Origin of the sequence: Actinomadura montaniterrae, assembly GCF_008923365.1 — a bacterium.
GTDB classification, from domain to species: domain Bacteria; phylum Actinomycetota; class Actinomycetes; order Streptosporangiales; family Streptosporangiaceae; genus Spirillospora; species Spirillospora montaniterrae.
Genome location: NZ_WBMR01000014.1, coordinates 1 through 57,158 on the forward strand (window position 1 = coordinate 1; position 57,158 = coordinate 57,158).

Here is a 57,158-nt window from a genome sequence, read left to right on the forward strand (position 1 = left end):
CTCTGGATGTCGGGGATCGCGACGTTGACGATGAAGAAGTCGAGGGTGGTGATGAAGATGCCGACGAGCAGGACCAGCAGGCCGGCGGCCGGTGCGGCGTGCGCGGGCGCGCCGTCCTGGGGCCGCCGGGCCGCCTGCGGTGTCGCGGTGGTGGACAAGGGATCTCCCCGGTTCGTTCGTCTCGGTGCGTGCACCATGACGATCTCCCGCGGGCGGTCATCGGGTCGATGACGTCAGGGGTAATGCGGCAGGTGAGGAGCCGGGTAATTCGCTTGTGCGCAGGTCCGCGGCCGTCCTAGCGTCCCGTCCCATGGACGCACCGGTGCGGCGGCTCTCGATCGACGACCTTCCCGCGTGCCAGCGGCTCGCCGAGGACCGCGAGTGGGGGAGGGAGGACCGCAAGTGGCGCTTCCTCTTCTCGGTCGGCGACGTCTACGGCGTCGACGACGGGAACGGCGGCCTCGCCGCCACGGTGGTGTCGACCCCGTACGGCAAGGACGTCGCGGCGATCAGCATGGTGCTGGTCGCGAAGCGCCATGAGCGGCGCGGCCTCGGCGGCCGGATCATGCGGCACGCGATGGACGAGGCGGGGACGGCGAGCCTCTGCCTGACCGCCACCGAGATGGGCCGTCCGCTGTACGAGCGCCTGGGCTTCCGGACGGTGGGGTCGTGTACCACGTACACGGGCGAGGTCGACGGGCCGTCGGGGCACGGTGCGTCCGTGCCCGCGACGGCCGCGGACATGCCTGCCGTCCACGCGCTCGACACCGAGGTCTTCGGCGCCGACCGGGCCCAGGTCGTGGACGGGTTGCCGGCGTTCTGCGAGACCTTCAACGTCGTCCGCGACGGGTCCGGCATCGCGGGTTTCGGGGGCGTCTGGCGGAACGACGGGCGGGCCCTCGTCGGGCCCGTCGTGGCCCGCGACGCGGGTACCGCCCTGTCGCTCCTGGACGAGATCGTCCCGCCGGGGCCGGTGCGCCTCGACATCGACCACCGGCACCCGGAGCTCGTCGCGTGGGCGGAGAAGCGCGGGCTGAGCCCGTTCTTCTCCACCACGGTCATGGAGTACGGCGAGCCGATCGCGAACGACCCCGCCCGGCTGTTCCTGCCGGTCGCCCAAGCCCTCGGCTAGGCGGCGACGGGTTCGCGGGCCGGGGGCGTCGGGGCGGGCTTCGGCTTCGGGGCGCCGCCCGGGAGGGCGTAGCGGAAGATCTTCTTCCAGGTGCTCGCGACCTGCTTCGTCAGCGAGCCGGTGTGGTACGGCAGGCCGTAGCGGGCGCACAGGTCGCGGACGCGCGGGGCGATCTCCGCGTACCGGTTGCTCGGGATGTCCGGGAACAGGTGGTGCTCGACCTGGTGGCTGAGGTTGCCGGTCATCAGGTGGAACAGCGGGCCGCCGGTGATGTTGGCGGAGCCGAGCAGCTGCCGGACGTACCACTCGCCGCGGGTCTCCTCGTCGAGCGGGTAGTCCTCCTCGAACACGTCGATGTCGCCGGGGAAGTGCCCGCAGAAGATGATCATGTGGGCCCAGACGTTGCGGACCACGTTCGCGGTGAAGTTCGCGGACAGCGTGGACAGGAACTGCGGCCCGCTGAGCAGCGGGAACGCCAGGTAGTCCTTGCCCCACTGGCGGCGGATCTTGCGTCCGATCGCGCGCAGCTTCGCCTTCGTCGCCTCCTCGTCGTGGGTGCCCTCGCGGATCTTGTCGATCTCCAGGTCGTGCAGCGCGACGCCGTACTCGAAGAACATCGCCAGCAGCGCGTTGTAGAGCGGCTGCGGCACGTTCCCCCAGCTCCACGGCTGCTCGGGCGCGACGCGCAGGATCCCGTAGCCGACGTCGTTGTCCTTGCCGAGGACGTTGGTGAAGGTGTGGTGGACGAAGTTGTGCGAGTGCTTCCACTGCTCGGCGGGGGAGACGTTGTCCCACTCCCAGGTCGTCGAGTGGATCTTCGGGTCGCGCATCCAGTCCCACTGGCCGTGCATGACGTTGTGCCCGATCTCCATGTTCTCCAGGATCTTCGCGACGGCGAGGGTCGCGGTCCCGGCGAGCCAGGCGGGCGGCAGCGCGGACGCCATCAGCAGCGCGCGGCCGCCGATCTCCAGGCCGCGCTGCCAGCGGATCACCTTGTGGATGTAGTCGGCGTCGCGCTCGCCGAGGTCGGCGGTGATCTCGTCGCGGAGCGCGTCGAGCTCGCGGGCGATCGCGGCGTAGTCGGCGGGAGTCAGGTGGTCGGTCGTTGCGGGCATCGTCGGTCCCTTTCAGAGTTCGATGTCGACGGGGCCGGCGGCGGCCGAGACGCACGTCTGCACGATCTGGCCCTCCTCGCCGTGTACCTCGCCGGTGCGCAGGTCGCGGACCCGGCCGGAGCGGAGGCGGCCGACGCAGCTGTAGCAGATGCCCATCCGGCAGCCGCTCGGCAGCAGCGCGCCCGCGCGCTCGCCGGCGTCCAGGAGCGGCGTGCTCCCGTCGGCGTCGGTCTCGACGCCGCTCTCGCTGAACCGGACGCGCCCGCCCGCGCCCGCCGCGCCCGCCGCCAGAGCGGGACGGAACCGCTCGACGCGCAGCCGGTCCTCGATCCCGGCGGCGCGCCAGTGCGCGGTCAGGCCGTCCAGCATCTCGGACGGCCCGCAGGCCCAGGCGTCCCGTTCCGCCCAGTCGGGGCAGAGCCCGGCGATGTCGGACGGTTCGAGGCGGCCGGCGGTGGACGTGTGCCGCTCGTGCAGCCGGATCCCGGGCATCCGGCGCAGTTCGTCGCCGAAGATGACGTCGCCGGCGTGCCGGTCGGAGTGGACGACGGTGACGTCCGCAGCGTCCCCGGTGGCGGCCAGGTGGCGGAGCATCGCCATGACCGGAGTGATCCCGCTGCCCGCCGTGACGAACAGCAGCCGGGACGGCACCGGCGACGGGAGCGTGAAGTCGCCGTCGGCGGCGCCGAGCCGGACGATCGCGCCCGGCCGGATCCGGTGCACGAGGTGCGCGGACACGAAGCCGTCGCGGCCCGCCTTGACCGTGATCGTGATGCGGCCGTCCGGCCGGGGCGGGGACGACAGCGAGAACGTGCGCCAGTGCCGGACGCCGTCGATGTCCACGCCGATCTTCACCCACTGGCCGGGGCGGTGGCCGCGCCAGGCCGTCCCGGGCCTGATCACCAGGGTCGCGGCGCCGGGCGCCTCGTGCCGCAGTGCTTCGACCCGGCCGCGCGGTTCGGCGGTGGACCACAGCGGGTTGAGCAGGCCGAGGTAGTCCTCCGGGAGCAGCGGTGTCGTCAGCAGGCGCGCGGCGGCGGCGAGCCGCTGCGCTGAGAGTGCAGGGGTCAAGGGTGCCTCCCCGTCGGCGCGCTTAACTTACGCTTTAGTAACCTACGGTTACGTAGCCGTAGGGAGGTCGCAAGCCCTGCCGGGCGAAAGCGACAGGCATCACACCATCGCATGATGTTCCATCCGATGGTGTAATGCCTGGTGACAACTTCCGCGCGCTGATGTGGGCCGGCCGCTAACCCTCCTTAGCCGGACGCCTCGAACCGGGTGTGCTCAGAAACGCGACTTCGGCCGCTCCTGCAGCACCCCGTCCACAAAGATGTCGACCTTCTCGCTGTAGAAGCACACCAGCCCCGCCACCTTGCGGGACTCCTCCAACGGCGTCGGGTACGACCAGGCGAGATCCTCGTGGATCTTGCCGTTCGCCCGCACCGACCAGTACTCCGCCGTGCCCTTGTACGGGCAGTGGGTCGCGGTGTCGGTGTGCTCTAGCAGATCCATCCGGACGTGCGTCTTCGGCAGGTAGTACCGCACCGGAAGACCCGTCTCGAACAGCAACCTGGGGCTCGACGACTCCGCCACCGTCACGCCGTCCACCTCCACACGCACGCGCCGGGAACTCGCCAGCACGTCCACGCGCGTGTACGGGTTGCGCGGATGGACGAACACCTCCTCGTCCTCCTCGAACCACGCGTCCATCGCTTCCCACTCCAGCCGGACGAGCCCGCGCAGCTCCTCGACCGGCGAGTCGAGGTAGCGGAGCGCCGAACCCGGAGCCTCCGCACCGTCCACCTTCACCGTGTACGCCGTCGCGTCGCCGCGGCTCGGCGAGTGCTTGCCCGGACCGTCCTCGACGAGCTCGGCCCGCACGTCCGCCGCGGGAATGTAGTACGCCGGGTAGTAGGGGATCTCCCACACGAGAACCGGCGCGGTGGTGTCCGCAACCAGGTTGCCGCCGAGATACGCCCGGATGCGCTTGCCGCCCTGCTCGATGCGGACGCGGGTCCGCTCCTTCGCTGCACTCATGACTGGGCCAACCGCCCCCGCCGCGCCCCTATTTCGGCCGCTTGCGGACGCCCCCGACGTGTCGCGCTACGGCGACCCTTGTACCTGCCCACACGAGACCGTCCTGTCACACCCGTCCCGGCTCTCTCATCCAATTCTCATATTCACCTCACGAGAGCCCCATGCGCGACCAAGAGCCTTCTCGCATGAAATGGCCGTTCCAACGCCGGACCACGCTCATCAACGGCGCCCTCGGCGTGCTGCTGGTGGCCGGGGCCGGCACCGCATATCTCACCCTCGGCGACGGAGGTGACGGCGCCGCCGCGGCCACCCGGGTCACGCGGGTGGAGCGCGGCACGGTGTCGGCGTCGGTGTCGGCGTCCGGCTCGGTGGAGAGCGCGCGCACTAGCGACCTGTCGTTCGGCACGTCCGGCACGGTCGCCAAGATCTACGTCAAGGCAGGCCAGAAGGTCGTCGCCGGCGCCGTCCTCGCCCGGCTCGACCAGACCGAGGCGCTCGAGAACATCGACGAGGCCAAGGCCAACCTGGAGGCCGCCGAGGACGGCGACACCACGTCCGCCAAGGGCTACGCCAGCTACCTGCAGGTGAAGAACGCCTACAACTCCGCGCTGCGCGCCTACCAGGGCACCGTCCTGAAGGCCCCGTTCGCCGGCACCATCACCGCCGTCAACGGAACCGTCGGCGGCAGCTCCGGCGGGTCCGGATCGTCGTCGTCGGGTTCGGGTTCGTCCGGTTCCGGGTCGTCCGGATCGTCGGGCGCGGGGGCGTCGGGCGGCGGCGGGACGGGGTCGTCGTCGTCCTCCTCGTCGTCGGGGTCCTCGTCCTCGTCCGGGTCCGGGTTCATGGAGCTCGTCGACACCAAGCACCTGCAGATCGAAGGCGACTTCACCGAGGCCGACACCACCAAGCTCAAGGTCGGCCAGACCGCGTCCATCTCCTTCGACGCCCTCACCGGAAAGACCGCCACCGGCAAGATCACCTCGATCGGGCTGTCCCCGACCACCACCGACAACGTGGTCAAGTTCCCCGCGACGATCTCGCTCACCAAGGTCCCGTCCGGGGTCCGGCTCGGCCAGACCGCCACCGTCGAGATCACCACCGCGTCCGCCGACGACGTCCTGTACGTGCCGACCGCTGCCGTCAAGACCGCCGGCGGGCAGAGCACCGTCACCGTCGTCCGCAACGGCAAGCAGAGCACCGTCACCGTCGAGACCGGCGTGAAGGGCGACCAGGGCACCGAGATCACCTCCGGCCTCAACGAGGGCGACCAGGTCGTCGTCACCTCCACGAGCACCGGAACCAGCGGCACCACCCAGCGCGGCGGCCTCCCCGGAGGCGGCGCCGGCCCCGGCGGCTTCGGCGGCGGCGCACCGGGCGGCGGCGGGGGCCGCAGGTGATCCCCGACCCCCGGCAGGACGGCCCTAAGCCCGTCCTCAGCATCCGCGACGTCGGCAAGGTCTACGGTGAGGGCGACACCGCCGTCCACGCGCTGCGCGGCGTCACCCTCACCGTCGAGGCCGGCGACTACGTCGCGATCATGGGCGCGTCCGGATCCGGCAAGTCCACCCTGATGAACATCATCGGGTGCCTGGACGTCCCGACCTCCGGCCGCTACCTCCTCGACGGCATCGACGTCGGCGCCCTCGACGAGCGCCGCCTCGCCATCCTCCGCAACCGCCGCATCGGGTTCATCTTCCAGTCCTTCAACCTCATCCCCCGGATGACCGCGCAGGCCAACGTCGAGCTCCCGCTCGCCTACGGCGGCGTCAAAGGCCCCGAACGCCGCCGCCGCGCCCTCGCCGCCCTCCGCGAGGTCGGCCTCGCCGACCGCACCCGGCACGAACCCAACGAACTGTCCGGCGGGCAGCAGCAGCGCGTCGCCGTCGCGCGCGCGCTCGTCACCGCCCCCACCCTGCTGCTCGCCGACGAACCCACCGGCGCCCTCGACAGCGGCTCCACCGCCGACGTCCTCGCCGTCTTCGACCGGCTCAGCCTCGCCCGCCGCACCATCGTCGTCATCACCCACGAGGACGACGTCGCGGCGCACGCCAAACGCGTCGTCCGCCTCGTCGACGGCCGCGTCGTCGACGACGTCCGCCGCGCCCCCGTCGCCGGCCCGCCGCCCGCCGCGTCCTGGACCACGCAGGGCGCGTCCTGGACGTCCGAGGACACGTCCTGGACCTCGGAGGGCGCCCGGTGAGCCCCCTGGAGATCCTGCGGTTCGCGCTGCGCGGGCTGTCCGCGAACAAGCTCCGCAGCTCCCTGACCACCCTCGGCATCCTCATCGGCGTCGGCGCCGTCATCCTGCTCGTCGCCGTCGGCAACGGCTCGTCCGAGCAGATCAAGAAGAGCATCCAGCGGCTCGGCGCCGACTCCCTCACCGTCACCAAGTCGACGACCGGGAGCGGCGGCGGACGCGGCGGCTTCGGCGGCGGCCCCGGCGGTGGCGGTTTCGGTGGCGGCGGCTTCGGCGGCGCCGGATCGCAGTCCGGGCAGAGCTCCGGACCCCGCACCCAGGCCCACGACCTCACCACCCAGGACGCCGCCGCGCTGGTCAGCGCGTCCGACGCCCCGTCCGTCAAGAGCGCCTCCCCGGTCGTGACCAGCCAGTCCGTCACCGCCGGCTACGAGGGCACCAGCGCCACCATCAACCAGTTCGTCGGCACCACCCCCACCTACTTCGCCGCCGCGAACAAGACCGTCGCGTCCGGCACCGCCTTCACCACCGCCGACGTCACCGCCGCGAACAAGACCGTCGTCCTCGGCAGCACCACCGCCTCCGACCTGTTCGGACGCGTCAGCCCGCTCGGCAAGAAGATCGACGTCGGCGGGATCCGCTTCACCGTCGTCGGCGTCCTCAAGGCGACCGGCTCGTCGTCCTCCAGCTTCTCCGACCCCGACAGCATCGCGATCGCGCCGCTGCCCGCCGTGCAGGAGTCCCTCACCGGCTACGGCGCCCTCGACCAGATCATCGTCCAGGCCAAGGACTCCGGCGCCGTCGACTCCGCGCAGGCCGAGATCACCCAGATCCTCGGCCAGCGGCACGACATCGCCTCGTCCGGCACCGCCGACTTCACCGTCTCCAGCCAGGCCAGCGTCCAGTCGGCGGTCTCCGAGTCGAACAAGACCTTCACCGTGCTGCTCGGCGCCGTCGCCGCGATCAGCCTCCTCGTCGGCGGCATCGGCATCACCAACATCATGCTGGTCACCGTCACCGAGCGGACCCGCGAGATCGGCATCCGCAAGGCCATCGGCGCGCCCCGCGGCGCCATCCTCGGCCAGTTCATCGCCGAGGCCACCGTCCTGTCCCTCATCGGCGGCGTCCTCGGGGTCGCCGCGGGCGTCGTCGGCAGCCTCTTCACGATCGTCGGCGTCAAGCCCGTCCTGGTGCCGTCGTCGATCGTGCTGGCCCTGGCCGTCTCGGTCGCGATCGGCCTGTTCTTCGGCAGCTACCCGGCCAACCGCGCCGCGAAGCTCCGCCCGATCGAGGCGCTCCGCCATGAGTGACCGACGAAGGAACCGCCCATGTCCCGCAGACGCCGCAGACCAACCCGCCCCGACCCCACCGCCCCCCGCACCCCACCACCCGGCACCCTGCCGCGAGCCGAGCCCGGCAACCGACTACCGCCAGGCCACGCCACCCCGAACACCCCACCACCCGACCGCCCTCGGCCGCGAGCCGAGCCCGGCGACCGATCGGCGGCAGGCCACCCACCCCCGAGCACCCCACCACCGCCCGACCGCACCCGCCCACGAGCCGAGCCCGGCGACCGATCCGCGCCAGCCCACACGCCCCCGAGCACCCCACCATCGCCCGGCCGCACCCGGCCGCGAGCCGAGCCAGGCGACCGATCAACGCCAGGCCACGCGGCCCCGATCACCCCACCACCGCCCCGGCACACGCCGGGCCACCGATCGAGGGCGGGACGCGCGAACCCGAACAGCCCCGCATCGCCCCGGGACACGCCGCCCGCCGACGTCCCCGACGCCGGACGGACCGAGCAATGGATGTCGCCGGGCTTCGACGGAGAGGAGGCGCGGATGAGCGTTTCAGGGCACCACGGACAAGACCGCACGCCGACCACGCCGGGCACCGCAGGCGCCACGGGGGGTGCGGGCGCTGCGGGCGGCCCCGGCTCGGAGGAGCACGTCCGCCCCTGGGCGAGCACGGGCCCCGCCCAGAACACCCGCCAAGACCCGGCCCCCTGGCAACCCCCAGCCCAGCCCGGAGGACCGAGCCAGCCCGCGGCTTCAAACCAGGCCGGAGCACCCGGTCAGCCTCAAGCGCCTGGCCAGGCCGCGGCTTCCGGTCAGGCCGTGACGCCGGGCCGTCCCGGAGGTGGCCAGGGCGCAGGTTCGAGCCAGTCGGGAGGGGCGATGCAGGACCATGGCGCGGGGCCGGGGCAGGGCGGCGCACCGGCGCAGGGCCGTGGCGTGGACCCGGGGGCAGCACCACACCAGGCGCTGCTGCCAGGGCAAGGTGCGTCGCCAGTGCTGGGCCCGAAGTCGGGCGGGGACCCGGAAGCGGTGTCCGAGAGGCCGATGGGTGACGCTGAATTGCTGGCGAGCTCTCCTTTCGACGGTGACCTCGACGCCGAGCTGACGGCGAGGCCGGCGAGGCGTTCCCTGCCGGGACCGACCATCTACCTGGGCGCGGGGCTCCTCCTCGTCGCCGGTTTCCTCGGCGGTGTCCAAGCGCAGAAATGGACGTCCGACGATTCCGGCTCGCCGGGCGGAGGCCCCGCCGCTGCAGGCGGCTACGGCCGGACGACCGGGCGTGCCCCCGGCGGCTACGGCGGTGGCTTCGCCGGGCAGCCGGGCGGTGGGACGGGCACGCAGCCGGGCGGTGGGACGGGCACGGAGCAGGGCGGCCGCGGCGGCCCCGGCGGCTTCGGCGGCGGGTTCGGCGGGGGCACGGGAGCGGGCGGCGGCATGACCGTCGGCACCGTCACCAAGGTCGTCGGCGACACCCTCTACCTGCGCACGTCGGACGGCAAGACCGTGAAGGTCAAGACCAGCGGCAGCACCAAGATCAGCGTCACCAAGGACGGCAAGCTCCGCGACCTCGGCTCGGGCGCCACGGTCATCGTGCGCGGCACCACCGGCAAGGACGGCTCGGTGACCGCGACCACCGTCAACCAGGGCACCGGCCGCTGACCACCGATGAGGAGACGATGACGATGAACAAGGCCAGCATGGGCCGGCTGCTCGGCGGTCTCGCCGTCACCGGGACGCTGCTGCTCACCGCGGCCTGCGGGGGCGGCGACGACGGCAAGGCGAACGCGAGTTCCACCAAGGCCGCCGGCAACGACCAGATGTCGGCGTTCCGCGCCTGCATGGAGAAGCAGGGCGTCACGATGCCGGACCGTGGCAACCGCCCGAGCGGCGCGCCTTCGGGCCGTCCGAGCGGCGCCCCGTCCGGTGGTCCCGGTGGCGCGCCGCCGTCGGGCCGCCCCAGCGGCGTGCCTTCGGGGCGCGCGTCGGGCCGTCCCACCGACCGTCCGACGCGTTCGGCCGCCCAGCAGAAGGCCATGCAGGCCTGCGCCTCCCTGGCCCCGCAGGGCGGCCGCGGCGGCCAGGGCGGTCCGCCCGGAAACGCCCCGAACGGAGGCCAGAACCCCAGCACCCCCGCCTCCTGACCGGGGCCGATAACCCCCCGGCCGGGTGAGACGCGCGCTCGCAGTCCCCTGTGGCGATGCGCGCCGGTGGGGCCCGTCCACCTCCGCGGGCCCCACCGCCCCGCCCGCTCCGGGCCACCGGCCCGGCGCTGGGACGGCCGGCGGCGTCCAGCGCGGGGACGGCGGCGTCAGCACCGGCCAGGGAAGGTACGCGCGGTGCGGTCGAGCGCATCATGACTCGGCCGACCTCGCCTTTCCGGGGACGGCCAGGATGGGCAGGAGCGCCGCCGCGAGGATCGCCGCCGTCCACCAGAAGGTCTCCGTGAAGGCGTTGGTGAGCAGCACGGGCGTGTCGGCGGTGTGCTGCGACGCGGCGTCGGCGAGGTTGCCGCTGGCACCGGGGATCTCGTGCCGGATGGCGATCTGCAGGACGACGGCCATCACCGCGGTGCCGAACGAGCTCCCCACGCGGATCAGGATGTTCGCGCCCGTGGTCGCCGCGGCGACCGCCTCGCGGGGCAGGCCCTGGTAGCTCGCCGCCATCAGGGACGGGGCGATCATGCCGTGCCCGATGCCGACGACGAACATCGCGCCCATGATGACGGCGCGTCCCGTCGTGGGATCGAGCGTGGTCAGGCCGAGGGTGCCGAGCAGGACGAGCACGACGCCGCCGACGGCGATCCAGCGCCCGCCGAACCGGTCGACGAGCCGCCCGGCCACCGACATCGTGATCATCGCGCCGACGCCCATCGGGGCGAGCAGCCATCCCGAGTCCAGCGCGGACTCGCCGCGGACGATCCTGGCGAACAGCGGGATGAGGATCATCAGCCCGAAGACGGACGCGCTGTAAAGGAAGAACCCGCCGGTGGCGGTGGTGAAGGCGCGGGTGCGCAGGAGGCGGAGCTCGATGAGCGCCCCTTCGCGCTTGCGGAGCGCATGCACCGCGAACGCGATCACGAGCGCGGCGCCGCCGATGACGCTGGCGAGGAAGCGCGCGCCGGTGAGGCTGGTCCCGTTCCCGGCCTCCGACAGCCCGTACACGAGGGCGGCGAGGCCGGGCGACAGCAGGACGATGCCAGTGACGTCGAGCCGCGCGTCCGGGGCGCGTTCGGTGTCGCGCGGCAGCATCCGGACCGCCGCCAGCAGCGCCGCGGCGCACAGGGGGATGTTGACGTAGAACATCCAGCGCCAGCTCAGATGGTCGACGATCGCGCCGCCGAGCAGCGGGCCGAGCACCGGGGCGAGCATCGCGGGCACGGAGACGATGCTCATGACCCGTCCCATCCGGCTCGGGCCGGCCTCCCGGACGAGCATCGTCTGGCCCACGGGCATCAGCATGCCGCCGCCCAGGCCCTGCAGGACGCGGAACACGATGAGCGACGGCACCGACCAGGCCAGCCCGCACAGCAGCGAGCCGCCGATGAACAGGCCGAGCGAGACCAGCCACATGGTCCGGGCGCCGAACCGCCGCACCGACCAGCCCGTCATCGGGATCGCCATGGACAGCGCCAGGGTGTAGCCCGTCACGACCCACTGGATGGTCGACAGCGAGGTGCCGAAGTCCTTGCCGAGCGCGGTGATCGCGACGTTGACGATCGTGCTGTCGAGCACCGTCATGATCACGCCGAGCACGACGACGATCGCCAGGTTGCGCAGATGCGGGTCGATGCCCGTCTTCGCCCCGGTCGGGGGCGCCTTCTGAGTCGCGATCAAGATCCGTCCTCCGTTTCCGTACGGTGTATCGGTCACACCGTACACCGTCTCGCCTAATCTGTACACCGTATCGATACGCCGTATCGATTAGGATCGCTGGCGTGGCAGAGAGCAGTGAGCCGCCCGAGCGTGATCGCGAGCGGCCGGAACGGGGCGAGCGGCGCGAACGGGCCCGGCCGAACGACGTCTGGGCGCGCCCGCGCGGCGGCCGCCGTCCCAAGCTGACCCGCGAGGCCATCGTCGACAAGGCCATCGAGATCGCCGACGCCGAGGGGCTGGAGGCGGTCTCCATCCGCCGGGTCGCGAGCGAGCTCGGCGTGCGCGCCATGAGCCTCTACACGCACATCGAGGCGAAGGAGGACCTCCTCGACCTGATGTACGACGTGGTCGCCGTGGAGGTCCTGGTCGAGGACGGCCTGCCGGACGACTGGCGCGAGGCGATGATCGAGATCACCCGCAAGGAGCGCGCCGCCGGCCTCCGGCATCCCTGGATGTTCGAGCTGGCCGGCCGGTCGCCGCGCATCGGGCCGAACGGGCTGCGGCACGCCGAGCAGTCGATGGCCGCCGCGGCCCGGCTCACCGACGATCCCGAGGAGATGCTCGCGATCGTCACGACCGTCGACCACTACATGCTCGGTTTCGTCCTGCGCGAACAGCGGCTCCGCGAGATGGGGACGACGCGCCTGGGCGAGGCGCGGCAGAGCGCGCTGGAGCAGGCCTACATCGCCAAGCTCTTGGAGAGCGGGGAGTTCCCGCACCTCCGGTCGGTCCTCGACACGGGGCTCTACAACCAGGAGGATTTCGACCTAGGGCTCAAATGGCTGCTCGACGGCATCGAACACGACCACCGAGGGAAGTGGCCCTCGACCAGCAGTCCGACGTAGCGTAGGCGCCGGGGTACGTGCCGCTACGACGAGACGGGGTCCAGGTGCGGGCAGCGAGGTACATCGGCGTGGCCATGGCGGCGACGCTGGCGGCGGCGACCGGGTGCAGCGGCGGGGACGGCGGCGGAGGCAAGGAGGCGACGGCCGCGACGTCACCGGGCACCGCCCCATCGGGGCTCGGCGCCTTCTACGGCCAGAAGCTGTCCTGGAAGAGCTGCGGCGGCGGGTTCGAGTGCGCCACTGCCCAGGTCCCGCTCGACTACGCCAAGCCGTCCGGCGAGAAGGTCGGGATCTCCATGATCCGGCTTCCCGCCCAGGACAAGTCCGCCCGGATCGGCTCGCTGTTCACCAACCCGGGCGGCCCGGGCGGCTCCGGCGTCGACTTCGTCCGCCAGGCCGCCTCGAGCTTCGGGGCGGACCTGCGCAAACGCTTCGACATCGTCGGCTTCGACCCGCGCGGCGTGGGCGCCAGCGATCCGGTCCGCTGCAACTCCGGGCCGGAACTCGACAAGTTCTTCGCGGCCGACTCCTCTCCGGACGACAAGCAGGAGGTCGACGCCTTCGCGGCGCTGAGCAAGCAGTTCGCGACCAACTGCAAGGCCAAGGCGTCCTCTGAGCTCCCCTATGTGGGCACGAAGGACGCCGCCCACGACATGGACATCCTCCGCGCCGCCGTAGGCGACTCCAAGTTCACCTACTACGGCGCGTCCTACGGAACCTACCTCGGCGCCATATACGCGGAGGAGTTCCCGAAGAACGTCCGTGCCCTCGTCCTGGACGGCGCCGTGGACCCCAAGGAGTCCGCCGTCGGCACCCTGGTCGAGCAGTCCAAGGGGTTCGAGACGGCCTTCCGCGCCTTCGCCGAGGACTGCGTGAAGTCGGCCGGCTGCCCCCTGGGGACGTCCACGGACCAGGCCGAGAAGAACCTCGCCGCCTTCATGGCCAAGACCGACAAGACGCCGCTGGCCAACACGCGCGACTCGCGGAAGGTCACCGAGTCCCTGGCCGTCATGGGCATCGCCACCGCCCTGTACCTCAAGGACTACTGGCCCCTCTTGCGCCAGGCCCTCACGCAGGCCATGCAGAAGGGTGACGGGACGCTCCTCCTGGCCCTCGCCGACCAGATGGTCGAGCGCAAGCCGAACGGCACCTACAGCAACCAGACGGACGCGAACATGGCCGTCAACTGCGTCGACAAGCCCAACCCGCCGACTCTCGCCGAGTACGGCAAGGCCGCCGACCAGGCCGAGAAGGCCGCGCCGCACTTCGGCCCCTTCGTCGTCTGGGGCGGCCTCCCCTGCATCTACTGGCCCGTCCAGCCGAAGCAGCAGCCGCAGCCCGTGCATGCCAAGGGCGCCAAGCCCATCGTCGTCATCGGCACCCTCCGCGACCCGGCCACCCCGTACAAGTGGGCGCAGAGCCTCGCCAAGCAGCTCGACTCCGGCGTCCTGCTGTCCCTGGACGGCGACGGCCACACCGCCTACTTGCAGGGCAACGCCTGCATCACCAAGGCCACCGACAACTACCTGCTCACCACGGAGCCGCCGAAGAGCGGGACGCTCTGCCACTGACCGCGCCGTGCCGCCGATAACCAGTGCGCATCCACCCCTGCGGACCCGGTAGACTTCATCCAGCCGTGTCCCGCACGGCACGCCGCCTTAGCTCAGTCGGCAGAGCGATTCACTCGTAATGAATAGGTCGTCGGTTCGATTCCGACAGGCGGCTCCACCTCAAAGGCCCCTTGCGATCATCGCAAGGGGCCTTTTGCTAACTGTGCACGTGATGGACGTCGGGGCCCGTGCAGGTGCCGAGGCTGCGGGTCAAGTGTTGAAGGCCAGGTCGAGGCGGGCGAGGCGGCGGACCATGAGGCTTGGCACGTGTTGGGCGGGTGCGGTGAGGTGGAAGGGGCCGTGGGCCAGGAGGGATTGGACGGCGAGGACGGCTTCCAGGCGGGCGAGGTGGGCGCCGATGCAGAAGTGGATGCCGCGGCCGAAGGCGGTGTGGGACTTGATGGCGGGCCGGTGCAGGTCCAGGGCGGTGGGGTCGGGGTAGGCGTCGGGGTCGTGGTTGGCCGCGCCCCACAGCAGCATGAGGCGGGACCCGGCCGGTAGGTGGATGCCGCCCAGGGTGGTGTCGCGGGTGGTCACGCGGAAGTGGCCGCGAAAAGGGCTTTCCAGGCGGAGTGTCTCTTCCACGAATTCTGCGATCTGGTCGGGGTGTTCGCGCAGCCGGTCGGCGAGGGCGGGGTCGGTGGCGAGGGTGTGGGCGGTCGCGCCGATGAGACTGGCGGTCGATTCGCTGCCCGCGGTGACCAACTGCAGCGCCATCGCGACCCGTTCGTCGCGGGTGAGGGTCTCATCGGCTGCCAGGGCGTCCAGCAGCCCGCCGGACGGGTGGGTGGCCGCGGCGGTGAGCCGCCCGTCGAGGTAGCGCATGAAGTCGAGGATCTCGATGGCGATCAGGCCCAGCCGTTCGGGGCCGGCCAGGCCGCCCAGCAGCTCGATCGCGGCGTCCGACCAGGCGGTGATCCGGTCGGCGTCGGCCTCGGGCAGCCCGAGGATCGCGCTGATCATCAGGACCGGGACGGGGGTGGCGACCTGCCCCATCCAGTCCCCGCCGCCCTGCTCCACCAGGGCCGCCACGCGCGGGAGGAGCAGGTCCTGGATCCGGTCGGTCAGTCCGGCGACGGTGCGTCGGGCGAAGAGCGGGGCCATGGCAGCACGCTGCGTGGTGTGGGCGGGCGGGTCGGCGGTGGCCAGGACGTCGACCGCGGCGCCGCTCATGTCCATCAGCTCCGGTCCGCCCGTCCCGGCGCTCAGCAGTCCGGCCAGGTTGCTGGAGAAGGTGGCCGGGTCGTCGAGGGCTTGGAGGACCTGGGCGTGCCGCACCACGAGGTGCAGGCCCAGCTGCGGCAGCAGGTGGACCGGGCCGCGCTCTCGCAGCCGCGCATAGACCGGGTAGGGGTCGGCCAGTGATTCGGGTGAGAACAGGTCCTCACCGACCAGGGGGGCGTTCATATAACACGTTATAGTTCACGTTAAAGGCGAGAGGAAGGCCTGGTCCCGTGGAGACTCCGTTGCCGGCCGTCGAGTACGGCCGTTCGACGCTCAGCGTCACCCGGCCGTTGAAGGAGGCCGAGCGGGCTAGGCGGGAGAAGATCCTGGACGCGGCTCGGGAGCTGGCGCGCGAGGGCGGCCCGGAGGCCACCACGATCCGGGCGGTCGCCGCGCGCGCGGGCACCACCCCCGTCACCGTGTACCGGTACTTCCCGTCCAAGGACCATCTGCTGCTGCACCTGATGGTCGACTGGTCGGTACGGGTCATCGCCGACCTGACCGCCCGCCCCTACACCGGGACCGACGCCGAGCGCGTCGCCGCCGGGTTCGCCGACATCATCGGCTGGGCCGCCGACGAGCGGCTCCTGCTCACCGCCGGGATGAGCGCGATCGGCTCACCGGACCTCAGCGGCGACGGCCTGAGCGTGTGGCGGGACCTGTTCACCGGCCTCATCCGCGCCATCCTCACCGACCCCACCTGGACCGACACCGAAGGCAAGGCCTTCACCCTCGGCCACGTCCTGCTCGCCTGCCTGCTCGATCTGACCACCAGCCGCGCCACCGCCGCCCAGACCAGCGACCACATCACCACCGCCGCCCGCCTCATCTTCCGCTGACCCGCCCTCGAAACGGAACGCCCCATGGCGCGGGCGGGCGGCGAGGGCCTCCGTGCTGCCGGCCCCTGCTCGTATAGACGGCGATGGCGTCGGTCGTGGGCACTCCTGCTGCAGCGGTCTTCGTCAGCTGGTCTTGAAGCGTCCGGCGAAGGCACGGAGCGGGAGGTCGGCGCTGGTCACGACTCCCGGAGGAGCCGCCACGACCGCACGGATCGCGTTGAGCGCCGGCAGGCCGGTCACCGTCATGCCGATCGAGGCGAAGTCGTCGGCGTTGGACAGGTCGACGCCCGGAGCCGGGAAGATCATGTGCTTCTGGTAGATCTGCGGGTCACCCTTGATCTGGGTGATGTAGCAGCCCTTGATGTCCCATTTCGGCGTGGTATGCGGGGTCATCTGCCATTCGAGGTGGGTCTCCACGCGCGGTACGCCGCCGGCGATGCCGACGTACTTGATGTAGCTCGCGCCGAGTGAGCCCTCGGGCAACCGGTACCAGCCCAGGTCGACGTCCTTGGTGCACGCGCCCAGCTCGTAGCCGAAGGTCACGTCGTCGAGCTCGAGGCCGAAGGCGTCGGCCATCATGTGGACCGAGTCGGCGAAGACCTCGGTGTACTTGCGGAGCATGCCGGGCAGGGCGGGCTCGTCGACGGGGAGTCCGTAGCCGACCTCGCGCCAGGTCGCCGCGGAGTGGTGGCAGGAGACGTCGACGGACTCGATGGTGGTGATGTGCTCGATGTCGGCGACGTCGGCGGAGGCGACCACGCCGAGGATCTGGTTGAGGCCGGGGTTCATGCCGGTGCCGTAGAAGGTGGCGCCCCCCTCCTTGGCGGCCTCGTCGATGATCTCGGTCCATGGCCGGCCCGATGGGTGCGGGTGGTTGAGGTTCCGGTGGTGGCCGGTGATCCAGTCGGCGGTGGTGACGATGTTGATTCCTGCTCCGAGCAGCGCGAGGTAGAGGTCCTCGTCGGGGAAGACGCCGTGGAAGGTGACGGCGTCGGGCCTGGCCGCGATGATCTCCTCGACCGTGCCGGTCGCCGTGATGCCGACGGGTCCGATGCCGGCGAGCTCGCCGACGTCGCGGCCGATCTTGTCGGGCGAGTAGCAGTGCACACCGATGAGCTCGAGGTCGCGGTGCCTGCCGATGCGTTTGATCATCTCGCTGCCGACGTTGCCGGTGGCGACCTGGAAGACGCGGATCGGGGCGGGGGCGGCGGTCATGGCGTGGCCTTTCAGGACGGGACGGTGGTCGGGTAGAACTGCTCGGCCCAGGTGCGGAGTGCGGTGAAGCCGGGGTACTCGTCGCGAACGAGGGCGGCGGGGTCGGCGTACTTCTGGTGTGACCAGATGACGATGTCGGCCGCGAACTGCTCGATGACCGCATGGGCGTGCTTCACTGCGCGGGCGAGGCTGTCCTCTTCGGTGAGCGCGGGGTCACGGCCGATCCAGACCGAGAAGCGCACGTCGCAGGTCGAGTCGTCCACGGGGGTGATGGCCGAGGCCGTGCGGTTGTCGATCATCCCGTGGCTGCGGGTCACGGCGAGCCCGAGTCCGGCGTTGATCGCCTCGACGCCACTGGTCACCTCGTCGATGCTGGCCGGCGCTCCTTCGAAGGCGATGGTGAAGTCCACGTAGGACACCGGCCCGTCGAAGTCCTGGCGGGTGAACAGCGGGACGATCGGCACCTTGTGGACGTACTTGAAGTGCGCGAAGTCGACGCCGTTCTCCAGGACGTACTGGGGGTGCATCTCGAGGCCCTCGTTGAACAGCACGCAGTCGGGGTACGTCGGGTGGTAGTCGTCCTCGGTCACGCCGTCGTCCCAGGCGGTGAAGACGTCGGGTACGTCGAAGTACGGCTCGCGGCCGTCGACGTCGTGCCAGATGTAGATGGACTGGTTGCGCTCGACCGTGGGGAAGGTCTGGATCCTGCGGCCCAGGTTGGGGCGGTCCTCGTAGGGGATGCAGACGTTGCGTCCCGCGGCGTTCCACTGCCAGCCGTGGAAGGGGCACTGGATGGTGTCGTCGACGACGCTGCCGCCGTAGCCCAGATGCGCCCCAAGGTGCCGGCAGTAGGCGTCCATCACGGCCACCTTCCCGGACCGTCCCCGCCAGACCACGAGGTCCTGGTTGAACGCCCTGGTGCGGAGAACCTCGCCGACGGCGACCTCAGCGGACCAGGCGACCTGGAACCAGCCGGTCGGGTTCATCGGCAGCATCGGCTTGGGCATCAGGTCCTCGCCTCCACGGTGACGGTAATCGTCGTTCTGATTTACAGAATTGGAATTCTGTTCGGACGCTAACATAGGATTTCGTGGACCTACAAGGGAGGGAAGTGCCGGTGTCGGTCGTCAGCGTCGCCGAGGCTCGCCACGCGATGTACCGGCAGCAGGTCCTCAATGCCGCCGAGATCGAGTTCGGCAAGGCCGGGTTCGCCGACACCCGCATGGATGCCATCGCGGCCACCGCCGGACTCAGCCTCGCGACGGTCTACAAGACCTTCGCCGGCAAGGGCGAGATCTGGGACGCACTGCACAAGGACCGCATGGATGCGCTGCTGGCATCGGTGGAAGGCTCGGGCGACGAAGGTCAGTCCGGACTCGACCGCCTGCTCGCGAGTGTCGCCGCCGTCGCGAGGTTCCTCGCGGACAACCCTGCCTATCTCGAGCTGAACATCCGAGTCGGAGGCTGGGCCAGCTCCTACCACCAGGCGCATGGTGTCCAGCGCTCCGTGTGGAGTGCGGGCATCGACATGCTCGCGGCCGGCATCCAGCACGCCGTCGACGCGGATCGCCTGCCCGCCATCCGGCCGCAGATCGGGGCGGCGATGGTGGTCTCCGCGCTGCAGGCTTGGCTCACCGACTGGGTGGTCCAGGAGCGTGACCGCGACATCGATGTGGTCATCGACGAGATGCAGCAGCACCTCCGCCGGATGCTCGCCGGCTCACGATGAGCCTGGACCGAGCAGAGGACGGACGGCAGGTCAGCGGGCGGATCAGAGATGTCGGCCGGCGCCGGCGGGTTGCGGTTCCCACGCCGTCTCAGGCTCGCGCGGGTGCGGACGGCTCACCAGGCATTCGGTTCCCGGTTCCGGAGGCAGGAAGATCCGGTGGACGAGGACGAGCCCGGTAAGGACGATCATCACCACGAGGACCCAGCCGGCCGATCGCGCAGGGCCGTAGGACGAGACGATGTAGCCGGCGCAGAGGGCGCCGACCGCGGCCGAAAGGCGGGTCACGAAGGTGCCGGCGCTGGCGACGCGGGCGAGGATCGCCGTGTCGATGCAGCTCGCCTGGTAAAGGGCCAGGGCCACGTTCACGTTGGCGCCCACGAAGCCGATTCCGCCCCAGGCCGTGACCATGAGCCAAGCGTTCGCTCTGGACGCGATAACGATCGTGAGGGCGAGCCAGGCGGTGACCGAGAAGAGGATGACGTTGCGCGGCCGGATGATTCGGAAGACCCGGGGCGCGATGCTCGATCCGATCAGGCCGCCGAGGCCGGAGACGGCGAGGATGGCGCCGATGAAAAGGGCCGATCGGTGCTGCTCGCGGGCTAGGACGACGAAGAGCAGAATGATGATCTGGAAGAGGACGTTGGTCACGACGCAGATGGTGAGCACGTTTCGCAGGAAACGGTCTCTGCGCAGGGCCGCCAGCCCCTCCTTGAGCGCGTGCCTCATTCCAGCTTTCATGCCCATTGATCCCCCGAGGGGGGATTTGTCCACCATTTGTAGGGACAGGATCGCGGCAAGGCCGGTGCAAAGGCTGAGAAGCGGGGTCGCCCAGCTGAGTGCTGTCGCCAGCAGGCCGCCGAGCGGCCGGCCGAGCAGCAGTGAGCCTTGGCTGCGAGCCTCGTTCTTGGCGATCGCGACCGGCAGCAATTCGTGCTGGACGACGCGGGGCACCGAGGTGATCTCGGCCGTGCCGTAGAAGACGGTGCAGGTGCCCTCGACTGCGGCGGCGACGAGCAGCACACCGATGGGCTCGTCCCACAGCAGGAACGCCATGAGCAGGATCAAGGCCGAGGCCAACCGCACGATGAGGGTGGCCTGCATGACGCGCCAGCGGCTCAGGCGTTCGACGAGGACGCCGGCGGGGATCTGAAGCAGCAGCGGCGGCAGGGTTCCCGCGGTCGTGACCCAGCCGGCCAGTACCGGCGAGTCGCGCATCGACAGGGCGAGCAGCGGGAAGGCGGCCATCGCGCTGACCGAGCCGAGTCCGGAGACGGTGGAGCCGAGCCACAGCCAGGTGAAGTCGGGGCCCAGTGAGTGGTTGCTTTTGCCTCGAAGCCAGGTGCGGAAGCGCCGTTGCGACAGCTTCATGCCGGTTCCCTTCCTGTCGATGGCAACCGGTTGAGGTGCCTCGATAGCAGTCAGGGATCGGGCGCTCCAGTGCGTCGCCTGCACGCGCACTCTACTCGATGGCGGCTTGTTCAGGTGCGATTTCGGCGTCCCCGGTGCGCGTCCTTCCTGGATTGTGGCGGCGCGGTCAGGGGCCGCGTGTCGCATTCGTTCATAACGGCGGTGGTCAGTTCTTTGATCCGCTCCTTGATCCGGGTGTCGATCCGGGCCGGGTCCATGTCCGCGCCCCCGGCCGACCTGCCGTACTGGAAGGCCCACGCGACGTCCTCCAACAAAGCCGTGACGGCCTGCCGGGTGCCGTCGTCGCGGCTCATCCCCCAAAGGTCGAAAATGGCCGCCTCGGCTGAGGGGTAATCGTCCCTTGTGTGCTTAATTTGAGTGGAAAGGTCGTTATCGTCCAATCGCGTGCCCGGTGTCCGGCGCATGTCCTGGACGAGCTGCGTCCGCACGCTGACCCTCGTCACCGTCAGCCGGACCTCCGCGAGCGCGGCGTGCAAGGCGTGCCTGTGCTCCTCCTGCTCGCGCTCCGCTCGCAGATCCCGCTCCCGGGTGTCCGTCCGGCGCGACTGGAGCCAGTGGGAGAGGAAACCGTTGGCCGTGCCCACGACGCCTCCGAAGATGGTGGCGGAGCCGACCGCGAGCGCGACGATGGCGACGTCCTGCATGTGCTTCCCCCGGGAGGCGCGGTAAACGAGGATGGATGCTGCTTCAGGGCATTTCGCGCAGGAGGCGTGCTTCGTCGCGCTGGTGGGCGGGCAGCGGCGGGTCCTTGGCCTCGGCGGCCAGCGCGGCCAGCTTGACCGCGGCCCCGCGGTCCCCGCACAGCCGCTCCGCGCGCGCGGCTCGCAGCAGCGCCGGTCCGTCGTCATCGGCCTCCGCGAGCGCCAGGTCGAGTGCGTGTTTGGCCGCGTCCAGGCGGGACAGCGTCGCCAGCGCGAGGGCACGGGCCGCCTCGCTGGACGGCCGGGCGCGCCGGCCCACCCGGTCGAGATCGCGCAGCGCCGACTTCGCCGACTCGCGGCTGCCCTGGTCGGCGAAGATCTCACCGCGGGTCTGCAGGGCCTCCGGGGTGTCCCCGTCGAGGGTGAGCGCGCCGCTGAGCACGGCGAGCGCCGTCTGCGGCCGGCCTGCCCGAAAGAGCGCCTGGCCGAGGCCCGCCTGCAGCCCCGGATCGTTGGGGACGCGGCCGGTCGCCGCCCGCAACTCCTCGACCGCCGTCGCCGGGCTCGCGTCCGCCGTGGCCAGCAGCAGGCGCCCGATGGCCGCGAGCAGGTGCCCGACGGCCGTCGTGTCCTGCAGCGACTCGAAGAGGGCGGCGGCCTCGCGGTAGTGATGGATGGCCAGGTCCGTCAGGAACTCTTCGTGGGCGATGTCGCCGAGGGTGCGTTCGGCCTCGGCACGGACGAGGACATGCCGCGGATCGTTCGCGTCGACGGCTTCCTCGGCCCGCCGCCGTGCCAGCGCGAGATCGCCGCCGCGGAGCGCCTCGCGTGCGGCCGCCAGCATCCGCTCCGGCGATGCCGCCGGAGCGTTGACGGGCTCCGGCAGGCTTTGGACGGGCCGGAGCAGCCGGGGATGCAGCGGTTCGAACGAGCGCGGCGAGCGTCTCCTGATCAGGTGCCGGTTCTCCAGCGTGCGCAGGAGCCCGTCCTCGGCGGCCGGCGGAGGGTCGTCGAACGCGCGGCGGAACCAGGCGGTGAGCTCGGTGACGGAGAACCCGTGATCGGCGGCGGCTTCCGCCAATTGCGTGCCGACGTGCGCCCGCAACGCGGCGTCGACCGCCTCCGTCAGGTCGGCCGGGGCGGGCATGGCGAAGGGCGGCAGTCCAGCGCGCGCGGCCTGCAGCAGTACCGGCTCGACCTGGCCGGACGGCTCGCCCCGCGCGTCCTTGCCGATCTCGTCGACGAGCGTTTCGACCGCGCCCGGATCCGGCGTCCGCCCGGCGGTCAGCAGCGAGCGGCGAACGGCCTCGACGGCGTTCTCGGGGGTGAGCGGGCCGAGCCGGAACGTGCTCTGCGTCCGGGCGATCCGCAGGCCGAACTCGGCCGCTTCGCCGAGGACCTCGTCACGGACGCAGAGCAGCAGCCGGACGCCGGGGTTCTCCCGCATCGCCGCCGACAGCTCCTCGAGGAATCGCCGGCGGTCGCGTTCGCGCACCGGCGACTCCCGGAAGATCGCCTCGGCCTGATCGATCGCGACGAGGAGCGGGGAGCCGCCGCGCCGCCGCAGGAAGTCGCCGACGGACAGCTCGGAGCTGCGGTACGGGGAGGCGTGCGGCTGCCAGGACGACAGGACGGCGAAGGAGAAGAGGTTCTGCCGCGGCACGGCGGCCAGGGGGAAGTGCGTCGAGATTCCGGGATGCCCGACCGGAAGCACGTCCGCGTGCTTGTCGGCGAGAGAGGGGACGAGCCCGGCGTGCAGCAATGAACTCTTTCCCACGCCGGCCGCACCGTGCAGGATCGTCAGCCCGCTGGAGCGCCAGAGGTCGCCGAGTCTTTCGATCTCCTGGTCCCGGCCATGGAAGAACGGCCGCTCTTCGGCGGTGAAGAAGCTGGACCCCACGAAAGGTGCGGTGCCTGCACCGGGAGGTCCGGCGGGCTGGCTCACTAGTGCCATCCTGCTCTAAGGGTCAGATGTCCTGGGTGGTCAGTCTGACGTCCAGAATGGCGGGCAGGGAGGACCGATGGCCGCATCCGGCCATTCAGAATCCGTGTTCGGGCGGCGGTGGCGTATAGGAGGTGAAAGTAGCCACCGGTGCGCCGTCATTCGACGTGTCAAGTATCTCGTGCACGGCGTGCCACAGTGCGCTCTGGCTGATGTCGTCCAGCCGGTCGAGGGAGAGGTCGGCGAGGTCGATCATGCTGACCTGCGGGTTCTTGGCTTCAGGCATGTGATCTCCAGTCCCGGCGGGCGGCGGACGACTTTCATCTTGACATGTGGGTGAAGGGATGGCCAGGCGCTGCCCGGACGTTCTTCCGGGTGCGTTGAAATGCCTTTGTGTCAGGTGACACAGAAGCCGGGGCCGTTTCGTTTAGGGTGAGCGTGCATTTGCATTACAGTCGCCCGAAAAGTGGCTGGCGTCAGGTGGTCCAGAGAGTATGGTGGTTTTCCTGCGGGTGACGGGCAGGTCGTTGCCGTGAGCGCAATCCGGAGGTGGTGCACGTGGCACTGTCGGCCGGTCAGGCCGGAATGGCCAGGCGGGTTCCGCAGGTGTGGGGAAAGAAGATCCCCAAGCGGAACAAGAACTTCACCGGAAGAGAAGACCTGCTCACCGCGTTGCGGGCGGGGATCACGGACACGGTCACGGCGGTCGTCTCCGCCCCCCACGCCCTGCACGGCCTGGGCGGGGTCGGCAAGACCCAGATGGCGGTCGAATACGCCTACCGTTACCGCGAGCATTACGACCTCGTGTGGTGGATCGCCGCCGACCAGTCGACGCTTCTCCGGTCCAATCTGGCCGGGCTCGCCCCCTATCTCGGACTCGCTCCGTTGACCACGACCGGGATCGAGGAGGCCACCAGCGCCGTCCTCGACGCGCTCAGGCGCGGCGAGCCGTTCGACCGGTGGCTGCTGATCTTCGACAACGCGGACCAGCCCGAGGACCTGCGGGAGCTCATCCCCGACGGCCCGGGGCACGTCCTGATCACCTCGCGCAACCATCGCTGGGCCGGGGTCGTCGAGACCGTGCCCATCGACGTCTTCACCCGCGAGGAGAGCCTGGCCTTCCTCGCGAAGCGGGTCCCGCGCACGAAGGACCACCCGGACGCCGACCGGCTGGCCGACAAGCTCGGTGACCTCCCGCTCGCCCTCGAGCAGGCCGGCGCCCTCCAGGCGGAGCGCGGCATGCAGGTGTCGGAGTACCTGGAGCTGCTGACGGCGCGCACCTCGGAGCTGCTGGCGGAGGGCAAGCCGTCGGAGTACCCGCTGTCGATGACGGCCGCGTGGGGCCTGTCGGTCAACAGCCTGCGCGAGTCGCTGCCGGAGGCGGTCGAACTGCTGCGCTACTGCGCGTTCTTCAGCCCCGAGCCGATTCCCAGCGAGGTGTTCAACCGGATCCACCCCCGGCTCAGCCCGGAGATCGCGGAACTGCTCGCCGATCCCATCCGGCTGAGCCGCGCGATCGGGGAACTGGGCCGGTTCTCACTGGCGAAGCTCGACACCACCGGACAGGCGATCCAGGTGCACCGGCTGATCCAGGCGCTGGTCCGCGACGAGATGAGCGAGGCGGACCGCGACCGGGTCCGCCATGAGGTCTACCTGCTGCTCGCACAGGCCGTCCCGGACGATCCCGAGGACCCGGTCGGCTGGGGCGACTACTCGGACCTGATGGCCCACATCCAGGCGCCCGAGATCGCCGGCAGCCGGGACCCCGACGTCCATGAGCTGCTCCTGCGGGCCGCCCGGTACCTGCGCGCCTCGGGCGAGTTCACCACCGCGCGGAACTTCCTCGAACAGGTCATCGAGCGCTGGTCCGCGGACGGGTCACCTGACGATCTCGACGTCCTGCGCGCCCGCCGCCATCTCGCCAACGTGCTTCGCGAACTCGGCGACTTCCCGGAGGCGTACGACCTCGATTTCCAGACCCTGCCGCAGATGGAGCAGGTCGCCGGGAGCGAGCACCCGGAAACGCTCCAGCTGCTGAACAGCCTCGGCGCCGACCTCCGCGCCGCGGGCGAGTTCGCCGAGGCCCTCACCCATGATCTCGGTTCGCTGGAACGGCATGAGCGCGTGCTGGGAAAGCAGCACCCCCAGGTCAACCGCGTCGCCAACAACCTCGGGCTCGATTACGGCCTCATGAGCGACTACCAGCGCTGCCGGGAGTTCCACGAACGCGCCTACGTCCAGCAGCGTTCGCTCGGACGCGTGAGGGACGCGGTCGACCTGCTGGCGCCCGGAAGCGGGCTGGCCCGTGCCGTCCGCCTTTGCGGCGACTATGCCGAGGCGTACGACCTCGGCCAGTTCCTGTACAACTTCGGTGTCCAGAAGCTCGGCCCCGACCATCCGTGGACGCTCCGCACGACGAAGGACCTCTCGATCTCGCTCCGCCGTCTCGGTGACTTCGAGCAGTCGCTCGAACTGGCCTTGGACGTCCAGGCCCGGTACACCCGCCTGTACGGGCTGTCCCATCCCGACACGCTCGCGTCCGCCATGTGCCTGGCGAACATCCAGCGGAGCGTCGGCGACCTCGACGGCGCGACGACGCTGGCGGCGGACACCGTGAACCGATACTCGCGCGTGTACGGCCCGGACCACCCCTACAACCACGGATGCCGGGGGAATCTCGCGCTTCTGACACGCGTCAACGGCGAGCCCGCCAAGGCGCGCACCATGAACGAGGAGGCGCTCAAGGGGCTGGAGGCCAAACTCGGCCGCGATCACCACTACTCCCTCACCATCGCGACCAACCTCGCCAGCGACCTCGCGGCGATCGGTGAAGTGGAGGCGGCGGTCCGGCTGGGACGCGGCACCCTCCGCCGGCTGGCGGCGGTCCTGGGGGAGACGCATCCGATGACGCTCGGCTGCGCCGCCAACCTGTCCGCCGACCTGTTCGTCCTCGGGGAGAAGGAGGAGGCGCAGAACCTGCACGCCGAGACCCTGGACCGCTACGCGGCGACGCTCGGGCAGGAGCACCCCGACGCGGTGGTCGCGCAGCAACGCCGGCACCTCGACTGCGACTTCGACCCGCCCCCGATCTGATCGCGCTCCCCGTCGCCTGCCCGGTGCGCCTCTGACCTGGTGAGGTGCTCAGGTGCCGCTGTTGCGGCGGTGCCAGTCGGCGCGGTGTTCCGCTGCGCCCGATCTTGCGCGGCGGAGTGCGATGGCGGAAACGGGCTCCCGCCGCCATGCGGCGAGCGTCCGCGTCATGAGGTCGACGAAGGCCGCGCCCTCGCCGGTGAGGCCGCGGCTGTCCTCCATGGTCCGCGCCGCCCGCAGCGCCGCCTCGCGCCAGCGGGCGAACTCGGTCTCGGCGCGGACGCCGTGCGCACCGTGCTCCACATCCCGCTGCCTGCGCCAGAACCCGGCCACGCCCAGGTAGGCGTAGGTGCCGTGGAGCAGTCCCGCGATCGGGCGCGGGTCCCCGCGCCATGGCGCGTAGTACCGGGTCCCGTCGTCCGGCAGCGTCAGCGGCACCGTCTCGAGCACCGCGCTCAGCTTGACGTGCTGGACCTCGTGCGCCAGCGTCTCGGCGAACTCGCGATGCCCGGGCGGGGTGGACAGCCCGATGTTGCCGAACGCGTGCCGCGGCGTCCCGCTCACGTGTCCCGTGTCACCGGCGGCGAGCGGGGTCAGGGCGGTGATCGCGCCGGTGACCTCCGCGCAGATCGTCCAGTGCAGCGGGACGAGGAGCTCCCACGCCCGTTGCAGCGTCCGCTGCCAGCGTTCCCTGACCGCTTCGCCGAGCGGGCCCGTGACCTGCGCGGATCCCGGCATCCGGTCGAGGTCGCGATCTTCCAGGGCGAACCCGACGCGCGTGCCGCGGTGCTCCGCGCCGAGCCTCCGCAGCGGCGTCCACCCGGGCTCGCCCTCGCGCAGGCGTAGCGGCCCGAGCCGTCCGGGCGTGAACTCGGCGGTGCGGTGGCCGGGCAGCGACGCGTGCCCGAGGCCGGGCAGAACCACCTTCCCTTCCTCGACCGGCACCTCGATGGGGTCGCCGCCACCGGCCCGGTGCGTCACGACCGCGGCCAGGCAGGCGATCCGTCCGGGATGGCAGGCGGTCCCGTCCCCGCCGGTCATCGCGGTGAGCGTGCGTCGCCCCCATGCCGCCACGGTCGGGTAGCCGAGCACGTCGCGGACCAGGTCGGGACGGTCGCGGTGCTGCGCCGCGAGCGCGGCGAAACCCGCCGCCGCCTGGCCGGCCTCGGGATGACCGGAGGCCTGCGCCGCGTCACGGATGCCGCGGAGCAGGAGGAGCAGCCGGCCGTGGTTCAACGCGGCGAGCTCGCGGACGGCGGCGGCGCCGCCGCCACCGCGGCCCAGCGCGCCGAGCGTCCGGTCCGACAGCATCAGCCGCGGACGCCGGTGAGATCAGCGAGGTCTTCGGCCATGACCCGCTGGATGTGGTCGATCAGGCGGAGCAGGTCCGCGCAGAAGACGCTGGGGTTGCGGAAGCCGCGTCCCGCCCGGTAGCGGTGCGGGTACAGGCCGCCTCCGCAGACCTGGTGGACCTCGCACCTGCGGCACTGCGGGGACAGGGCCGCGACGCCGATCTGCCGGGCCGCGAACGGCGGCAGCATGAGCGCCGAGTCGAAGTCGTCGCGGAAGACGTGCAGCCGCGTGCCCGAGGCTCCGTCATAGGCGGACTTGAGTGTGTCGACCAGTTCGATGCTCCCGTCGGTCTCGATGACCGTGACGGCGACGGGCGACAGGCCGAGCGCCTCGCTGCGCGACGGGCGCCCGCCCAGCATGCGCATGATCTCGAGGAACATGCGGATCCGGGTGCGCTGGACCGGCGCCCGGTACCAGCGGTCGAAGATCGCGATCAGCCAGTCGGCGTACGGGGTCCGGCCCGGGGCGGGCAGACCGGGCGGCGGCGCGTCCCAGTTGCCGTGCGGGAGGAGGAAGTCGATCGACGGCGGCTCGAAGGCCAGCAGCGCCTCGTAGGTCCGCAGCGGGTCGGCGCCGGGGTCGACCGTGGCCAGCAGGCCGGAGAACAGATGCCGGTACCGCGGGGCGTTGAGCCGGTCGAGCGCGGCGGCGACGGCCTGGTAGCTGCCCCGCCCGTCGGCCCTGGTGCGGCGCAGGTCGTGGCTCTCCTGGTAGCCGTCGAGGCTGATGCCCAGTAGCACGTCCAGCTCGTCGAACAGGTCGAGGAAGTTGGCGTCGAGGAGGACGCCGTTCGTCTGGACGTGGAAGGTGATCCGTGTCGGCGGGTCGACGGCGGAGCGGAGCGCGCCCACCGCGTACCGCAGGTGCTCGATTCCGGCGAGCAGCGGTTCCCCGCCGTGCAGGATGACGTCGATCGCGGGCAGTGCGTGCGTCCGGGCGTGCTCGGCGATGCGTTCGGCGACCTTGTCGATGGTGGGCTTCGCCATACGACGCGGCTGTTTCATCCAATTCTGGTCAGCCATTTCGTACATGTAGCAGTACGTGCATTTGAGGTTGCAGCGACTGTGCACCTTGAGGATGAACTGCCGGAACGGCGTCGGCCGCCATCCCGCCGCCAGCAGCGCGCCGACGTCCAGGGTCGCGGGCCACTCCGATCCCCTGCTGCCGGGCTCATCGCTGCTGACCACGCTCGTCCTCCTCGTCACGAGAGCCGGCGCGGCGGCGCGCACTACCCTTTTCGTCCATTTATAGAACGTTTTGCAAGCTCGGGGAACCCGGACGGCGCGGCCGGACCGGGCCGCTTTACCGGCGGCGGCGATGATCTGTGCGAATGTCCGTCAGATCGCGGACGGGCATACCGGCGGTGATCGCCCAGCGTTCGTGGTCGCGCCAGACGCCGCCGATCCTGATGAACTCCGGCGAGAATCCCTCCCGCCGGAAACCGAGGCGTTCCACCAGCCTCCGGGACCGGGCATTGCCCGGCTGGACATCGGCCTCGATCCGGTGCAGCCCCAGCGGACCGAACCCGTGCCGGACCGCCAGCCCGACGCCTTCGGTCATGAGCCCCTGACCGGCGGCCGGCGCGAACGCGCAGAAGCCGACGACGGCTCATTCGAACGGCCCGCGGACGATCCCGGTGAGCGTGACCAGCCCCGCCGCCTCGCCGGTGCCGATCCGGCGCACGAGCAACGCCTCGCCCTGCGACGGATCGGCGAACCGCTCCAGATACTCGCGGAACGCCGTGGAGTCCGTCGGCGTCCTGACCCAGTCGCCATGGAGCCGCACGCTGAGCCGAGCGAGGTGGACGAACTCCTCCTCGTCGTCCGCCTGCAGACGGTGCAACGTCACGCGATGTGCCACGACGCCTCTCCGATGCGGCTCAAGGCGCTGCCTACATCAACGTCGTTGATCCTCTGCAGGTCGTCAACCGGGAGGTGAAGTCCCGCTACACGGCTGAGTGCATCGACCTGTGAACAGAATGGGAGTGGTCGTATTTCGGTGGGGGTGGAGGGTCGTTCTGGGGGCGTAGGCGGACGGCCATGTGGACGAGAAAGTAGAGGCCCGCGACGAGGTAGCAGTTGGCGACCGGTGTCAGGAGATGGAGACCGTATTCGCGCGGGTCTCCGTTGTGAGGCGTCCACCACAACGGGGACAGGACGAAGACGATGCAGCCGACCAGAGCGGTCTTCCGGTGGCCGTCGCGCAGGAGGACGGCCAGGACCGGGACGATCCACACCCAGTGATGCGCCCAGGAAATGGGAGAGACGAGCAGGCCGGTCACGCCCGTGACCGCTGTGGCGCTCAGCCAATCGCCGCGCCTTGCCCAGAGAACGGCGGTCGTCAGGCCGACCGTGCCGATGGTCAGTGGAATGGCCGCATACCAGGCGCCTATGTGGTCCGTGCCGTGGAGTATGCGGGCCAAGGCGCCGAATGGGGACTGGTTGCTGATGTACGTGACGCCTACACGTGACGTGTCGAAAAAGGTGTGCAGCCAGTAGACGCGGGACGCGTCCGGTGCGATGGCATAGGCGAGCAGGGTGCAGACCGCGTAAGCGGAAAAGGCCGTGACGGCGTCCTTGGTTCGTCGCGTGAGCAGGAGCAGGACGATGAAGATGCCCGGTGTCAGCTTGATCGCCGTGGCGATGCCGATGCCGATTCCCGCTGGCCGGCCGAGGGCGACGCGGTGCACGTCGGCCAGGACGAGGGCCAGGAGGAACAGGTTGACCTGGCCCTGGAAGAAGGAATGCCAGACCGGTTCCAGAAGCAGGCCGGCGGTCGCGACCGCGACGAGGGGTATGCGGCGGCCGGCCAGTTTCATGGTCAGGGAACAGGCCCAGATGAAGGCCGCGAATGCGGCCACCTGCCACAGCATTCGGACGAAGGTGAGCGGCAACGCGGCGAGGGGCTTGAACAACGCAGCCATGAACGGGGTGTTGGTGAACCAGAGGCCCGCGAGCCGCTCCTGGTAGAGGCGGGGACCGTCCGTGACGATGTGCCCGCCCAGCCAGTAGATGCGGAAATCGAGCGAGTCGTACATCGCTGCGAAGAACGCGATTCCCAGGATCTCGAAGGCAAGAAAGAACAGCGCCCAGCGTTTCATGGAAATCAACGGTGCCGATGGCGCGGCCGCCGGGCATCGGGCCGCCGGACACATTCGCGGCAGGCGATTGCAGCCTGGGGGATTACGCCTGCGGGCCAATGTGCGGGGGGGCGGGCGCCGGTTACGATCAGCGCATGTCAGCCCTGCCGTGGCGTCGAGCGCGCCGAGCCCGTCGAGCGCGCCGAGACGCCGGTGCGGTCCTGGCCTGGTGCGGGGCCGTCCTCTATCCCCCCGTCCTGTACCTGGCGGTCTCGCCTCCGATGATCTCCGGCCGGCTCACGCTGCTCGCCGCGGCGGGCCTCACGGCTCTGGTCATGTCCTTGCTGAGGCGCCGTCCGCTGGCGGCCCACGGGATCCTGCTCCTCGCCTGGATCGTCGCCCTCATGCAGACGCGGAGCGGAGGGATCGCCGGGCTGGAGATCCTGCTCACCGATCTCGCCGTCGGCTACATCGCGGCGACGCGCGAGCGGAGGCTCTCGATCTCCGTCGCCGTCATCACCTGCGTCCTGCAGATCCTGTCGATCCTCGCGTGGCTGTCCGCGGACGAGGTGCTCCTCGTCACCATCGTGCTGGCGATGGCGGTGACGTGGATGACGGGGAGCTCCATCCGCGTGCAGCGCGCGCACACGGAGATGCTCCGCGACCAGGCCACCGCGCAGGCCGTCGCGGCCGAGCGGCTCCGGATCGCGCGCGAGCTGCACGACATGGTCGCGCACAGCATCGGCATCATCGCGATCCAGGCCGGCGTGGGCGGACGGGTGATCGACACGCAGCCGGGGGAGGCGCGCAATGCGCTGGAGGCGATCGAGGCGACCAGCCGCGACACCCTGTCCGGACTGCGCAGGATGCTCACCGCCCTGCGCAAGGACGACCCGGGCGCCGCCCCGCTCGGTCCGGCGCCGGGCCTGGCCGATCTCGGCCGCCTGGCCGCCGCGACGATGGACGCCGGAGTCCGGGTCGACGTCCGGATCGAAGGCGAGCCGAAGCCGCTGCCACCGGACGTCGACCTGTCCGCCTACCGGATCGTCCAGGAGGCGGTCACGAACGTGGTCCGGCACGCGGGCACCGACTCGTGCCGGGTGACCATCGGCTACGGGGACGAGGACCTGGCCGTCGAGATCGACGACGACGGGGACGGCGGCGTGGTCGGCACCGGCTATGGCATCGTCGGGATGCGGGAGCGGGTCGCGCTGCTGCGCGGCGAGTTCGCCGCCGGGCCGCGTCCCGGCGGCGGGTTCCGGGTGGCGGCGCGCCTCCCCCTGCCGGCGGCGGTGGCATGACGATCCGCATCGTGCTGGCCGACGACCAGCCGCTGATCCGCACGGGCCTGCGCGTCCTGATGGCCGACACCCCCGACATGGAGATCGTCGGCGAGGCCGGGACGGGCGCCGAAGCGGTCGCGCTGGTCGACGAGACGCGCCCCGACGTGGTCGTGATGGACGTCCGGATGCCCGACATGGACGGCATCGAGGCCACCCGCCGGATCAGGACCGCCCACGTCGTGATGCTGACCACGTTCGACGACGACGAGTACGTCTACGGCTCGCTGCGGGCGGGCGCCAGCGGGTTCCTGGTCAAGGACATGGCGCTGGAGGAGATCCTGGCCGCGATCCGCGTCGTCGCCAAGGGGGACGCGCTGATCGCGCCGAGCGTCACGAAGAAGCTGATCGAGGAGTTCGCGGCGCGTCCGGAACCGGCCCCGGGGCCGCCGCGTCCCGTCGACGGCGTCACCGACCGCGAGCGCCAGGTCCTCACCCTGGTCGGACGCGGGCTGTCCAACCAGGAGATCGCGGTGGAGTTGGTCATCAGCGTGGCCACCGCCAAGGCGCACGTCGCGCGGCTGCTCACCAAGCTCGACGCGCGCGACCGCGTCCAGCTGGTGATCATCGCCTACGAGCTGGGCCTGGTCAGGCCGTCCACGGGAGGAGGGTGAGCGCGGGCCGAGGGTGAGCGCGCCCGGAGCGTGGGCGCGGGCGGAGGAGCGAGCGCGGGCGGAGGAGCGAGCGCGGTGCGCCCGGACGCGTCAGGAGACGGGGACCGGGAGGTGCCTGGCCAGGACCTCGATGTGGGTCTTGTGCGCCTCGGCGTGCCGTTCGCGGCCGGCCTCGGTCACGGCGACGAACACGCCGCGGCGGTCGGACTCGCACATCACGCGCTCGACCAGGCCGTGCTTCTCCAGCCGGGCGACCGTCCGTGACAGGGCGCTCTGGCTGAGGTACATCGCGGCGGCGATGTCCTGCATGCGGCACTTCTCGCAGTCGACCTCGACGAGCCTGTCGAGCGTCTCGAACTCGCTCATGCTCAGGCCGTGCGCCTCCTGCAGTGAGCGATCGAGGTCGCAGGCGACCGTGTTGTAGCAGGTCGCCAGCGAGCGCCACCGGCCCACCAGGGCCGTCTCCGACTCCATGCCGCGCATCCTAGCATGCACGCGCATCAGATGCACCAGCATTAAATTCGGACGAAATTTATGCTTGGACATTGGATGCATGTGCATGTAATGTCCTCCGACGTGACTATCACCGACACCTCACCCGCCTCTGCCGTCCGCGGGCCGGCCGCCGCGAGCGCGCCGGCCGAACAGGCCTGGACTCCCCGGCTGTGGGGAGTCCTCGCCGTGCTGTGCGCCGTGCTCTTCCTCGACGGACTCGACGTCTCCATGGTCGGCGTCGCGCTCCCGTCGATCGGGACCGAGCTCGGCCTGTCCACCACGTCGCTGCAATGGATCGTGAACGGCTACGTGCTCGGCTACGGCAGCCTGCTGCTGCTCGGCGGGCGCACCGCCGACCTCCTCGGCCGCCGCCGGGTCTTCCTCACCGCGCTCGCCGTGTTCGCCGTCGCGTCGCTGGTCGGCGGCCTGGTCAGCGACGGCACGCTGCTCATCGTCACCCGTTTCGTCAAGGGCCTCGCCGCCGCGTTCACCGCGCCGACCGCCCTGTCCATCCTGACCACCACCTTCCACGAGGGACGCGCGCGCAACCGGGCGCTGTCGGTCTTCTCGGTCTTCGGCGCCAGCGGCTACTCGTCCGGGCTGATCCTCGGCGGGCTGCTCACCAGCGTCGGCTGGCGCTGGACGTTCCTGACCCCGGTGCCGCTCGCCCTGCTCGCGCTGGTCGCCGGCATCGCCCTGATCCCGCGGGACAAGGCCGCGGCGGACGGCGGCCACGACCTCGTCGGCGCCGTCACCCTGACCGGCGGCATGCTCCTCGCCGTCTACACCGTCGTCTCGGCGCCGGACCGCGGCTGGCTCGACCCGGTCACGCTCGGCTCCATCGCCCTCGCCGCGGCACTGCTGATCGGCTTCGTCGTCACCGAGAACAAGGTGCGGCACCCGCTGATCCGCCTCGGCATCCTGCGGATCGGCTCGATCATCCGCGCGAACCTCAGCATCGTCGCGCTCTTCGGCTCGTACCTGAGCTTCCAGTTCATGATGACCCTGTACCTGCAGGACGTCCTGCACTGGTCGCCGCTCAAGATGGCCATGGCGCTGCTGCCCGCCGGCCTGATCGTCGCGTTCGGCTCCCCGTTCGTCGGCCGGCTGATCGACCGCTACGGCACGCCGCGGCTGATCATCAGCTCCATGACGTCGCTGAGCCTCGGGTACGTGTGGTTCATCGCCACCGCCGGGAACGCCCCGCACTACGCGTTCACGATCCTGCCGACGATGCTCCTGCTGGGCGGCGGCTTCGCGTTCGGGTTCAGCTCGATCATGGCGCAGGCGACCGACGGCATCGACGACTCCGAGCAGGGCCTGGCCTCCGGCCTCGTCCAGACGTCCGGCCAGGTCGGCGCGGCCCTCGTCCTCGCCGTCGTGACCGCGCTGGTCGCCGGCGGCACGAGCGGGGGAGGCGGCGGCTTCGCCGAGTTCCACCCGGGCGTCAACCTGGTCAGCGGCGTCGCGGTCGTCGGCCTGGCACTGAACCTGATCCCGCTGCTCCGCGTCACCCGCGGGAAGCACGCCTGACCTTCGCTTCCCGTACCGCACCGCAGGGCGGCCCTCCCATCGGGAGGCCGCCCTTTCGGCCGCTCTGGGACGCCCCGCGTCGTCTCGTGGGGCGCCGCCCGCGCCGCCCGCGCAGGCGAGGCGGGCGGCTGTGATTAGCTCTGCAAGCGTGAGTGACTCGCAAGTACCCGCTCAGCCGTCGGATCTGAGCACCTATGCGCGTATCCGGAACGCCGCGTTGCAGGGGTTCGCCGACAAGGGGGTCGCCGCGACCTCGATCCGTGACGTCGCCGCCGCCGCCGGGCTGTCCCCGGGCCTCGTGCAGCACCATTTCGGCACCAAGGCCCGGCTGCGCGAAGCGGTCAACGAGTACGTGATCGCGGTCGCCGTGGAGACCTTCCGCGGCCTCGTCGGCGAAAGTGGCGGCGAGCCGGCGTGGGAAGCGATGGGCGACACGGTGACGGCATGGGTCCGCGACAACGCGGTCGCGTTGCGGTACCTGGCCCGGGCGCTCGCCGAGGGGGACGAGGAGGCGGCGAAGATCTTCGATGCGCTGGTCGAGATCGCGCGCACCGGCTGGCTCGCCCCGCTCGACGGCGACGGACGGCTGCGCGCCGACGCGGACCGGGACTGGGCCGCGCTCCACGTCGTGGTGTTCAACCTGGCCTGCGTGTTCTTCGAACCGGCGATCAGCCGGCATCTTCCCGGCCCCTTCTTCGGCGCCGACCAGCTGCAGCGGTGGAACACCGCGACGACCGAGCTGTACCGGCGGGCGCTGTCCACCTGACCGATACAGTTGTATCGGACAAGATACAGTCGTATCGTGACGGCATGACATGGTTCGTGCGGCTCTGGAAGAACGGGGACGCCGCGCCCGCCGGCGGCCGGGTGTACGTCAGCATGAACGACTACCTGGTGCACCGGCTCCGCGACGTTCCCCGCGTGGCGAGGGCCGGGATGCGGTTCCGCCGCGCCTGGCCCGAGACGGAGGGGGCGCTCGGACTGTGGATCGCCGCGACGGGCGACGGGCGGCGGCAGATCTCCGTCTCGGTCTGGCGAGACCCGGCTGATCTGCGGCGTTTCGTCCACTCGGCGGGCCATCGGCAGGTGGTGCGCGACTTCCGCGACGCCGGAGACCTCATCAACACCGCCTGGACGGCCGAGCGACTCGACCGCCGGCTGATCTGGCACCAGGCCGAGGAGCGCCTCACCGGCCTGCTGTCCGACGTCCTCCACCATTAGACGGCTTCCGCGCGGCCGGCAGCGGAACCGGCACGGTCACATGGCCGCCACGCGCGGCCACGCCGCGGTCCCCACACGCGACGACGCTGCCGACCGCCCGCGCACACACTGAATCGGCGGTCACCATGAGAACCCACGGCCCGACCGAGGGCGAGAATCGAAACACCGCCGCACCGGACGGCGATGCGGGCGGCACAGCGCAGTACGCGTTGGACGGCTGTCGCGGCTGGTCTCCGGCGTCTCGGACCACGCGTCTCGGCCTATGCGTCTCGGACCCCGCGTCTCGGACCCCGCGTCTCGGACCCCGCGTCTCGGGCTGCGTGTCTCGGACCGCGTCGGGCGCAACCGCCTGACCATGCAAGCCACCCTCGAGGCGCTGGCGTCGGCCGCTGAGAACCTCCCGGGGAGGCGACCATGACCACGGTGCTGGTCCTGGGCGGCTACGGCGCGGTCGGCCGCCACCTCGTCGCGCGGCTACGGCAGGACGGCCACACCGCGCTCACAGCCGGCCGGGACGCCGTCCGCGCCGACCGTCCGGTCGACCTCGCCCAGCCTGACCTGCGCTCCTATCAGTCGTCGCTGGACGGAATCGACGTCGTGGTCAACGCGTCGGGCAAGGAGGAACCACGGCTGGCCGAACTCGCGACGGCGCGGGGCGCCGCGTTCGTCGACATCACGGCCACCGCCTCCTACGTCGCCGCGCTGGAACGACTCGACCCGCCGCGTCCGGTGCTCCTCAGCGTCGGGCTGGCTCCCGGCCTGACCAATCTGCTCGCCGCCGCCGTTCACCGCGCCTCGCCCGGCCCGATCGATGTGGCCGTCCTGCTCGGCGCCGGCGAACGGCACGGCCCGGCGGCCACCGACTGGACGTACCGGCTGCTCGGCGGTCGCTTTCATCACGACGGCACCGTGGTCCGCAATTTCACCCGACCCCGGCGGTTCGACCTGCCCGGCTACGGCCGCCGGCGGCTCTACCGGCTGGACTTCTCCGACCAGCACACCCTGACCCGCGACCTGAACGTCCGGACGCGCACCTACTTCGGCCTCGACTCCCGGACGGCGACCACGGCCCTGGCCGCCCTGACCTGGCTGCCGGGCGGCTCGCGTCTGCCCCGGGGCCTGCACGTTCCCGGCGGCGACGACTGGCTCCTCCTGGCTCAGGGGCATGACGGCACCACGCGCTGGGCCCGCGGGCGCAACCAGTCCCACGGTACGGCGATCATCGCGGCCGCGGCCGTCGGCCTGGTGACCGGCCTGCCGCCCGGGACGCACCATCTCCACGACGTCCTCGACCTCCACGACCTCCCTATGGGCCAGGGCATTGAACTCCACACGCCACCGCCCTCACCCTGAGGACGGCCCTCTGGGGACACGTTGAGAACGCCCTGCTCCTAGAGGGAGCACGTCGAGGACCGCCCCGTCCGTCAGACAGAGGCGTTGAGAACCACTTCGCCTTTCGCGCGCGAAGTCCGCGGGAAGTCAGCGGCGCAGGCCGTGCAGGAGGGCGAGGACGGCGGGCTCGGCGTCGGCGCGGGCGGACTCGGGGTCGTCGGCACCGGCGATGAGCAGACCAGCCTCGCCCAGTCCGGCGAGGACGACGTGGGCGAGCGCGCGGAGCGGGACGTCGTCGCGCAGCATCCCGGCCGCACGGCCCAGCTCCAGCCCCGCGATCACCACGCCGAGGGCGTACCGCTCGTCGATCTCCCGCCACTCGGCCCAGCCGAGCACCGACGGCGCCTCGATCAGGCCGATCCGGGCCCTGTCCGCTTCGACGCAGGACCGCAGGTAGCTCCGCACTCCGGTTTCGAGGGCGGCCATCGGGTCGGCGCCGCCCAGACCGTCCATCTCCGCGGAGATCTCCTCGATCAGCTCCTGCTGGAGCTGCTCGTACACGGCGCGGAACAGGTCCTTCTTGTCCTTGAAGTGGTGATACATGGCGCCCCGCGAGCTGCCGGCCCGCTCGACGATCTCCGGGGTGCCGACCGCCGCGTAGCCGCGCTCGGCGAACAGCGCGCGCGCCGCCGCGATCAGGTGGGCGCGGGTCGCTTCGGACTTCTCGGCCTGCCGGCTCATCGCTCGCCTCTCCAGGGGTCTGCCGGCCGCCCTTTAAAACAGGCAGCCTGTTTGTTATCTTCGCTTCCATACGCATTCTCTCGACAAGGGGCGTGGAGATGAGCGACGTGCAGGCCGCCACCCGGGCCGGGTGGCGCGACGCGGACCTGGGCACCCGGCGCGAGATCGAGGTGCCGGGAGGCCGGATCGCGGTGTTCGAGGCGGGCCAAGGCGAACCGGTGGTGTTCGTCCACGGTGTACTGGTCAACGCGAACCTCTGGCGCCGGGTCGTGGCACGGCTGTCGGACCGCTACCGCTGCGTGACGCTGGACCTGCCGTTCGGCGCACACACGGTGGCTTTGCCCGGCGCCGATCTCACCCCGCCGGCCCTGGCCGCCATGGTCGCCGGCGCGATCGAGGCCCTGGACCTTGGAGCGGTCACCCTGGTCGGCAACGACAGCGGCGGCGCCGTCTGCCAGATCGTCGCGACGACCCGTCCCGAACTGGTCGGCCGGCTCGTCCTCACCTCCTGCGACGCCTACGACACCTTCCCTCCGCGGTTCTTCGGCTATCTCAACCTCGCGGCACGCGTCCCCGGAGCGATCGGGACCCTGCTGAGCGCGCTCCGGTTCCTTCCCGCGATGCGCCGGCTGCCGATCGCCTTCGGATGGCTGACCCGCCGCCCGCTGCCGCGCCCGGTGACCGACTCCTACGTCCTGCCCGCCTGCGTGAACCACGGCGTCCGTGACGACCTGCGCCGGGTGCTGCGCGGCCTGGACCCGCGGCACACGCTCGCCGCCGCGAAACGGTTCGGGGCCTTCACCTCGCCGGTGCTCGTCGCCTGGTCCGAGCGGGACCGCTTCTTCACCGCCGCCCACGCCGAGCGGCTGGCCACCGACTTCCCGGACGCCCGCCTCGAATGGATCCCCGGGGCGCGCACCTTCTCGCCCGAGGACCAGCCCGCGCGCCTGGCCTCCGCGATCGCCGGGTTCGTCCCGCAGCGGGCGGCCCGGTGACCGGCAGGCCCCTGCCCGACCTGGACGGCGTCGAGCACCGGTTCGTCGACGTGAACGGCCTGCGCATGCACGTGGCCTTGGCCGGCCAGGGCGAACCGCTGGTCCTGCTGCACGGCTGGCCCCAGCACTGGTGGCAGTGGCGGCACCTCATCGGCCCGCTCGCCGAGCACCACCGGGTCATCTGCCCGGACCTGCGCGGCCTCGGCTGGACCGCCGCACCGCCGGACGGGTACAGCCCTGCCGCCATGGCCGACGACGTGATCGGCCTGCTCGACCGGCTCGGCGTACGGACCTTCGGCCTGATCGGGCATGACTGGGGCGGAGCCGCCGGATACGTCCTCGCCCTCCGGTATCCCGGACGGGTCAGGCGCTTCATCGCCATCAACACCGCGAACCCCTTCCTGCGGCCGACACCTCGGGTCTTGCTGAACGGGACGCGGTTGTGGCACATCGTCGCCAACGCCACCGGCCCTCGCCTGGCGGGGGCGGCGATCCCGCGCTGGGCGCTGCGCCACTGGCCGCACCGCCCCACCGCGCTGACCCCCGACGACCGGGCGGTCTTCCTGGCCCAGTTCCGCGACCCCGCACGGGTACGCGCCACCGTCCGCTACTACCGGAACCTGCTGCTGCGGGAGATCCCGTCGCTGCTGGCGGGCCGGTACCGGTGGGCGCGGCTGACCGTTCCGACGCTCGTGCTGTCAGGCGCCCGGGATCCCCTCCTCCCTCCGGGCCAGATGTGCGGCTTCGGCCGGCACGCCACCGACCTGCGCGTCGAACTCCTCGAGAACGTCGGTCACTTCCCAGCCGCCGAGAACCCCACCGAGGTCGCCCATCGAGCCCTCAAATTTTTCGCCGCGCACCCCCTTCCACCAGCCCCCGCCTAACCCCCAAGCCAGGTGACCCGCCTCGGGATAGGCCCAGGCTCCACCTGCCGACGCACACCGCCCTGCAGTTCCGCACCGCTGCGAAACCCTGGCTGCCGGGCCCCGCCCAACTCCGCCCGCCACCTCATCCTGACCAACCACGGGGGTCCGCGCTAAGCCTGCCGGGCGTGCGCCGCTTAGCGCAGTTACGCACTTCGCGTGCCAGTTCAGCGACCTGTCGCAGGGGCGCGGGCCCAGCCTGGCGTGCGTGCCCCTTTGTGCAGTTCCGCACTCCGCACGCCGGTTCCGTGACTCACTGCGGGAGGGGCGGGCTTGGTCTGACGGACGCGCGTCGCCGTGCGTTCCGCACTGCTGCGAAACCTTGGCTGCCGGGCCCCGCCCAACTCTGCGCGCCAGCTCATCGTGACCAGCCACGGGACGTGCCCGCCCTCGGCCTGCCGGATACGTGCCCCTTTGTGCAGTTGCGCACTGCTGCGGAACCCCTGCTGTCGGTCTCGCCTAACTCCGCGCGCCAGCTCATTCTGACCAGCCACGGGATGGGCCCGCGCTCAGCCTGGCGGGTGTGCGCCGCTTAGCGCAGTTGCGCACTTCGTGCGCTAGTTCAGCGACCTGCCGCGGGAGGGGCGCGGGCTCAGCCTGGTGTGCGCGCGTCGCTGTGCGTTCCGCACTGCTGCGGAACTCCGGCTATCGGGCCCCGCCCAACTCTGCGCGCCAGCTCATCGTGACCAGCCACGGGACGTGCCTGCGCTCGGCCTGCCGGGGGCGCGCCGCTTAGTGCAGTTGCGCACTTCGCGTGCCAGTTCAGCGAGTCGCTGCAGGGTGGGCGCGGGCTTGGTGTGGCGGGCCGCGCGTCGTTTGGTGCAGGCCGCGGACTGGAACTTCGGACGGCTCCGTGCAGCGAGCCTTGCGTCCCGGCCGCCGGGTAGTGCCGCGCGGCCGGGCTTGGGGAGTGTCGGGGGACCGCGGGGTGCCGGCGGGGCGGTGTTGGGGGCGGGCTTGGCGGCTTTGCGGGGCAGGGGCTGGTGGGGCAGGCCGGGGGCCTGCCCCACCGGGTCAGGTGGTGCGCTTCCAGAAGGGGCGGCGGGTCGGTGGCTGGGCGGGCTCGCCGGTGAACTCGCCGAGGGTCTGCAGTGTGCGGGACCAGAGGCCGTCGACCAGCTGTGCCTCGCTCGTGGGCGAGATGTGGATCAGGTCGTCGCGGAGTGCCTCCAGGGTGCGGAGTGGTTCGGTGCCGGGGGCGAGGAGCGGGCGCATGCGGTCGATGACCGACGTCAGGTCGGGCAGGACGTCCTGCAGCAGGCAGGTGATGCGGCGGGCCAGGTCGTCGGGGGTGTTGCGCATCGCCTCCAGTTGCTGTGCCAGTTCCCGCTTGAAGGCGCTGAGGTCGGACGTGGGGGGCGGCCCGCCGGGGGTGCTCCCGCGGCGAGCGCGCGGGGTGCGGGGCGGGTCCGTCAGCAGGAAGTCGGGCACGTCGAGATCGTCCGTCGGATCCGTGAAGTCCATGGGGCGGCTGCGCGCCGCCGAGGGAGCCGGCGGCTGGGACGAGAGCGGGGGCCTGGGGGGACCCGACGGAGCGCTCGGAGCCGGCGGGGCGAAGGTCGGGGGTGGGGGGCCGCCCGCGGGCTGGGCGGGAGGCGGGGCCATCAGCGGGCTCGCGGCTCCGTACGAGGGGGCGGGGGCGGCCCAGCCGTCCGGGACCTCGACCGGTTGGACGACCTGGTGCGGCGCGGACGAGTCGGTCACGACCCGGCTGTCGACGGCGACGAAGGCGGTGAAGCGGCACAGCACTCCGAACCGCAGCGAGGTCTCGACGATGCGCTGTTCGAGCTCCGGAGGTCCGCCGATGGTGTAGCGGTCCTCCAGGTCGCGGAGATGCGCGCGCGCCCAGATCGCCGTGGCGGCGGGATTCCGGGCGAGCGTGCCGGGCGCCTGCTGCCGCCAAGCGGTGCCGTCGGACGCGGTGCCCTGCACGGTGACGGATCCGGTGGGCGCGCCGCGGAAGCGGCCCGCGATCACGAGCGGCACCCCGGGGAAGAGGGCGCCGAGGCGGGCGGGGGCCACCGAATCGGGGACGATCTCCAGGCCCTCGGCCCGCAGGGAGAGGCCGGTGGCGACGGGCGCGCCGATGCGGTGGTGGATCTGGTCCATGGCCTCGTCGAGGCGGTCCTCGGACTCGACCAGCTCGCACCGGCCCTGGCCGATCGCGGCCAGCCGGTTCAGGAAGCCCGCGTTCACGGCGCGGTCGATGCCGACGGTGTGGACGCGCACGCCCTGCAGACGGGGCGCCAGGTGCGCGAGGATCTGGTCCTCGTTGCCGACCTGGCCGTCGGTGATGAGGACCACCACGCGGTCGCTCTCGGAGCCGGCGACCAGGCGGCAGGCCTCGTCGAGCGGGGTGAGCATCTCGGTGCCGCCGCGGGCGTCGAGCGCGGCGAGGTGCTCGACGGCGCGGAACCGGTTGCGGTCCGTGCCCGGGGCCAGGCCGGAGCCGAGGTCGCGGGGCCGCTCGACGACGGTGTCGAAGGACAGCACGGCGAACCGGTCCTCGTCGCGGAGCGTGTCGACGATCCGCGCGGCGGCGCGCCGGGCGGCGACCATCTTCCAGCCGTGCATGCTGCCGGAGCGGTCGAGGATGAGCACCACATCGCGCGGGCGCGGCCGGGCGTCTCCGGAGGGGAGGACCGTCAGGCTGAAGGTGCCCTCGTCGCCGTTCTCGTCCGGGACCAGCGACAGGGCCGCGCTCTCCTGCGGCGCGAAGCCCAGCCGCAGGATGAAGTCGCGGTCGAGGCGCTCGCCGGGACGGAGCCGGACCGTGGTGCGGTCGCCGTCGGTCTCCTCGGTCACCACGTGCAGGGCCGAGTGGATCTCGGTCAGCGGCAGGCCGGACGGGTCGATGTCGGCGCTGATCGCCAGCCGGACCGGGTTGGGGAACCCCGGCAGCAGCACGGGCGGGCTGATCCGGGACGCGTCCGGCACCGCCTCGGTGTCCTCGGCCACGCCGGCGCCCGCGGCCGCGTCGTCCAGTGGTGCCCCCGGGATGTAGCGGGGCGCGACGACGAGCGGGAAACGGAACGTCGCCGTCGAGGCCGACTCATGGGGCAGCGGCTGGGTGAGCGCGAGGCGGATCGTCACGCGTTCCCCCGGCAGGATGTTGCCCACCTGCATGGTGAACACGTCCGGCCGGTCCTCCTCGGCGAGGGCGGCGCGCTTCCCGGCCGCTATGGCGGCGCTGTAGTCCTGGCGGGCCTGGCCTCGTTCCTTCAGCGCCCCTTCGATGACCCGGTCGTCCGCCTCCATGCGCAGCGCGGTCACGGCGGCGCGGTCGGGGAGCGGGAAGATGTAGGTCGCCTCCAGGGGCACGTCGAACGGGTTGCGGAACCCCTGGACGACCTCGACGCCGGCAGCGAGACCGGTGATCGATGCGTGCACGTCGACGGAGTCGAGCGGGAGGTTGCCCCGATCGGTGGACAGTGCGCCGAGCCCGCCGTCCGGGTCCGTGGGCGCATCGGTCTCGGGCATGGGCAGTATGCGGACGGTCATTGCGGCCTCCGGGGAGGGTCGGCGGGCGTGCGGGCGGAGTCTGCGGGGGAGGCGATGAGCCCCCGTGCGGCCAGCTCGTCGAGCAGGGGCCGCGCGGCGGTCTCGATGGCGCGGAGGTCGTCGGCGCTGAGCGAGCCGGCCTCCAGGAGGAGGGTCAGGTCGGGGGCGAGGCGGACGCCCTGGACGACGGGCGGCACGGGACGGGGATAGTCCTCGGCCACGGCGGCGCGGCCGAAGGACACGTCGGGCCGGGCGTTCCAGAAGCGCGCCCTGGTGGGTGCTTCGCCGTCCGTCTGCTGTGCGCCGTCGGCGGGCGGTTCGGTCGCCGCCGTGTCGGCGTCCGCAGTGGACGTGTCGGTCTCCGAAGCCGATTCGGCGGTATCTGCTGGGGTCGGGGGCGGTGTCTCTTCTTCCGGATCCATTGCGCCGGAGGGGAGGGCGGCGATCCGTTCGAGGGCGGCGTCGGTCGCCGCGGCGAGTTCGAGTTGGATCTCGGCGATGGAGCGGCCCGCTGCCTGCCGCCGCTTGACCGCGACGAGCTGGAGGAGGTGGCGCGGGCCGTAGAGCGCGGTGCGGCCGCGCCTGCCCGCGGGCGGGTCGACCAGCCCGATGGTGGTGTACCAGCGGATCAGCCGTTCGTTGGGCAGGTCGCGGACCCGGCCGTTGACCTGCGAGGACTCGCCGGCGGCGAGCACCGCGACGGCGCGCTCGGCCAGCTCTCCGATCGTCCAGGCAACGTCCATGGCTCGATGATGACACTGTCACGATGACAGTGTCAAATCCGCTGGGCTGAGCGCCGGCCGCGGCGGCGGTCCCGGCCGGATGAGGTCGAAAGACCGGACGAATCCCCGCCAAAACCGCTAAATGCAACACTCGGGAAAAGCGTTAAAAAATGCGGAAGAACCAGCGCACGCCATTGGGTTCGATCTCTTGAAATGGCCAGTAAAGCCCTTCGGGAGGCTTTACCTTTTCCGGTATGAACGACCATCTCCTGGTCGAGGCGCTGCGCGAGCGCGACGCCGGTGCCCCGGCCGACATGTACGCGGCCTATGCCGACCGGCTCTACGCCTACTGCTGGTTCCAGTTGCGGGAGCGGGACGCCGCACAGGTCGCGCTGCGGGACGCGTTCGTCGTCGCCGAGGCGCACATCGGCAAGCTGCGCGATCCGGATCGGTTCGGGCCCTGGCTGTACGCGATCGCCCGGCTGGAGTGCGCCCGGCGGTCGCCGGTGCGGGAGCGTCCGCCCGATCTGCCGGTCGCCAGCCATGACCAGGAGGACGTCGATCAGCGGATCACCGCCTGGGAGGCCGTGGCGTCGCTCCGGGCCGGTTCGCGGGAGGCGCTCGAACTGCGGGTCCGGCACCAGATGTCCATTCCGGATCTGGCAGCCATTTTCGACGTCCCGCTCAAGGAGGCCGAGGCCATCCTGGAGCGCGCGCACGCCGACCTCGAAGCGGCCTTGACCGCGGACCTCCTCGTGAAGCAGGGCCCGTACGGCTGCACGGAACGTGCTCGACTCCTCCGGCAACGGCATGGTGACCTCACGGCGGAACTGAGCGAGCGGCTTTTGGCGCATGCCCAGGAGTGCGCCACGTGCGGTGCGTTCCGGCCGCGCAGCGTGTCGGCGGCCAAGGTGTACGGGCTCCTCCCGGACGCGGACCCACCTGACGAGTTGCGGCTCCGTGTGATGAGCTGCTTCCTGGATTCCGAGCTGGTCGGCTACCGGTTGTTCGTGGCCACCCGCGTCACCGAGTTCACGTCGGCCGGTTTCCCCGTACAGCCTGGGCAGCCCTCGGGACAGGTGCGCGCGCCTCGCCCCAGAGGGCGGTTCTCGATGCGAAGGCGGCGGGACGGCGAACGTGGTGTGTTACCGCCGGACGGGTTGGCCGCACAGGCCGCTCGTGCCTTCGCCGTCCTCGTGATCGTGGCGGTCCTGTTCGGTGGCGGGATCGCCGCCGTGCGCGGCTTCTTCAACCAGTCCGAAGACGTCGGACGGGCCGGCAGCCAGGGAGGACCGCGCCCCAGCGCGATTCCCGGTGTCTCGCATAGTCCCTTGCCCGACGGCCATTCATCGGGCGACGGCCGCAGTGGCGTCGTCGACGTCGCGCCGGTGTCGGCCACCTTTCCCCTGGGCTCCTTAGGCTCCTCTGCGCCGCCTACTGCTCTGTATCCGTCGCCGCCTGCGCCACCGCCGGCGGGCGCACTTCCCTCGCCGACGAACCCGGTAGGCGCCCTCGTGGTGTCCCCGCTGTACCTGGACATGGCCGGAGGGTCGGACGGCTCTGTGGAGTTGCAGGCGCTGGGAGGGCCCGTGTCGTGGAGCGCCAAGACCTGGGGCGCGCTCCGGTTGAGCAGCTCTTCGGGGCGGCTGGAGGCCGGCCAGACCGTGACCGTCGCCGTGCACGCGTCCCGCCAATCGCGCGCGCGAGGCGAAGGCGGCATCACGTTCCAACCGGGCGGAACCCAGGTGTGCGTCACTTGGCGTGCCGATACTCCAGGCACGCCGGGGGGCGGTTCGGGTCCCACTCCAACGCCGACCGGGCCCGGTACCGGCACACCGTCCACTCCGCCTGAGACGAACCGGCCCGGCGAACCGCCCACGTCGTCCGCCCCGGAGCCGCCTACATCGTCGGCGCCGCCCGCATCGGACCCGCCGCCGTCCGATCCGCCCGCGTCGTCGGATCCGCCTCCGTCCGGTGGGCGACCGGATCCGCCGTCGTCGGGCCCGCCCGCCTCTTCATCGGCGCCGGGCTCGCCCATCGCATCGGACGGAAGTGCGACGCCCGCATGACGGACGTTCCGATTGTTGCCCGTCTCAACTACTCTTCGTAGGTGATCATTTGCGCTAAGTAAAACACGCCAGGGGGAGGACGTGTTCATGGGGCCGAGCGCAGCAGAGCATCGCCGTCGCGGGCCGGTGTCCTCCGCCAGGAACGCGACCCTTCGCCTGATCGTGTTCTCCGCCGGCCTGGCGGTCGGCATGAGCTGGCTGGTTCCGCCGGTGTCGGCCCGTACCGCGCCCCGTGCCGCGGGCAAGCCGGTCCCGAGCGCGCACGACGTCGAGAAGAGCCGGCAGCTGGTAAAGGACCGTGCGGCCGACATCGGCCGGACGAAGGCCGAGCTCGCCCAGGCGGACGGGGAGCTGGACGGGCTGAACGCGGCGGCCGAGGCGGCGGTGGAACGCTACAACGGCGAGCGCCTCAAGCTGGAACGGTCCCAGCAGAACTACCGCGACATGCAGCAACGGCTTGCCGAGGCGACCCGCAGGGTGGAGGAGGCCCAGGACGAGCTGGCGGCGTTCGCCGCGCGCGTGTACCAGGACAACACCGGCTACGACCGGGTCTCCTCCGCGATCTCCGGCCGGGGCGGCCCTCAGGGCTTCATGGACCGGGCCGGGATGGTCGAGGTCCTGGCCGGGCAGCGGACCGCGATGGTCCGCCGGGTCGAGGCGTCCAAGACCGTGGCGGACGTGTTCCGCAGGCAGGCCCAGGCCGCGCTCCAGGACCAGACGGCCGCGACCAAGAGCGCCGAAGACGCCAAGGGGCGGGCGCAGGCGGCGGTCGCCGCTCAGCAGGCCTCGATCCATCGGATCGCCGACCGGAAACGCGCGCTGGAGAAGCGGCTGGGCGAGGCCCAAGCGCGCGCGGACCGGCTCGCGCGCGAGAGGGAACGGGCACTCGAAGCACGTGCGGCCCGCAAGGCCCGTGCCGGCCTGAAGACGGCGAACGTCGCCAGACGCGGCGCGGTCGTGGCCAGGGCGGCGCTCGAATGGCTCGGCACGCCCTACTCCTGGGGCGGAGGCACGTCCGAAGGCCCGAGCCTGGGAGTCGACCAGGGAGCGGGCACTGTCGGCTTCGACTGCTCGGGCCTGTCCATGTACGCGTGGAGCAAGGCGGGCGTGCTGCTCGACCACTGGACCGGCACGCAATGGACGTCCGGGCCGCACGTCCCCGTCGACAGGCTCCGTCCCGGAGATCTGGTGTTCTTCGCCACCGACACCTCGAACCCGGACACCATCCACCATGTGGGCGTCTACATCGGCGGCGGCCGCATGGTGGAGGCGCCCTACACGGGCGCGCGCGTACGGATCTCCAGCATCCGCCGCAGCGATCTGATCGGGGCCACCCGTCCTGCGGGCTGAGCGCCGCGCCGCACGGGGAAGCGAGAACCCTTCCGCACGGTCTCCCGTACGGAAGGGTTCATGCCCGAGCCCTTACGCGTGCACGGCGGGGAGCGGACCTACGCCGTTACGGGGCCTCCGGCCCAGCCCTGCGACAGACCAGGTGCCAGAGTGGCTCAGTGACCGCCCTTTTCGGCCTCGCGCTTGCGGGACCGCTCGATCTCGGCCTCGGCCTCGACGCGCCCCACCCAGCTGGCGCCCTCGACGGACTTACCGGGCTCCAGGTCCTTGTAGACCTCGAAGAAGTGCTGGATCTCCAGCCGGTCGAACTCGGGGACGTGGTGGATGTCGCGCAGGTGCTCCATGCGCGGGTCCGTCGCGGGGACGCACAGGACCTTGTCGTCACCACCGGCCTCGTCGGTCATCCGGAACATCCCCACCGCGCGGCAGCGGATGAGGCACCCGGGGAACGTCGGCTCCTGGAGCAGTACCAGCGCGTCCAGAGGGTCGCCGTCCTCGCCCAGCGTGTTCTCGATGAACCCGTAGTCGGCCGGGTACTGCGTCGAGGTGAAGAGCATGCGGTCGAGCCGGATGCGGCCGGTCTCGTGGTCCACCTCGTACTTGTTCCGCTGGCCCTTCGGGATCTCAATGGTGACGTCGAAATCCAAGATGTCCTCCGCTCCCTGCGCGGTCGCAGTGAATAGTCTTTCGGGGGTCTGTGCGGGCGAGGCCGACCCCCACGGGGGTGAGTTCCCTTATATAAGGATGTCGCACGTTGGTGAGTGCTGAGTGGGAGAGGGGCGGTCACGTGCCTGCACGCGGTCGGGCCCTTGCCGTACTGTCGCTGTCCCTCCTTAACGTTTTCGTCGTCGCCGCCGGGCTGGCAGTGGCGAAACTCACACCGGACCGGCACCTGTCCCCGCAGCCCCCGGGCGTTGCGGCACGCGAACTGATGCACGCGTCGGCCCGAATCCCCGCCGCCGACCCCGCCGGGGGGCGCGCGCCGAACCCCCAAGCGCTGGCCGGTCGGCTGGCGGCGCTCATAGGCGGCCCCAAGGCGAAGATCAACGCCGTGGTCGTGGACGCGGAGACCGGCCGGACGCTGTTCGCGCAGCGCGGGGACCAGCCCGCCACGCCGGCCTCCACGACCAAGCTGGCGACCACCGTCGCCGCCCTGGCCACAGTCGGCCCGTCGCACCGGATCACCACTCAGGTCGTGCGCGGCACCGGCGGCGGGATCGTCCTGGTCGGAGGCGGGGATCCTACCCTGACGGCCCTGCCCGCGCGCGCGGACGAGGGTCACCCGCCGTACGCATCGCTGCTGGACCTCGCGAAGCAGACCGCCACCGCGCTCAAGGCGTCAGGCGTGACGCGGGTACGCGTGGACTACGACGCGTCGGCGTACCAGGGGCCGCGCACGGCGGCCGGGTGGAAGCCGAACTATCTGCCTGAAGGCGAGCTGGCGCCTGTCACCGCCTTGACCGTCGACGAGGGACGCGTCTCCCCGGCCGATCCGACGAAGCGCGCGCGGGTCTCGGATCCGCCGTCCGCAGCCGCGAGCATCTTCGCGAGCCTCCTGACAAGGAACGGTGTGGCGGCCAAGGCGGGGCACAGGACCGTCGCCCAGAAGAGTGCGGCGCGCCTGGGCGCGGTGCAGTCTCCGCCGCTGTCCGCCCTGATCGAGCATCTGCTGACCGAGAGCGACAACGACGTGGCGGAGGCCGTGGCGCGGCAGGTGGCCATGAAGCTCGGGCGTCCGGCGACGTTCGTGGACGCGGCGCAGGCCGTGCGGCAGACCCTCGCGAAGCTCGGCGTCACGCAGGGCGTGTCGGTGAACGACGGCAGCGGCCTGTCGCCGCGGAACCGCATCACGCCGCTCGCGCTGGCCCGCATCATCGCCCTCGCGGCGAACCCCGAGCACCCGCAGCTGCGTTCGGTCATCACCGGCCTGCCCATAGCGGGATTCTCGGGCACCTTGAAGCCGCCGCGCTACACGTTCCCCACCAGCCAGGCCGGTGCGGGCGTGGTGCGGGCCAAGACGGGGACACTGGCCGGCGTCAGCACGCTGGCCGGGCTCACCTACGACAGCGACGGGCGGCTGCTGACGTTCGCGTTCATGGCGGGGGACGGGAAGGGGCCGGTGGATCCGGGCAAGCTCGACCAGCTCGCCTCCGCCGTCGCCACCTGCGGCTGCTGAGGCGCGAACGGCGGCGGGCGCTGATCGTCGCCGCGGGCGGCCATAGATCGTCGGCACCCGCGGGTGCTCGACGGTGTGTGGGCGGGGCCGTACGGGAGATAACCAGAACGGTTGTTCGTTGAACGATCGTGCAGGGGCGCTCCGGCGCCGTGTCCGAAAAGTACGGTGGAGCACATGAGCGCCTCAATGATCGACTGGAACGTCGCCGTCCAGGCGGGGACCCGTCTGGTGCGTCCGGGACCGCAGGTCAGCCACGAGGAGGCCCGCGCGGTCGTGGCGGAGCTGCGCGAGCTGTCGAGGGACGCGCACGGGCACGTGCGGGACTTCACCGGCATGGCCTCCGAGGTCGATCCGGCTCCGGCGACGATCGTGGACCGTCCCGGCTGGATCCGCGCCAACGTGGACGGCTTCCGGGTGGTGCTGGAGCCGCTCATGGAGCAGATGTCCGAGCGCCGCAGCCCGAGCCCGCTGGGCGGCGCCGGCAATGTCGTCGTGCAGGCGGTCGGTTCGCGGGTGACCGGAATGCAGGTGGGCGCGATCCTCGCCTACATGGCCAGCCGTGTGCTGGGCCAGTACGAGCTGTTCCTGCCGCCGGACCCGTCCGGGCAGGCGCCGACCGGACGCCTCACCCTCGTGGCGCCCAACATCGTCCATGTGGAGCAGGAGCTCGGCGTCCACACGCGGGACTTCCGGCTGTGGGTGTGCCTTCACGAGGAGACGCACCGCGCCCAGTTCACCGGCGTCCCGTGGCTGCGCGAGTACGTGCAGGACCAGATGACCCAGTTCCTGCTGGCGTCCGATCTGGACCCCGGCGTGATGCTGGACCGGATCCGCGACGCGGCCGAGGCCGTGGCCGACGCCATGCGCGGCGGCGACGCCAACCTCATCGACGCGATCCAGACCCCGGAGCAGCGCAAGATCCTCGACCGGCTCACCGCGGTGATGACGCTGGTGGAGGGGCACGGCGACTACGTCATGGACGCGGTCGGCCCGGAGGTCGTGCCCTCCGTGGAGCAGATCCGCTCCCGTTTCCAGGGACGCCGGGACGGCGGCTCCAAGCTGGACAAGACGATCCGCCGCCTGCTGGGCATCGACCTCAAGATGAAGCAGTACGCGGAGGGCTCGCGGTTCGTGCGCCGGGTCGTCGCGGAGGCCGGCATGAGCGGGTTCAACCAGGTCTGGCAGTCCCCGGAGACCTTGCCCACGCATGACGAGATCAAGGAGCCGGCCCTGTGGATGGACCGGGTCGTCGGCCCGCGCGCCATCGACGTGGCCCCGCCGGAGGCCAGCGAGGCGTGACGCCATTGCGGGACGTGCACGGCGTCTAGCGCCGGCAGAGGGCCGGCATCGCTTCCGCGTGCGGCACCGTCCGGTGGTAGACGTTTCCCATGGGGCCTGATCCGGCGGTGGCGGCCGTGCGGCTGGCAGTGCGGCGCGTACTGGCCGATCTGCCTGCCGGTTCTATGACGCTCGTGGCGTGCAGCGGCGGCGCCGATTCCCTCGCGCTCGCAGGAGCCCTCGCCTTTGAGGCGCCCAGGGCGGGGCTCCAAGCCGGCGGCATCACTATCGACCACGGCCTGCAGGACGGGTCGAGCGCGCGCGCGGACGCGGTCGTCTGGACCCTCGCAGACCTAGGGTTGGACCCAGCCGGGTCGATCGCGGTCACCGTGGACGGTGAGGGCGGCACGGAGAACGCCGCCCGCAACGCCCGCTACGCGGCGTTGGACCGTGCCGCTGGCCGGCTCGGCGCGGCAGCGGTCCTCCTGGGCCACACTCGCGACGACCAGGCGGAGACTGTCCTGCTCGGGCTGGCGCGCGGTTCCGGGGCCCGCTCCTTGGCAGGGATGCCCACGACCCTCAGGCGCCCGACCGGTCAGGGTGAGGTGCTGTACCTCCGCCCTCTGCTGGAGCTGGATCGGGCGACCATGCGCCGAGCCTGCCTTGCGATGGGGCTGGAGCCCTGGGACGACCCGCACAACGACGACCCCGCCTACACGCGCGTGCGCGTACGGCACCGAGCCCTGCCGGTCCTGGAGGAGACGCTCGGGCCGGGCGTGGCCGAAGCGCTGGCGCGAACGGCCCGGATACTGCGCGACGACGCCGACGCCCTTGACGCGCTCGCCGCGCGCGCTTATGACGACCTCCTCGACGAGGTGCCCGACGGCTTCGTCGAAGGCGGCCGCACCGTAGCGCTCCGCGTGGACGGCCTCGCAGAACTGCACAGAGCCCTTCGTACGCGCGTCTTGCGGATGGCAGCGGTCAAAGCGGGCAGCCCACCAGGTACGCTCGCGGCCGTCCATGTCGATGCAATGGATCGGCTGGTCACGGCCTGGCACGGCCAGCGGCACGTCGACCTGCCCGGGGGTCTTCGAGCGTTCCGGCGGTATGGGAGGCTGCTGTTCGGCCCGGTTTGACGCCACGTCGTGTGCGATCCGTCACACAGCGTGCTTTGTCATCGGCGAGCCCGTCATCCGGCGTGCCCGCCGCGCAAGGCGTCCGTCCCGCGCGGGCGGGCGAAGTCACAACGATGAGGGTGGGGTTGTGGACGAGAAGGACCTGGGCAACGACCTGGCGAAGGTGCTGATCCCCGAGGCCGACCTGCAGGCGAAGGTGCGCGAGCTTGCCGGGCAGATCGACGCCGACTACGCGGGCAAGGACCTGCTCCTCGTCGGTGTCCTCAAGGGCGCCGTCATGATCATGGCGGATCTCGCGCGCGCGCTGCACTCGCCGGCGTCGATGGACTGGATGGCCGTCTCGTCCTACGGGTCGGGCACCAAGTCGTCGGGCGTCGTCCGCATCCTCAAGGACCTGGACACCGACATCCTCGACCGCCACGTGCTCATCGTGGAGGACATCGTCGACTCGGGCCTGACCCTGTCGTGGCTGGTCAGCAACCTGCGATCGCGCGGCCCGGCGTCCCTGGAGATCTGCGCGCTGCTGCGCAAGCCCGAGGCGGTGAAGACCGACCTCGACGTCAGGTACATCGGGTTCGACATCCCCAACGAGTTCGTCATCGGGTACGGGCTCGACTACGCGGAGAAGTACCGGAACCTCCCCTTCGTGGGGACTCTGGCGCCGCACGTGTACGGCGGCGAGGGCTCCTGAGGCCCGCCCGCGCCCGGCCAAGGGGAGCCTCTGGGGAACCCCCAGGGAACAAGGGGCCGTGACGGATCGTTGCAAAGGTCGTTGACGGGTATATGAAGAGGATCAGGAGATCGGCGCTGGCTGCGTCTCCTGTGCCCTGCGGTGTACCGTCACTATCCCGGGCCCTCGGGTCAGGGAGCCACGTGAGGGAGACCGCCTCGGTGGGTCCGGAGCCCCGGGCGACGGGCCTTTGTTGGTCGCAGTGGCGTCCGCCCCCCGGGACGGGCGAGGATCGCACACAGACGTTGGTCAGGAGGGACGGGCCCCGGTAGGGGTAACCGGATAAATGGACGTGAAGCGCTATTTTCGCGGGCCGCTGCTGTGGATCCTGCTGTTCGGCCTCTTGGTCGCCCTTGTGATGTGGGGCGTCAACCCCGGCCGTTCGTTCGAGAAGACCGACACCTCCAAGGTGGTCCAGGAGATCGACGCGGGCCAGGTGGAGTCCGCCAAGATCGTCGACAAGGACCAGCGGATCGAGGTCACGCTCAAGAACGGCAAGCAGCAGCAGGCCTCCTGGGTCGACGGCCAGGGCCTGCAGTTGCAGAACCAGTTGCAGAAGCAGGCCGACGCGGGCAAGCTGCCCGGCGGCTACAACGTTGATGTCCCCAAGCAGAGCTTCTTCCTGAACCTGCTGTTCAGCCTGCTGCCCATCGTGGTCATCGTGCTGATCTTCCTGTTCATCATGAACCAGATGCAGGGCGGCGGCTCGCGGGTGATGAACTTCGGCAAGTCCAAGGCCAAGCTCATCACCAAGGACACCCCCAAGACCACCTTCGCCGACGTGGCCGGGGCCGACGAGGCCCTGGAGGAGCTGGAAGAGATCAAGGACTTCCTGCAGAACCCGGCGAAGTTCCAGTCGATCGGCGCGAAGATCCCCAAGGGCGTGCTGCTGTACGGCCCGCCCGGCACCGGTAAGACGCTCCTCGCGCGCGCGGTGGCCGGTGAGGCGGGCGTGCCGTTCTACTCGATCTCCGGCTCCGACTTCGTCGAGATGTTCGTCGGCGTCGGCGCCTCGCGCGTGCGCGACCTGTTCGAGCAGGCCAAGACCAACGCCCCCTCGATCATCTTCATCGACGAGATCGACGCCGTCGGCCGGCACCGCGGCGCGGGCCTCGGCGGCGGCCACGACGAGCGCGAGCAGACGCTGAACCAGCTGCTCGTCGAGATGGACGGCTTCGACGTCAAGGGCGGCGTGATCCTCATCGCGGCGACCAACCGTCCCGACATCCTGGACCCGGCGCTGCTGCGTCCCGGCCGGTTCGACCGCCAGGTCACCGTGGACCGCCCCGACCTGGAGGGCCGCAAGGGCATCCTGCGGGTGCACGGCCGCGGCAAGCCGTTCGCCCCGGACGTCGACCTGGACGTCATCGCGCGCCGCACCCCGGGCTTCACCGGCGCGGACCTCGCGAACGTGATCAACGAGGCGGCGCTGCTGACCGCGCGCTTCGACCGCAAGCTCATCGACATGGACACCCTCGAGGAGTCCATCGACCGCGTCATGGCCGGGCCGGAGCGCAAGACCCGGGTGATGTCGGAGAAGGAAAAGAAGATCATTGCCTACCACGAGGGCGGGCACGCGCTGGTGGCGCACGCGCTGCCGAACTCCGACCCCGTGCACAAGGTGACGATCCTCCCGCGCGGGCGCGCGCTGGGCTACACCATGACCCTGCCGATGGAGGACAAGTTCCTCACCACGCGCTCGGAGATGACCGACCAGCTGGCCATGCTGCTGGGCGGGCGCACCGCGGAGGAACTGGTCTTCCACGAGCCGACCACGGGCGCGGCCAACGACATCGAGAAGGCCAGCTCCATCGCCCGCAACATGGTGACCGAGTACGGCATGAGCGAGCGCCTCGGCGCCCGCAAGTTCGGCACCGGGCAGGGCGAGGTCTTCCTGGGCCGCGACATGGGCCACGAGCGGGACTACTCCGAGGACATCGCGTCCGCGATCGACGACGAGGTGCGGCGCTACATCGAGTCCGCGCACGACACCGCGTGGGAGATCCTCGTGGAGTACCGGGACGTCCTGGACGACCTGGTGGTCAACCTCATGGAGAAGGAGACCCTCTCCAAGGAGCAGGTGCTGCAGATCTTCGCTCCGATCCAGAAGCGGCCGCACCAGAACTCCTACACCGGCTATGGCAAGCGCCTCCCGTCGGACCGTCCGCCGGTGCTCACGCCCAAGGAACTGGCTCTGCTGGGCCCGCAGGACGTGACCGACCTGACCAAGAACAACGGCCAGGGCGGCGGCGTCACCTCCGAGTCCGCCGACCCGGCCCCGGGCGAAAGCTGACCGCCTTGGCCATTCCGTACGACGAAGAGCCGGTGCAGGAGGACCCTCCGGGGTTCGACCACGCGCGGATCGAGAAGGCGGTGCGCGAGATCCTGTTCGCGATCGGGGAGGACCCCGAGCGCGACGGGCTCCGCGACACCCCGGCGCGGGTCGCGCGCGCGTACGCCGAGCAGTTCGCCGGCCTGCGCCAGCGGCCCGAGGACGCGCTCACGACGGTGTTCGACGCCGACCATGAGGAAATGGTCCTGGTGAAGGACATCGAGGTGTACAGCGTGTGCGAGCACCACCTGGTGCCGTTCCACGGGGTGGCGCACGTCGGGTACACGCCCAACAAGAAGGGGCAGATCACCGGGCTGTCGAAGCTGGCCCGGCTGGTCGACGTGTACGCGCGGCGCCCCCAGGTGCAGGAGCGGCTGACCAGCCAGGTGGCGGACGCGCTGATGAGCGTGCTGGAGCCGCGCGGCGCGATCGTGGTGATCGAGGCCGAGCACCTGTGCATGACCATGCGGGGGGTGCGCAAGCCGGGCGCCAAGACGGTGACCTCGGCGGTGCGCGGGGACTTCCGCGATCATGCGGAGACCCGGGGCGAGGCGATGAGCTTGATCCTGGGCCGCTCCTGACCCTCGGCCGCATCCCGATTCCCCGAAACGTCCGAACGGGCCTCAGCGTCGAGCTGAGGCCCGTTCAGCATGTGATGGGTGTGCGGCGACGGACGGCCGGGACGCGAGGGCCGAGTCGCGGGCCGGGCCGTCGGCCGCCGCGTCGGGCGAGCGAGGCGGATGCGCGCCCGCGGCTCCTAGAGGCCGCTTAGGGCGGCGCTCTGAAGGGGTGCGGGCAAGGCATAGGCTGGGCCATATGACCAGTGCCGCCGTTCCGGGGCTGCCCCAGCCGGGGCGATGCCTCGTCATGGGCGTGGTCAACGTGACCCCGGACTCGTTCTCCGACGGGGGAAGCTGGTTCGACCCGGAGAAGGCCGTCCGGCACGGCCTGGACCTCGTCGCCGAGGGCGCCGACATCGTCGACGTGGGCGGTGAGTCCACGCGCCCAGGGGCGCAGCGGGTGTCGCTGGACGAGGAACTCCGCCGCGTGGTGCCCGTCATCAAGGCGCTCACGGAGGAGAACGTCCCGGTCAGTGTCGACACCATGCGCGCGGAGGTGGCGGAAGCAGCCGTCGCCGTGGGCGCCCGGCTGGTGAACGACGTGAGCGGCGGCCTGGCCGACCCGGACATGCCCCGTGTGGTGGCCGCGGCCAAGGTCCCCTATGTGGTGATGCACTGGCGCGGCCACAGCCACGACATGCAGACCCGTTCCGTCTACGCCGACGTTGTCCGCGAGGTGCGCGAGGAACTGCTGCACCGCGTCGATGCGGTCCTGGGCGAGGGCGTCGATCCGTCCATGGTCGTCCTCGACCCGGGACTGGGGTTCGCCAAGAGCCCGACCGCCGGGCACAACTGGGCCCTGCTGGCCCATCTGGACGAGTTCATCGGCACGGGCTACCCGCTTCTGGTGGGCGCGTCCCGCAAGAGCTTCTTCACGACCCTGCTGGCCGAGCCGGACGGGACGCGCCGCCCGTTCGCCGAGTGCGATGACGCCACCGTCGCCGTCACGGCCCTCGCCGCGACCGCCGGTGCGTGGTGCGTGCGCGTGCACCGGGTACGTCCGAACGTGGACGCCGTACGCGTGGCGGCCGCGATCGAGGCCGCCCGTCCCATGCACCCCGGGAGCGACCAGCGATGACCCGTGCAGTGAACCGCGCCGACCTGGAAGAGGTCCACGCCGAGTTCTACGCCGCCTTCGAAGCGGGGGACTTCGACCGCATGTCCGACGTGTGGGCCGAGGGCCCCTACGCGGCGGGCGTGTCCTGCGTCCATCCCGGCTGGACGATGCTGCGCGGGCGCGAGGAGGTCCTCCGCTCGTGGGCGCTCATCATGGCCAACACCACCTACATCCAGTTCGTGCTGACCGATGTTGAAACGGACGTCTACGGCGACCACGCTGTGGTCACGTGCAAGGAGAACGTCCTCACGGCCGACGACGAGTCGGAGGCCGGTTTCCTCGCG

49 protein-coding genes, 1 tRNA gene and 1 pseudogene (1 of these 51 running past the window's edge) are annotated in these 57,158 nt (G+C 71.2%); 30 read left to right on the top strand and 21 right to left on the bottom strand.

Going from position 1 to position 57,158, the window contains the following annotated elements; genetic code table 11:
• Positions 1-310 precede the first annotated feature (310 nt).
• On the top strand, positions 311-1,132 hold the full coding sequence (locus tag F9B16_RS07565) for a GNAT family N-acetyltransferase (RefSeq protein WP_151539261.1): 822 nt from the start codon (positions 311-313) through the stop codon (positions 1,130-1,132).
• Here the strand turns inward: F9B16_RS07565 and F9B16_RS07570 are convergent.
• The 3 genes from F9B16_RS07570 to F9B16_RS07580 all read right to left on the bottom strand — a co-directional run bounded on the left by F9B16_RS07570 (position 1,129) and on the right by F9B16_RS07580 (position 4,284).
• On the bottom strand, positions 1,129-2,247 hold the full coding sequence (locus F9B16_RS07570; protein WP_151539262.1) for a fatty acid desaturase family protein: 1,119 nt from the start codon (positions 2,245-2,247) through the stop codon (positions 1,129-1,131). The two genes, F9B16_RS07565 and F9B16_RS07570, sit on opposite strands and share 4 nt — an antisense overlap.
• A gap of 12 nt (positions 2,248-2,259) precedes the next feature.
• Positions 2,260-3,318, bottom strand: a complete 1,059-nt coding sequence (locus F9B16_RS07575) for a ferredoxin reductase (RefSeq protein ID WP_151539263.1) — start codon at positions 3,316-3,318, stop codon at positions 2,260-2,262.
• 213 nt (positions 3,319-3,531) lie between these two features.
• Positions 3,532-4,284 (bottom strand): DUF427 domain-containing protein, encoded by a 753-nt coding sequence (locus tag F9B16_RS07580; RefSeq protein WP_151539264.1) that lies wholly within the window; start codon positions 4,282-4,284, stop codon positions 3,532-3,534.
• Positions 4,285-4,469: 185 nt separating this feature from the next.
• Between F9B16_RS07580 and F9B16_RS07585 the strand changes: the two genes are divergently transcribed.
• The 5 genes from F9B16_RS07585 to F9B16_RS07605 all read left to right on the top strand — a co-directional run bounded on the left by F9B16_RS07585 (position 4,470) and on the right by F9B16_RS07605 (position 9,923).
• Entirely contained in the window at positions 4,470-5,681 is a 1,212-nt protein-coding gene (locus tag F9B16_RS07585) for an efflux RND transporter periplasmic adaptor subunit (RefSeq protein WP_151539265.1), read from the top strand.
• The gene (locus F9B16_RS07590; protein WP_151539266.1) at positions 5,678-6,484 is read left to right on the top strand and encodes an ABC transporter ATP-binding protein; all 807 of its coding nucleotides are present in this window, start codon (positions 5,678-5,680) and stop codon (positions 6,482-6,484) included. Before F9B16_RS07585 ends, F9B16_RS07590 begins: the two co-directional genes overlap by 4 nt.
• Positions 6,481-7,791 carry an ABC transporter permease gene (locus F9B16_RS07595; protein ID WP_151539267.1) on the top strand — a complete coding sequence of 437 codons (1,311 nt, stop codon included), beginning with the start codon at positions 6,481-6,483 and terminating at the stop codon, positions 7,789-7,791. The genes F9B16_RS07590 and F9B16_RS07595 overlap by 4 nt, the downstream gene beginning before the upstream one ends.
• Before the next feature lie 1,035 nt (positions 7,792-8,826).
• Complete coding sequence (locus tag F9B16_RS07600; RefSeq protein WP_151539268.1) at positions 8,827-9,441, top strand: single stranded DNA-binding domain-containing protein; 615 nt, start codon at positions 8,827-8,829, stop codon at positions 9,439-9,441.
• Positions 9,442-9,458: 17 nt separating this feature from the next.
• A complete protein-coding gene (locus tag F9B16_RS07605; protein WP_151539269.1) occupies positions 9,459-9,923 on the top strand; it encodes a hypothetical protein in 465 nt (154 codons plus the stop codon).
• Between the two features lie 210 nt (positions 9,924-10,133).
• Here F9B16_RS07605 and F9B16_RS07610 read toward each other — a convergent pair whose 3' ends face one another.
• On the bottom strand, positions 10,134-11,615 hold the full coding sequence (locus F9B16_RS07610; protein WP_151539270.1) for an MDR family MFS transporter: 1,482 nt from the start codon (positions 11,613-11,615) through the stop codon (positions 10,134-10,136).
• Positions 11,616-11,716: 101 nt separating this feature from the next.
• On the opposite strand from F9B16_RS07610, the gene F9B16_RS07615 reads away from it, so the two are divergent.
• The 3 genes from F9B16_RS07615 to F9B16_RS07625 all read left to right on the top strand — a co-directional run bounded on the left by F9B16_RS07615 (position 11,717) and on the right by F9B16_RS07625 (position 14,227).
• The gene (locus tag F9B16_RS07615) at positions 11,717-12,499 is read left to right on the top strand and encodes a TetR/AcrR family transcriptional regulator C-terminal domain-containing protein (RefSeq protein ID WP_151539271.1); all 783 of its coding nucleotides are present in this window, start codon (positions 11,717-11,719) and stop codon (positions 12,497-12,499) included.
• A 44-nt stretch (positions 12,500-12,543) separates the two neighbouring features.
• Positions 12,544-14,070, top strand: a complete 1,527-nt coding sequence (locus tag F9B16_RS07620; RefSeq protein WP_225991443.1) for an alpha/beta hydrolase — start codon at positions 12,544-12,546, stop codon at positions 14,068-14,070.
• Between the two features lie 81 nt (positions 14,071-14,151).
• A tRNA-Thr gene (locus F9B16_RS07625) sits at positions 14,152-14,227 on the top strand.
• Positions 14,228-14,319: 92 nt separating this feature from the next.
• On the opposite strand, the gene F9B16_RS53525 is transcribed toward F9B16_RS07625, so the two are convergent.
• Positions 14,320-15,516: a cytochrome P450 gene (locus F9B16_RS53525; protein WP_151539272.1), complete on the bottom strand. Its 1,197-nt coding sequence runs from the start codon at positions 15,514-15,516 to the stop codon at positions 14,320-14,322.
• A gap of 47 nt (positions 15,517-15,563) precedes the next feature.
• On the opposite strand from F9B16_RS53525, the gene F9B16_RS07635 reads away from it, so the two are divergent.
• Positions 15,564-16,172, top strand: coding sequence for a TetR/AcrR family transcriptional regulator (locus F9B16_RS07635; RefSeq protein ID WP_151539273.1), 609 nt, complete (start codon positions 15,564-15,566; stop codon positions 16,170-16,172).
• A 123-nt stretch (positions 16,173-16,295) separates the two neighbouring features.
• Here the strand turns inward: F9B16_RS07635 and F9B16_RS07640 are convergent, their stop codons facing one another.
• Positions 16,296-17,387: an NAD(P)H-dependent amine dehydrogenase family protein gene (locus F9B16_RS07640; protein ID WP_151539274.1), complete on the bottom strand. Its 1,092-nt coding sequence runs from the start codon at positions 17,385-17,387 to the stop codon at positions 16,296-16,298.
• A gap of 11 nt (positions 17,388-17,398) precedes the next feature.
• A complete protein-coding gene (locus tag F9B16_RS07645; RefSeq protein WP_151539275.1) occupies positions 17,399-18,394 on the bottom strand; it encodes a Rieske 2Fe-2S domain-containing protein in 996 nt (331 codons plus the stop codon).
• 110 nt (positions 18,395-18,504) lie between these two features.
• Here F9B16_RS07645 and F9B16_RS07650 point away from each other — a divergent pair, with 110 nt between their 5' ends.
• Complete coding sequence (locus F9B16_RS07650; RefSeq protein ID WP_151539276.1) at positions 18,505-19,116, top strand: TetR/AcrR family transcriptional regulator; 612 nt, start codon at positions 18,505-18,507, stop codon at positions 19,114-19,116.
• Positions 19,117-19,158: 42 nt separating this feature from the next.
• Here the strand turns inward: F9B16_RS07650 and F9B16_RS07655 are convergent, their stop codons facing one another.
• From F9B16_RS07655 to F9B16_RS07670, 4 genes are all read right to left on the bottom strand, one after another.
• Entirely contained in the window at positions 19,159-20,484 is a 1,326-nt protein-coding gene (locus F9B16_RS07655; RefSeq protein ID WP_192808654.1) for an MFS transporter, read from the bottom strand.
• A 110-nt stretch (positions 20,485-20,594) separates the two neighbouring features.
• Positions 20,595-21,188 carry a hypothetical protein gene (locus F9B16_RS07660; protein ID WP_151539278.1) on the bottom strand — a complete coding sequence of 198 codons (594 nt, stop codon included), beginning with the start codon at positions 21,186-21,188 and terminating at the stop codon, positions 20,595-20,597.
• Between the two features lie 43 nt (positions 21,189-21,231).
• Complete coding sequence (locus F9B16_RS07665; protein ID WP_151539279.1) at positions 21,232-23,085, bottom strand: nSTAND1 domain-containing NTPase; 1,854 nt, start codon at positions 23,083-23,085, stop codon at positions 21,232-21,234.
• 139 nt (positions 23,086-23,224) lie between these two features.
• The gene (locus tag F9B16_RS07670) at positions 23,225-23,413 is read right to left on the bottom strand and encodes a hypothetical protein (protein WP_151539280.1); all 189 of its coding nucleotides are present in this window, start codon (positions 23,411-23,413) and stop codon (positions 23,225-23,227) included.
• A 272-nt stretch (positions 23,414-23,685) separates the two neighbouring features.
• On the opposite strand from F9B16_RS07670, the gene fxsT reads away from it, so the two are divergent.
• Positions 23,686-26,220, top strand: coding sequence for an FxSxx-COOH system tetratricopeptide repeat protein (gene fxsT / locus F9B16_RS07675; RefSeq protein WP_225991444.1), 2,535 nt, complete (start codon positions 23,686-23,688; stop codon positions 26,218-26,220).
• Positions 26,221-26,268: 48 nt separating this feature from the next.
• Here the strand turns inward: fxsT and F9B16_RS07680 are convergent, their stop codons facing one another.
• From F9B16_RS07680 to F9B16_RS07695, 5 genes and pseudogenes are all read right to left on the bottom strand, one after another.
• Positions 26,269-27,528 carry an aKG-HExxH-type peptide beta-hydroxylase gene (locus F9B16_RS07680; RefSeq protein ID WP_151539281.1) on the bottom strand — a complete coding sequence of 420 codons (1,260 nt, stop codon included), beginning with the start codon at positions 27,526-27,528 and terminating at the stop codon, positions 26,269-26,271.
• Complete coding sequence (locus F9B16_RS07685; RefSeq protein ID WP_225991445.1) at positions 27,528-28,757, bottom strand: FxsB family cyclophane-forming radical SAM/SPASM peptide maturase; 1,230 nt, start codon at positions 28,755-28,757, stop codon at positions 27,528-27,530. Before F9B16_RS07685 ends, F9B16_RS07680 begins: the two co-directional genes overlap by 1 nt.
• Before the next feature lie 115 nt (positions 28,758-28,872).
• Positions 28,873-29,160: pseudogene (locus tag F9B16_RS52505) on the bottom strand (GNAT family N-acetyltransferase); the annotation flags it as partial.
• 18 nt (positions 29,161-29,178) lie between these two features.
• A complete protein-coding gene (locus tag F9B16_RS52510) occupies positions 29,179-29,418 on the bottom strand; it encodes an SH2 domain-containing protein (RefSeq protein ID WP_225991447.1) in 240 nt (79 codons plus the stop codon).
• A 97-nt stretch (positions 29,419-29,515) separates the two neighbouring features.
• Positions 29,516-30,670 carry a glycosyltransferase 87 family protein gene (locus tag F9B16_RS07695; RefSeq protein ID WP_192808655.1) on the bottom strand — a complete coding sequence of 385 codons (1,155 nt, stop codon included), beginning with the start codon at positions 30,668-30,670 and terminating at the stop codon, positions 29,516-29,518.
• A gap of 134 nt (positions 30,671-30,804) precedes the next feature.
• Between F9B16_RS07695 and F9B16_RS07700 the strand changes: the two genes are divergently transcribed.
• Both F9B16_RS07700 and F9B16_RS07705 read left to right on the top strand, forming a co-directional pair.
• Positions 30,805-31,950, top strand: a complete 1,146-nt coding sequence (locus F9B16_RS07700) for a sensor histidine kinase (protein ID WP_225991448.1) — start codon at positions 30,805-30,807, stop codon at positions 31,948-31,950.
• Positions 31,947-32,603, top strand: coding sequence for a response regulator (locus F9B16_RS07705; protein WP_151539284.1), 657 nt, complete (start codon positions 31,947-31,949; stop codon positions 32,601-32,603). The genes F9B16_RS07700 and F9B16_RS07705 overlap by 4 nt, the downstream gene beginning before the upstream one ends.
• A gap of 90 nt (positions 32,604-32,693) precedes the next feature.
• Here the strand turns inward: F9B16_RS07705 and F9B16_RS07710 are convergent, their stop codons facing one another.
• On the bottom strand, positions 32,694-33,077 hold the full coding sequence (locus F9B16_RS07710) for a MarR family winged helix-turn-helix transcriptional regulator (protein ID WP_151539285.1): 384 nt from the start codon (positions 33,075-33,077) through the stop codon (positions 32,694-32,696).
• A 102-nt stretch (positions 33,078-33,179) separates the two neighbouring features.
• On the opposite strand from F9B16_RS07710, the gene F9B16_RS07715 reads away from it, so the two are divergent.
• From F9B16_RS07715 to F9B16_RS07730, 4 genes are all read left to right on the top strand, one after another.
• The gene (locus tag F9B16_RS07715; protein ID WP_225991449.1) at positions 33,180-34,631 is read left to right on the top strand and encodes an MFS transporter; all 1,452 of its coding nucleotides are present in this window, start codon (positions 33,180-33,182) and stop codon (positions 34,629-34,631) included.
• Between the two features lie 148 nt (positions 34,632-34,779).
• Entirely contained in the window at positions 34,780-35,397 is a 618-nt protein-coding gene (locus F9B16_RS07720; protein ID WP_192808656.1) for a TetR/AcrR family transcriptional regulator, read from the top strand.
• Positions 35,398-35,441: 44 nt separating this feature from the next.
• A complete protein-coding gene (locus F9B16_RS07725) occupies positions 35,442-35,852 on the top strand; it encodes a DUF3291 domain-containing protein (protein WP_151539288.1) in 411 nt (136 codons plus the stop codon).
• A 414-nt stretch (positions 35,853-36,266) separates the two neighbouring features.
• Positions 36,267-37,205 (top strand): NAD-dependent epimerase/dehydratase family protein, encoded by a 939-nt coding sequence (locus F9B16_RS07730; RefSeq protein ID WP_151539289.1) that lies wholly within the window; start codon positions 36,267-36,269, stop codon positions 37,203-37,205.
• A gap of 126 nt (positions 37,206-37,331) precedes the next feature.
• Here F9B16_RS07730 and F9B16_RS07735 read toward each other — a convergent pair whose 3' ends face one another.
• Entirely contained in the window at positions 37,332-37,925 is a 594-nt protein-coding gene (locus F9B16_RS07735; protein ID WP_151539290.1) for a TetR/AcrR family transcriptional regulator, read from the bottom strand.
• Positions 37,926-38,023: 98 nt separating this feature from the next.
• On the opposite strand from F9B16_RS07735, the gene F9B16_RS07740 reads away from it, so the two are divergent.
• Both F9B16_RS07740 and F9B16_RS07745 read left to right on the top strand, forming a co-directional pair.
• Positions 38,024-38,920 (top strand): alpha/beta fold hydrolase, encoded by an 897-nt coding sequence (locus F9B16_RS07740; RefSeq protein WP_151539291.1) that lies wholly within the window; start codon positions 38,024-38,026, stop codon positions 38,918-38,920.
• Positions 38,917-39,804, top strand: coding sequence for an alpha/beta fold hydrolase (locus tag F9B16_RS07745; RefSeq protein WP_151539292.1), 888 nt, complete (start codon positions 38,917-38,919; stop codon positions 39,802-39,804). The genes F9B16_RS07740 and F9B16_RS07745 overlap by 4 nt, the downstream gene beginning before the upstream one ends.
• A 1,053-nt stretch (positions 39,805-40,857) precedes the next feature.
• Here F9B16_RS07745 and F9B16_RS07750 read toward each other — a convergent pair.
• Positions 40,858-43,323 (bottom strand): VIT domain-containing protein, encoded by a 2,466-nt coding sequence (locus tag F9B16_RS07750; protein WP_225991450.1) that lies wholly within the window; start codon positions 43,321-43,323, stop codon positions 40,858-40,860.
• Positions 43,324-43,340: 17 nt separating this feature from the next.
• Positions 43,341-44,087, bottom strand: coding sequence for a MerR family transcriptional regulator (locus tag F9B16_RS07755; RefSeq protein ID WP_151539294.1), 747 nt, complete (start codon positions 44,085-44,087; stop codon positions 43,341-43,343).
• A 233-nt stretch (positions 44,088-44,320) separates the two neighbouring features.
• On the opposite strand from F9B16_RS07755, the gene F9B16_RS07760 reads away from it, so the two are divergent.
• Together F9B16_RS07760 and F9B16_RS07765 are read left to right on the top strand one after the other, a co-directional pair.
• Positions 44,321-46,135, top strand: coding sequence for an RNA polymerase sigma factor (locus tag F9B16_RS07760; protein WP_151539295.1), 1,815 nt, complete (start codon positions 44,321-44,323; stop codon positions 46,133-46,135).
• A gap of 189 nt (positions 46,136-46,324) precedes the next feature.
• Positions 46,325-47,485 (top strand): NlpC/P60 family protein, encoded by a 1,161-nt coding sequence (locus tag F9B16_RS07765; protein WP_225991451.1) that lies wholly within the window; start codon positions 46,325-46,327, stop codon positions 47,483-47,485.
• Between the two features lie 155 nt (positions 47,486-47,640).
• Here F9B16_RS07765 and F9B16_RS07770 read toward each other — a convergent pair whose 3' ends face one another.
• Entirely contained in the window at positions 47,641-48,132 is a 492-nt protein-coding gene (locus F9B16_RS07770; protein WP_151539297.1) for an inorganic diphosphatase, read from the bottom strand.
• Positions 48,133-48,272: 140 nt separating this feature from the next.
• On the opposite strand from F9B16_RS07770, the gene dacB reads away from it, so the two are divergent.
• The 8 genes from dacB to F9B16_RS07810 form a co-directional block, all read left to right on the top strand.
• On the top strand, positions 48,273-49,661 hold the full coding sequence (gene dacB, locus F9B16_RS07775) for a D-alanyl-D-alanine carboxypeptidase/D-alanyl-D-alanine endopeptidase (RefSeq protein WP_225991452.1): 1,389 nt from the start codon (positions 48,273-48,275) through the stop codon (positions 49,659-49,661).
• A gap of 186 nt (positions 49,662-49,847) precedes the next feature.
• Positions 49,848-50,960 (top strand): zinc-dependent metalloprotease, encoded by a 1,113-nt coding sequence (locus F9B16_RS07780; RefSeq protein WP_151539338.1) that lies wholly within the window; start codon positions 49,848-49,850, stop codon positions 50,958-50,960.
• A gap of 89 nt (positions 50,961-51,049) precedes the next feature.
• Complete coding sequence (gene tilS / locus F9B16_RS07785) at positions 51,050-52,075, top strand: tRNA lysidine(34) synthetase TilS (RefSeq protein ID WP_151539298.1); 1,026 nt, start codon at positions 51,050-51,052, stop codon at positions 52,073-52,075.
• Positions 52,076-52,202: 127 nt separating this feature from the next.
• Positions 52,203-52,766 carry a hypoxanthine phosphoribosyltransferase gene (gene hpt / locus F9B16_RS07790; protein WP_151539299.1) on the top strand — a complete coding sequence of 188 codons (564 nt, stop codon included), beginning with the start codon at positions 52,203-52,205 and terminating at the stop codon, positions 52,764-52,766.
• Between the two features lie 325 nt (positions 52,767-53,091).
• A complete protein-coding gene (gene ftsH, locus F9B16_RS07795; protein ID WP_151539300.1) occupies positions 53,092-55,098 on the top strand; it encodes an ATP-dependent zinc metalloprotease FtsH in 2,007 nt (668 codons plus the stop codon).
• A 5-nt stretch (positions 55,099-55,103) separates the two neighbouring features.
• Positions 55,104-55,718: a GTP cyclohydrolase I FolE gene (gene folE, locus F9B16_RS07800; RefSeq protein WP_151539301.1), complete on the top strand. Its 615-nt coding sequence runs from the start codon at positions 55,104-55,106 to the stop codon at positions 55,716-55,718.
• A 235-nt stretch (positions 55,719-55,953) separates the two neighbouring features.
• Entirely contained in the window at positions 55,954-56,835 is an 882-nt protein-coding gene (folP, locus tag F9B16_RS07805) for a dihydropteroate synthase (RefSeq protein ID WP_151539302.1), read from the top strand.
• On the top strand, positions 56,832-57,158 hold the 5' portion of the coding sequence (locus F9B16_RS07810; RefSeq protein ID WP_151539303.1) for a nuclear transport factor 2 family protein. It continues 111 nt past the right edge of the window; the window shows 327 of its 438 coding nt (coding positions 1-327); it begins with the start codon at positions 56,832-56,834; its stop codon lies off the right edge, out of view. The genes folP and F9B16_RS07810 overlap by 4 nt, the downstream gene beginning before the upstream one ends.

Excerpts from the sequence above, each read along its gene's own strand:
- F9B16_RS07565 (WP_151539261.1), top strand. The coding sequence starts at position 311 with ATGGACGCACCGGTGCGGCGGCTCTCGATCGACGACCTTCCCGCGTGC.
- F9B16_RS07570 (WP_151539262.1), bottom strand. The coding sequence starts at position 2,247 with ATGCCCGCAACGACCGACCACCTGACTCCCGCCGACTACGCCGCGATC.
- F9B16_RS07580 (WP_151539264.1), bottom strand. The coding sequence starts at position 4,284 with ATGAGTGCAGCGAAGGAGCGGACCCGCGTCCGCATCGAGCAGGGCGGC.
- F9B16_RS07585 (WP_151539265.1), top strand. The coding sequence starts at position 4,470 with ATGAAATGGCCGTTCCAACGCCGGACCACGCTCATCAACGGCGCCCTC.
- F9B16_RS07600 (WP_151539268.1), top strand. The coding sequence starts at position 8,827 with ATGGGTGACGCTGAATTGCTGGCGAGCTCTCCTTTCGACGGTGACCTC.
- F9B16_RS07605 (WP_151539269.1), top strand. The coding sequence starts at position 9,459 with ATGACGATGAACAAGGCCAGCATGGGCCGGCTGCTCGGCGGTCTCGCC.
- F9B16_RS53525 (WP_151539272.1), bottom strand. The coding sequence starts at position 15,516 with ATGAACGCCCCCCTGGTCGGTGAGGACCTGTTCTCACCCGAATCACTG.
- F9B16_RS07640 (WP_151539274.1), bottom strand. The coding sequence starts at position 17,387 with ATGACCGCCGCCCCCGCCCCGATCCGCGTCTTCCAGGTCGCCACCGGC.
- F9B16_RS07645 (WP_151539275.1), bottom strand. The coding sequence starts at position 18,394 with ATGCCCAAGCCGATGCTGCCGATGAACCCGACCGGCTGGTTCCAGGTC.
- F9B16_RS07655 (WP_192808654.1), bottom strand. The coding sequence starts at position 20,484 with ATGAAGCTGTCGCAACGGCGCTTCCGCACCTGGCTTCGAGGCAAAAGC.
- F9B16_RS07660 (WP_151539278.1), bottom strand. The coding sequence starts at position 21,188 with ATGCAGGACGTCGCCATCGTCGCGCTCGCGGTCGGCTCCGCCACCATC.
- F9B16_RS07670 (WP_151539280.1), bottom strand. The coding sequence starts at position 23,413 with ATGCCTGAAGCCAAGAACCCGCAGGTCAGCATGATCGACCTCGCCGAC.
- F9B16_RS07680 (WP_151539281.1), bottom strand. The coding sequence starts at position 27,528 with ATGCTGTCGGACCGGACGCTCGGCGCGCTGGGCCGCGGTGGCGGCGGC.
- F9B16_RS07695 (WP_192808655.1), bottom strand. The coding sequence starts at position 30,670 with ATGAAACGCTGGGCGCTGTTCTTTCTTGCCTTCGAGATCCTGGGAATC.
- F9B16_RS07700 (WP_225991448.1), top strand. The coding sequence starts at position 30,805 with ATGTCAGCCCTGCCGTGGCGTCGAGCGCGCCGAGCCCGTCGAGCGCGC.
- F9B16_RS07705 (WP_151539284.1), top strand. The coding sequence starts at position 31,947 with ATGACGATCCGCATCGTGCTGGCCGACGACCAGCCGCTGATCCGCACG.
- F9B16_RS07710 (WP_151539285.1), bottom strand. The coding sequence starts at position 33,077 with ATGGAGTCGGAGACGGCCCTGGTGGGCCGGTGGCGCTCGCTGGCGACC.
- F9B16_RS07725 (WP_151539288.1), top strand. The coding sequence starts at position 35,442 with ATGACATGGTTCGTGCGGCTCTGGAAGAACGGGGACGCCGCGCCCGCC.
- F9B16_RS07730 (WP_151539289.1), top strand. The coding sequence starts at position 36,267 with ATGACCACGGTGCTGGTCCTGGGCGGCTACGGCGCGGTCGGCCGCCAC.
- F9B16_RS07735 (WP_151539290.1), bottom strand. The coding sequence starts at position 37,925 with ATGAGCCGGCAGGCCGAGAAGTCCGAAGCGACCCGCGCCCACCTGATC.
- F9B16_RS07740 (WP_151539291.1), top strand. The coding sequence starts at position 38,024 with ATGAGCGACGTGCAGGCCGCCACCCGGGCCGGGTGGCGCGACGCGGAC.
- F9B16_RS07750 (WP_225991450.1), bottom strand. The coding sequence starts at position 43,323 with ATGCCCGAGACCGATGCGCCCACGGACCCGGACGGCGGGCTCGGCGCA.
- F9B16_RS07755 (WP_151539294.1), bottom strand. The coding sequence starts at position 44,087 with ATGGACGTTGCCTGGACGATCGGAGAGCTGGCCGAGCGCGCCGTCGCG.
- F9B16_RS07760 (WP_151539295.1), top strand. The coding sequence starts at position 44,321 with ATGAACGACCATCTCCTGGTCGAGGCGCTGCGCGAGCGCGACGCCGGT.
- F9B16_RS07765 (WP_225991451.1), top strand. The coding sequence starts at position 46,325 with ATGAGCTGGCTGGTTCCGCCGGTGTCGGCCCGTACCGCGCCCCGTGCC.
- F9B16_RS07780 (WP_151539338.1), top strand. The coding sequence starts at position 49,848 with ATGATCGACTGGAACGTCGCCGTCCAGGCGGGGACCCGTCTGGTGCGT.
- tilS (WP_151539298.1), top strand. The coding sequence starts at position 51,050 with ATGGGGCCTGATCCGGCGGTGGCGGCCGTGCGGCTGGCAGTGCGGCGC.
- ftsH (WP_151539300.1), top strand. The coding sequence starts at position 53,092 with ATGGACGTGAAGCGCTATTTTCGCGGGCCGCTGCTGTGGATCCTGCTG.
- folP (WP_151539302.1), top strand. The coding sequence starts at position 55,954 with ATGACCAGTGCCGCCGTTCCGGGGCTGCCCCAGCCGGGGCGATGCCTC.